Source organism: Acinetobacter sp. WU_MDCI_Abxb74 (assembly GCF_025513915.1).
Classification (GTDB): domain Bacteria; phylum Pseudomonadota; class Gammaproteobacteria; order Pseudomonadales; family Moraxellaceae; genus Acinetobacter; species Acinetobacter calcoaceticus_C.
The window spans coordinates 115,344-173,014 of the sequence record NZ_JAHPRP010000008.1 but is presented as its reverse complement, the minus strand read 5'-3'; the positions used below and the strand labels follow the sequence as shown (position 1 = coordinate 173,014).

57 protein-coding genes and 1 tRNA gene (2 of these 58 cut by a window edge) are annotated in these 57,671 nt (G+C 40.4%); 18 read left to right on the top strand and 40 right to left on the bottom strand.

From position 1 onward, the window contains the following. Both KTH84_RS14300 and def read right to left on the bottom strand, forming a co-directional pair. Positions 1 to 298, bottom strand: the 5' portion of a protein-coding gene (locus KTH84_RS14300) for a DUF2946 family protein (RefSeq protein ID WP_262473736.1). The gene continues 128 nt to the left of window position 1, outside the view; only the first 298 of its 426 coding nucleotides appear in the window; it begins with the start codon at positions 296 to 298; the stop codon falls past the left edge of the window. 43 nt (positions 299 to 341) lie between these two features. Then, positions 342 to 872, bottom strand: coding sequence for a peptide deformylase (gene def / locus KTH84_RS14295; RefSeq protein WP_004795267.1), 531 nt, complete (start codon positions 870 to 872; stop codon positions 342 to 344). Positions 873 to 994: 122 nt separating this feature from the next. On the opposite strand from def, the gene KTH84_RS14290 reads away from it, so the two are divergent. The 3 genes from KTH84_RS14290 to KTH84_RS14280 are packed head-to-tail and all read left to right on the top strand — an operon-like array spanning position 995 to position 3,921. Continuing rightward, positions 995 to 2,149, top strand: coding sequence for a LysM peptidoglycan-binding domain-containing protein (locus KTH84_RS14290; RefSeq protein ID WP_262473734.1), 1,155 nt, complete (start codon positions 995 to 997; stop codon positions 2,147 to 2,149). 20 nt (positions 2,150 to 2,169) lie between these two features. Then, positions 2,170 to 3,300: a DNA-processing protein DprA gene (gene dprA / locus KTH84_RS14285; protein WP_262473732.1), complete on the top strand. Its 1,131-nt coding sequence runs from the start codon at positions 2,170 to 2,172 to the stop codon at positions 3,298 to 3,300. 51 nt (positions 3,301 to 3,351) lie between these two features. Next, entirely contained in the window at positions 3,352 to 3,921 is a 570-nt protein-coding gene (locus tag KTH84_RS14280; protein ID WP_262473729.1) for an L-threonylcarbamoyladenylate synthase, read from the top strand. Positions 3,922 to 4,311: 390 nt separating this feature from the next. Here KTH84_RS14280 and KTH84_RS14275 read toward each other — a convergent pair whose 3' ends face one another. Continuing rightward, a complete protein-coding gene (locus tag KTH84_RS14275; protein WP_133975855.1) occupies positions 4,312 to 5,232 on the bottom strand; it encodes a DMT family transporter in 921 nt (306 codons plus the stop codon). A gap of 111 nt (positions 5,233 to 5,343) precedes the next feature. Beyond that, positions 5,344 to 5,997, bottom strand: a complete 654-nt coding sequence (locus tag KTH84_RS14270) for a TetR/AcrR family transcriptional regulator (protein WP_202743622.1) — start codon at positions 5,995 to 5,997, stop codon at positions 5,344 to 5,346. Between the two features lie 135 nt (positions 5,998 to 6,132). Here KTH84_RS14270 and KTH84_RS14265 point away from each other — a divergent pair, with 135 nt between their 5' ends. The 4 genes from KTH84_RS14265 to KTH84_RS14250 all read left to right on the top strand — a co-directional run bounded on the left by KTH84_RS14265 (position 6,133) and on the right by KTH84_RS14250 (position 9,539). Next, positions 6,133 to 7,347, top strand: a complete 1,215-nt coding sequence (locus tag KTH84_RS14265; protein WP_262473727.1) for an MFS transporter — start codon at positions 6,133 to 6,135, stop codon at positions 7,345 to 7,347. 21 nt (positions 7,348 to 7,368) lie between these two features. Further along, positions 7,369 to 8,133 carry an AraC family transcriptional regulator gene (locus KTH84_RS14260; protein ID WP_262473725.1) on the top strand — a complete coding sequence of 255 codons (765 nt, stop codon included), beginning with the start codon at positions 7,369 to 7,371 and terminating at the stop codon, positions 8,131 to 8,133. A 120-nt stretch (positions 8,134 to 8,253) separates the two neighbouring features. Then, complete coding sequence (locus KTH84_RS14255; protein WP_042898442.1) at positions 8,254 to 8,799, top strand: glutathione peroxidase; 546 nt, start codon at positions 8,254 to 8,256, stop codon at positions 8,797 to 8,799. A 143-nt stretch (positions 8,800 to 8,942) separates the two neighbouring features. Beyond that, positions 8,943 to 9,539 (top strand): hypothetical protein, encoded by a 597-nt coding sequence (locus KTH84_RS14250; RefSeq protein WP_128814551.1) that lies wholly within the window; start codon positions 8,943 to 8,945, stop codon positions 9,537 to 9,539. A gap of 48 nt (positions 9,540 to 9,587) precedes the next feature. Here the strand turns inward: KTH84_RS14250 and KTH84_RS14245 are convergent, their stop codons facing one another. The 11 genes from KTH84_RS14245 to KTH84_RS14195 form a co-directional block, all read right to left on the bottom strand. Then, positions 9,588 to 10,070, bottom strand: a complete 483-nt coding sequence (locus KTH84_RS14245) for a DUF2846 domain-containing protein (protein WP_017391518.1) — start codon at positions 10,068 to 10,070, stop codon at positions 9,588 to 9,590. A gap of 156 nt (positions 10,071 to 10,226) precedes the next feature. Then, positions 10,227 to 10,646: a F0F1 ATP synthase subunit epsilon gene (locus KTH84_RS14240; RefSeq protein WP_002114076.1), complete on the bottom strand. Its 420-nt coding sequence runs from the start codon at positions 10,644 to 10,646 to the stop codon at positions 10,227 to 10,229. Between the two features lie 17 nt (positions 10,647 to 10,663). Continuing rightward, the gene (gene atpD, locus KTH84_RS14235) at positions 10,664 to 12,058 is read right to left on the bottom strand and encodes a F0F1 ATP synthase subunit beta (protein WP_003655528.1); all 1,395 of its coding nucleotides are present in this window, start codon (positions 12,056 to 12,058) and stop codon (positions 10,664 to 10,666) included. A 30-nt stretch (positions 12,059 to 12,088) separates the two neighbouring features. Continuing rightward, positions 12,089 to 12,958, bottom strand: coding sequence for a F0F1 ATP synthase subunit gamma (atpG, locus tag KTH84_RS14230; protein WP_016139574.1), 870 nt, complete (start codon positions 12,956 to 12,958; stop codon positions 12,089 to 12,091). A gap of 77 nt (positions 12,959 to 13,035) precedes the next feature. Beyond that, positions 13,036 to 14,580, bottom strand: a complete 1,545-nt coding sequence (atpA, locus tag KTH84_RS14225) for a F0F1 ATP synthase subunit alpha (protein ID WP_004640548.1) — start codon at positions 14,578 to 14,580, stop codon at positions 13,036 to 13,038. Positions 14,581 to 14,626: 46 nt separating this feature from the next. Further along, positions 14,627 to 15,163 carry a F0F1 ATP synthase subunit delta gene (locus KTH84_RS14220; protein ID WP_042898440.1) on the bottom strand — a complete coding sequence of 179 codons (537 nt, stop codon included), beginning with the start codon at positions 15,161 to 15,163 and terminating at the stop codon, positions 14,627 to 14,629. 12 nt (positions 15,164 to 15,175) lie between these two features. Continuing rightward, the gene (locus tag KTH84_RS14215; RefSeq protein ID WP_042898439.1) at positions 15,176 to 15,646 is read right to left on the bottom strand and encodes a F0F1 ATP synthase subunit B; all 471 of its coding nucleotides are present in this window, start codon (positions 15,644 to 15,646) and stop codon (positions 15,176 to 15,178) included. A 38-nt stretch (positions 15,647 to 15,684) separates the two neighbouring features. After that, positions 15,685 to 15,930 (bottom strand): F0F1 ATP synthase subunit C, encoded by a 246-nt coding sequence (gene atpE / locus KTH84_RS14210; protein ID WP_000424060.1) that lies wholly within the window; start codon positions 15,928 to 15,930, stop codon positions 15,685 to 15,687. An 84-nt stretch (positions 15,931 to 16,014) separates the two neighbouring features. Next, entirely contained in the window at positions 16,015 to 16,890 is an 876-nt protein-coding gene (gene atpB / locus KTH84_RS14205; protein ID WP_133975871.1) for a F0F1 ATP synthase subunit A, read from the bottom strand. 104 nt (positions 16,891 to 16,994) lie between these two features. After that, positions 16,995 to 17,393, bottom strand: a complete 399-nt coding sequence (locus tag KTH84_RS14200; RefSeq protein WP_133975873.1) for an ATP synthase subunit I — start codon at positions 17,391 to 17,393, stop codon at positions 16,995 to 16,997. A 170-nt stretch (positions 17,394 to 17,563) separates the two neighbouring features. Then, positions 17,564 to 18,403 (bottom strand): metal ABC transporter solute-binding protein, Zn/Mn family, encoded by an 840-nt coding sequence (locus KTH84_RS14195; RefSeq protein ID WP_197730949.1) that lies wholly within the window; start codon positions 18,401 to 18,403, stop codon positions 17,564 to 17,566. Positions 18,404 to 18,530: 127 nt separating this feature from the next. On the opposite strand from KTH84_RS14195, the gene KTH84_RS14190 reads away from it, so the two are divergent. The 3 genes from KTH84_RS14190 to znuB are packed head-to-tail and all read left to right on the top strand — an operon-like array spanning position 18,531 to position 20,602. Continuing rightward, entirely contained in the window at positions 18,531 to 19,028 is a 498-nt protein-coding gene (locus KTH84_RS14190; RefSeq protein WP_003655556.1) for a transcriptional repressor, read from the top strand. Then, positions 19,001 to 19,789, top strand: a complete 789-nt coding sequence (gene znuC, locus KTH84_RS14185; RefSeq protein ID WP_042898437.1) for a zinc ABC transporter ATP-binding protein ZnuC — start codon at positions 19,001 to 19,003, stop codon at positions 19,787 to 19,789. Before KTH84_RS14190 ends, znuC begins: the two co-directional genes overlap by 28 nt. A 3-nt stretch (positions 19,790 to 19,792) precedes the next feature. After that, the gene (znuB, locus tag KTH84_RS14180) at positions 19,793 to 20,602 is read left to right on the top strand and encodes a zinc ABC transporter permease subunit ZnuB (RefSeq protein ID WP_133975875.1); all 810 of its coding nucleotides are present in this window, start codon (positions 19,793 to 19,795) and stop codon (positions 20,600 to 20,602) included. A 1-nt stretch (position 20,603) separates the two neighbouring features. On the opposite strand, the gene KTH84_RS14175 is transcribed toward znuB, so the two are convergent. Beyond that, complete coding sequence (locus tag KTH84_RS14175) at positions 20,604 to 21,230, bottom strand: LysE family transporter (protein WP_202743616.1); 627 nt, start codon at positions 21,228 to 21,230, stop codon at positions 20,604 to 20,606. A gap of 159 nt (positions 21,231 to 21,389) precedes the next feature. Here KTH84_RS14175 and KTH84_RS14170 point away from each other — a divergent pair, with 159 nt between their 5' ends. Further along, positions 21,390 to 22,310 carry a Dyp-type peroxidase gene (locus KTH84_RS14170; protein WP_262473720.1) on the top strand — a complete coding sequence of 307 codons (921 nt, stop codon included), beginning with the start codon at positions 21,390 to 21,392 and terminating at the stop codon, positions 22,308 to 22,310. 135 nt (positions 22,311 to 22,445) lie between these two features. On the opposite strand, the gene KTH84_RS14165 is transcribed toward KTH84_RS14170, so the two are convergent. Both KTH84_RS14165 and KTH84_RS14160 read right to left on the bottom strand, forming a co-directional pair. Continuing rightward, complete coding sequence (locus tag KTH84_RS14165; RefSeq protein WP_262473718.1) at positions 22,446 to 22,898, bottom strand: hypothetical protein; 453 nt, start codon at positions 22,896 to 22,898, stop codon at positions 22,446 to 22,448. 88 nt (positions 22,899 to 22,986) lie between these two features. Further along, positions 22,987 to 24,684 (bottom strand): NAD-dependent malic enzyme, encoded by a 1,698-nt coding sequence (locus KTH84_RS14160; protein WP_262473716.1) that lies wholly within the window; start codon positions 24,682 to 24,684, stop codon positions 22,987 to 22,989. A gap of 496 nt (positions 24,685 to 25,180) precedes the next feature. Here KTH84_RS14160 and argS point away from each other — a divergent pair, with 496 nt between their 5' ends. Further along, positions 25,181 to 26,971, top strand: coding sequence for an arginine--tRNA ligase (gene argS / locus KTH84_RS14155; protein WP_262473714.1), 1,791 nt, complete (start codon positions 25,181 to 25,183; stop codon positions 26,969 to 26,971). Between the two features lie 156 nt (positions 26,972 to 27,127). Continuing rightward, positions 27,128 to 27,742 carry an SPOR domain-containing protein gene (locus KTH84_RS14150; protein ID WP_133975884.1) on the top strand — a complete coding sequence of 205 codons (615 nt, stop codon included), beginning with the start codon at positions 27,128 to 27,130 and terminating at the stop codon, positions 27,740 to 27,742. A gap of 39 nt (positions 27,743 to 27,781) precedes the next feature. Here KTH84_RS14150 and KTH84_RS14145 read toward each other — a convergent pair whose 3' ends face one another. From KTH84_RS14145 to guaA, 7 genes are all read right to left on the bottom strand, one after another. Then, a complete protein-coding gene (locus KTH84_RS14145; protein ID WP_202743612.1) occupies positions 27,782 to 28,450 on the bottom strand; it encodes a glutathione S-transferase in 669 nt (222 codons plus the stop codon). Positions 28,451 to 28,562: 112 nt separating this feature from the next. Then, a complete protein-coding gene (locus KTH84_RS14140; RefSeq protein WP_202743611.1) occupies positions 28,563 to 28,970 on the bottom strand; it encodes an OsmC family protein in 408 nt (135 codons plus the stop codon). Continuing rightward, positions 28,967 to 29,914: a pirin family protein gene (locus tag KTH84_RS14135; RefSeq protein WP_262473712.1), complete on the bottom strand. Its 948-nt coding sequence runs from the start codon at positions 29,912 to 29,914 to the stop codon at positions 28,967 to 28,969. Before KTH84_RS14135 ends, KTH84_RS14140 begins: the two co-directional genes overlap by 4 nt. 158 nt (positions 29,915 to 30,072) lie before the next feature. Then, a complete protein-coding gene (locus KTH84_RS14130; protein WP_262473711.1) occupies positions 30,073 to 30,378 on the bottom strand; it encodes a DUF3861 domain-containing protein in 306 nt (101 codons plus the stop codon). A gap of 22 nt (positions 30,379 to 30,400) precedes the next feature. Continuing rightward, a complete protein-coding gene (locus tag KTH84_RS14125; RefSeq protein ID WP_262473709.1) occupies positions 30,401 to 30,790 on the bottom strand; it encodes a Fur family transcriptional regulator in 390 nt (129 codons plus the stop codon). A gap of 13 nt (positions 30,791 to 30,803) precedes the next feature. Further along, positions 30,804 to 31,331, bottom strand: coding sequence for a PadR family transcriptional regulator (locus KTH84_RS14120; protein ID WP_262473707.1), 528 nt, complete (start codon positions 31,329 to 31,331; stop codon positions 30,804 to 30,806). A 187-nt stretch (positions 31,332 to 31,518) separates the two neighbouring features. Further along, positions 31,519 to 33,087 carry a glutamine-hydrolyzing GMP synthase gene (guaA, locus tag KTH84_RS14115; protein WP_202743607.1) on the bottom strand — a complete coding sequence of 523 codons (1,569 nt, stop codon included), beginning with the start codon at positions 33,085 to 33,087 and terminating at the stop codon, positions 31,519 to 31,521. A gap of 385 nt (positions 33,088 to 33,472) precedes the next feature. Here guaA and KTH84_RS14110 point away from each other — a divergent pair, with 385 nt between their 5' ends. Next, on the top strand, positions 33,473 to 34,690 hold the full coding sequence (locus KTH84_RS14110; protein ID WP_171459103.1) for a DUF445 domain-containing protein: 1,218 nt from the start codon (positions 33,473 to 33,475) through the stop codon (positions 34,688 to 34,690). Positions 34,691 to 34,757: 67 nt separating this feature from the next. Here the strand turns inward: KTH84_RS14110 and KTH84_RS14105 are convergent, their stop codons facing one another. Further along, positions 34,758 to 35,195, bottom strand: a complete 438-nt coding sequence (locus tag KTH84_RS14105) for a DoxX family protein (RefSeq protein ID WP_262473705.1) — start codon at positions 35,193 to 35,195, stop codon at positions 34,758 to 34,760. 194 nt (positions 35,196 to 35,389) lie between these two features. Between KTH84_RS14105 and KTH84_RS14100 the strand changes: the two genes are divergently transcribed. Beyond that, on the top strand, positions 35,390 to 36,031 hold the full coding sequence (locus KTH84_RS14100; RefSeq protein WP_133975903.1) for a DedA family protein: 642 nt from the start codon (positions 35,390 to 35,392) through the stop codon (positions 36,029 to 36,031). Positions 36,032 to 36,038: 7 nt separating this feature from the next. Here KTH84_RS14100 and KTH84_RS14095 read toward each other — a convergent pair whose 3' ends face one another. The 5 genes from KTH84_RS14095 to KTH84_RS14075 form a co-directional block, all read right to left on the bottom strand. Beyond that, positions 36,039 to 36,629, bottom strand: coding sequence for a LysE family translocator (locus tag KTH84_RS14095; protein ID WP_004640507.1), 591 nt, complete (start codon positions 36,627 to 36,629; stop codon positions 36,039 to 36,041). 214 nt (positions 36,630 to 36,843) lie between these two features. After that, the gene (locus KTH84_RS14090; RefSeq protein WP_133976430.1) at positions 36,844 to 37,230 is read right to left on the bottom strand and encodes a hypothetical protein; all 387 of its coding nucleotides are present in this window, start codon (positions 37,228 to 37,230) and stop codon (positions 36,844 to 36,846) included. Positions 37,231 to 37,240: 10 nt separating this feature from the next. Continuing rightward, positions 37,241 to 38,083 carry a ParA family protein gene (locus KTH84_RS14085; RefSeq protein WP_042898423.1) on the bottom strand — a complete coding sequence of 281 codons (843 nt, stop codon included), beginning with the start codon at positions 38,081 to 38,083 and terminating at the stop codon, positions 37,241 to 37,243. Between the two features lie 77 nt (positions 38,084 to 38,160). Then, positions 38,161 to 38,553, bottom strand: coding sequence for a SirB2 family protein (locus KTH84_RS14080; protein ID WP_133975905.1), 393 nt, complete (start codon positions 38,551 to 38,553; stop codon positions 38,161 to 38,163). 11 nt (positions 38,554 to 38,564) lie between these two features. Beyond that, positions 38,565 to 38,873: a BolA family protein gene (locus KTH84_RS14075; protein ID WP_133975907.1), complete on the bottom strand. Its 309-nt coding sequence runs from the start codon at positions 38,871 to 38,873 to the stop codon at positions 38,565 to 38,567. Between the two features lie 230 nt (positions 38,874 to 39,103). Here KTH84_RS14075 and KTH84_RS14070 point away from each other — a divergent pair. After that, positions 39,104 to 39,179 (top strand) — tRNA-Gly (locus tag KTH84_RS14070). Between the two features lie 152 nt (positions 39,180 to 39,331). Here KTH84_RS14070 and KTH84_RS14065 read toward each other — a convergent pair. From KTH84_RS14065 to abaR, 9 genes are all read right to left on the bottom strand, one after another. Next, on the bottom strand, positions 39,332 to 40,108 hold the full coding sequence (locus KTH84_RS14065) for a 4'-phosphopantetheinyl transferase family protein (protein WP_262473698.1): 777 nt from the start codon (positions 40,106 to 40,108) through the stop codon (positions 39,332 to 39,334). Continuing rightward, complete coding sequence (locus tag KTH84_RS14060) at positions 40,108 to 41,961, bottom strand: alpha/beta fold hydrolase (RefSeq protein ID WP_133975909.1); 1,854 nt, start codon at positions 41,959 to 41,961, stop codon at positions 40,108 to 40,110. The genes KTH84_RS14065 and KTH84_RS14060 overlap by 1 nt, the downstream gene beginning before the upstream one ends. A 53-nt stretch (positions 41,962 to 42,014) precedes the next feature. Beyond that, positions 42,015 to 43,289 (bottom strand): porin, encoded by a 1,275-nt coding sequence (locus KTH84_RS14055; protein ID WP_262473697.1) that lies wholly within the window; start codon positions 43,287 to 43,289, stop codon positions 42,015 to 42,017. After that, positions 43,286 to 46,927, bottom strand: coding sequence for an outer membrane lipoprotein-sorting protein (locus KTH84_RS14050; RefSeq protein ID WP_262473696.1), 3,642 nt, complete (start codon positions 46,925 to 46,927; stop codon positions 43,286 to 43,288). The genes KTH84_RS14055 and KTH84_RS14050 overlap by 4 nt, the downstream gene beginning before the upstream one ends. A 24-nt stretch (positions 46,928 to 46,951) precedes the next feature. Next, positions 46,952 to 50,911 carry a non-ribosomal peptide synthetase gene (locus KTH84_RS14045; protein WP_262473694.1) on the bottom strand — a complete coding sequence of 1,320 codons (3,960 nt, stop codon included), beginning with the start codon at positions 50,909 to 50,911 and terminating at the stop codon, positions 46,952 to 46,954. Next, entirely contained in the window at positions 50,908 to 51,168 is a 261-nt protein-coding gene (locus KTH84_RS14040; protein ID WP_004640490.1) for an acyl carrier protein, read from the bottom strand. Before KTH84_RS14040 ends, KTH84_RS14045 begins: the two co-directional genes overlap by 4 nt. Continuing rightward, positions 51,165 to 52,940: an acyl-CoA dehydrogenase gene (locus tag KTH84_RS14035; protein ID WP_262473747.1), complete on the bottom strand. Its 1,776-nt coding sequence runs from the start codon at positions 52,938 to 52,940 to the stop codon at positions 51,165 to 51,167. Before KTH84_RS14035 ends, KTH84_RS14040 begins: the two co-directional genes overlap by 4 nt. Positions 52,941 to 52,990: 50 nt before the next feature. Continuing rightward, entirely contained in the window at positions 52,991 to 54,880 is a 1,890-nt protein-coding gene (locus tag KTH84_RS14030; protein ID WP_262473691.1) for a fatty acyl-AMP ligase, read from the bottom strand. A gap of 825 nt (positions 54,881 to 55,705) precedes the next feature. After that, a complete protein-coding gene (gene abaR / locus KTH84_RS14025; RefSeq protein WP_133975919.1) occupies positions 55,706 to 56,422 on the bottom strand; it encodes a LuxR family transcriptional regulator AbaR in 717 nt (238 codons plus the stop codon). Between the two features lie 635 nt (positions 56,423 to 57,057). Between abaR and KTH84_RS14020 the strand changes: the two genes are divergently transcribed. Both KTH84_RS14020 and abaI read left to right on the top strand, forming a co-directional pair. After that, complete coding sequence (locus KTH84_RS14020) at positions 57,058 to 57,474, top strand: DUF4902 domain-containing protein (RefSeq protein WP_262473690.1); 417 nt, start codon at positions 57,058 to 57,060, stop codon at positions 57,472 to 57,474. A gap of 63 nt (positions 57,475 to 57,537) precedes the next feature. Continuing rightward, positions 57,538 to 57,671, top strand: the 5' portion of a protein-coding gene (gene abaI, locus KTH84_RS14015; protein ID WP_262473688.1) for an acyl-homoserine-lactone synthase AbaI. 433 nt of this gene lie beyond the right edge of the window; only the first 134 of its 567 coding nucleotides appear in the window; it begins with the start codon at positions 57,538 to 57,540; its stop codon lies off the right edge, out of view.

The following is a 57,671-nucleotide window of genomic DNA, read 5'->3' as shown; positions in this document are numbered from 1 at the left end:
CGCCGAATTCAGGCGGTAAAACCAGATTGGCATAGACGGTACAATATTGACATTGATGGTTTGCATCATGATGGTCATGGTGTTCAGGTACTTGAGACTGGTCGATATGATGTTCATGATGCGAATGCATGGTATGTGACATGGCTTCCGTCTGTGCTTTGGGTTTCAGCAAAGCACGGGTAATAGTTTCACAGACCGGAGCAATTTGATATTGCTTCGGTAATAGCGGCTGTAGAAATACCGCAACCTGTAAAAATACCGCTGCACATGCAAGCAGTAAACCACTACGAAAAACCAAAAATCACATCCACACTATATTAATATTTGAAGAATAGAAATTTTTAACGTTTTACTGCAACTTTTTCACGCTCACGTTGACGAACAACTTTTTCGACTTTTTCTCGCGCACGCTGACGTTTAAGTGGCGACAAATAATCCACAAATAATTTGCCATTTAAGTGATCCATTTCATGTTGGATACAAACAGCGAGAAGTCCATCAGCTTCTATCTCAAATGCTTGACCTTCAAGGTTAATTGCCTCAATTTTCACACGTGACGGGCGCTCAACTTTGTCGTATATTTGTGGCACCGATAGGCAGCCTTCTTCGTACTGCTGCTTATCTTCTGTCAGCGGAGTAATTTTGGGGTTAATAAAAACCAAAGGTTCATCTTTAGCTTCAGATAAATCTATAACGATTAACTGAATATGACGATCTACCTGTGAAGCTGCTAAACCAATACCTGGTGCGGCATACATGGTTTCAAGCATATCTGCTGCAAGTTGACGAATTTCATCAGTAACTTCTTCAACAGGCTTAGCAATGGTACGAAGACGGGGATCAGGAAAACTTAAAATAGGTAATAAGGCCATACTGACGTCCTCACTTATGCCATTGATTGAAAAACCAAATGAAGGAAATACTTCATCGAAAAATTGTGTGTAAGCCGCTCATTATAACGCATCTGCACACATAATTTTTAGGAATTATCATAATGAAAAAGGTTTTTAACGGCATGGTTGAATTTCATGCTTTGGGGATAAAAAAGCATTTACTTGCTTTCGCACTTGTTACAGGGGTTGCAATAGGTACAGTAGCAGAGGTTCATGCTGCTAGTCCGAACCATAATCCACCCTCTCTTAAAAGCAATGCGCCACATGTTTACGTTGTAAAACGAGGAGATACCTTATGGGATATTTCAGCTCATTTCTTAAGTAAACCTTGGCGTTGGCCAGAAATCTGGGCAAGTAACCAGCATGTCAAAAATCCACACTGGATTTATCCGGGTGATCGATTATTGTTATGCAGTTTAGCTGGTCGACCATTGATAGGAAAAGATGAGGGCGATGGTTGTGTCGGCATTATTCGTCGCTACACAGGTAAAGTGACAAACTTACAACCTCAAGTTCGTGTGGAGTCGCTCAACGACAACGTGCCTGTTATTCCGCTTGAACATATCAAACAGTGGTTAGAACACAGCACAATTTTACCAACTGATGCAATTGAACATACCCCTTATGTAGTGGGAACTGCCGATCAGTGCGTACTTGCGGCAAAAGGCCAAACCATTTATGCGCGAGGACAAGGTTTAATTGATGGTCAACGTTATGCAGTTTACCGTGAAGGCGAACCTTACTATTTCACAGACAGTAAAGGTAAAAAGCACAGCCTAGGTATTGAACTGCAACAAGTTGCCTCTGGGATTGCTATCTCTTCTGAAAAGGATATAACAACGCTTGAGTTAACTGATAGCTACAATTCTGAAGTACGCCGTGGCGATCGGATTATGCCAGAAGAAGATGCAACATTGCCTACCCTGTTTTATCCAGTGGATGCCAAACAAGTTACAGAGGGCGGTAAGATCATTCGTGTCATGGGCTCAATTGGTACCGCTACCAAAAATAGTGTAGTGACTTTAGACCGAGGTACAGCTCAAGGCGTTCAGGTGGGACAAGTTTTTGATATTACCCAAAAAGGTGAAACCATTCGAGACCCTAAAACCAAAGAACCAATACAGTTACCTGGACAACAAATCGGTAGCCTTATGGTATTTAGAACATTTGACCAGCTTAGCTATGCTTATATCTTAGAAAGTGACTTACCTATTAAAGTAGGTTCAAGCATTCAGCCACCTCGTCTTAACGATTAACGCTGGATATACACTTTACAATGCTTACTCAACTTTCTTCACACCATTACCACACCCTTAAAGTGTGGTATTTGGTGCAGCACTCTTTGGTCAGTTTTAAAAAAATTGTCGATTATTTTGGTACTTGTGAAAAGGCCACTCAACCTACCGGACTCGCCCAATGGCGCAATCTCGGGTTACATGCCAACCATTTAAAACGTGTAGACGAATTTCAAACTGCTCAGGGTCAAGCTCAGTTTGAAAAACTGGTTCAGCAGATCCATCAATATACTGACTTTATCTTAACCTCAGATGACTCTGGCTATCCTACGCAATTGCTACCTTACACAGACCATCCGCCCATCATTTTTGGGAAAGGCCAAGCTCAAGCTTTGTTGCAACCACAAATTGCTATTGTGGGTAGTCGAAAACCAAGTCCTCATGGCCGTCAAGTTGCTTATGATTTTGCGTATTACTTAAGTGAAAAAGGATTTTATGTAAGTAGTGGCTTGGCATATGGCATTGATGAGGCTGCCCATCAAGGAGCCTCAGCTCATCAAAGGACTATTGCTATAACAGGAACAGGTTTAGATAGTACCTACCCTGCTCAAAATAAAAAACTTGCAGAGCAGATCTTGGATCAAAACGGCGCCATCATTACTGAGTTTTTGCCCGGTACGCCGCCTTTACAACAGCATTTCCCTCGTAGAAACCGAATTGTCAGTGGTCTAAGTTTAGGCGTGTTAGTGGTAGAAGCGACTTTAAAAAGTGGCTCACTGATTACTGCCAACAAAGCTGCCGAGCAAGGTAAAACGGTATTTGCTATTCCCGGTCATATTTATAGTGAGTTTCATCAAGGGTGCCATCAGCTCATTCGTGAGGGGGCTATTTTAGTCGATCATCCTGAACAGATTATTGAAGATTTAGCCCTTCCTACCCAATGGCAAAGCCAACAGCAAAACCAAAGTGAGCTAGTTGTTTCTTCTGCACCAGAAATTCCGAAACATTTAATTAATCTTTATCAATCTTTAGACTGGGTCGGCCAAAATATTGACCAGCTTGTTTTGCACCATTCACAGCCTGTTGCAGAACTCACCTCTTCACTCATGGAACTAGAACTACTGGGTTTATGTATGCAACAATCTGGACTGTATTTACGTTGTCGTTCTTAATAGTGGAGCGCACAATAGCAATTCTGTCTGATTGAAAGGAAGAGTATTACCATGATTACCACCTCAGTTACCGAAGCAGCCGAAAGTTTACGTCAAGGTGAAGTCCTAGCGTATCCAACTGAGGCCGTTTGGGGGCTAGGTTGCGACCCTTTTAATGAACAAGCCTTTCAAAAAATTCTCGAACTTAAACAGAGGCCGATTGAAAAAGGTGTGATTTTGCTAGCAGGTCATATTAGCCAAGTTGAGCACCTATTAACCTCTTTACCAAAAACAACCCAACAAGAAATTATTGATTGTTGGACGAATCACCAACCGTCAGAAAGAGCCACAACTTGGCTCTTGCCTGCTGGCGAAAATGTTCCTTTATGGATTAAAGGTGAACATCCTCTTGTGGCTGTTCGAGTCACCACACATCCTTTGTGTGTGGCGTTATGCAATGCTTTTCATGGTTTTATTGTCTCGACTAGTGCCAACCCAAGTGGGCAAGAACCTGCTCATTCACTACAAGATGCCTGCCAATACTTTGGTTCACAATTAAACTATCTCAATGGTGACTTAGGCCAAAGTCAGCAGCCAAGTAGAATTATTAATGCGCTTACTGGAGAGATTATCCGCGCCTAATTTCAGACAAAAAAAAGCTCAGTTATATAGGGATAACTGAGCATAAAAAAGGATGGGTATATACCGCATCCAGAGGGTTTGGATATCTCTGCAACGAAAGATAATCTGCTAAAAAGAGCATCTTTCGTAGTGGTCGCTATTATGGGGTAAGCCATCAAATGAGAGAAATATATAATTTCTCTAAAAAAAGCATGAAAAGTGTAGGGAATTTACGGCTTTTCGTTTATAAATTAAAATTATATTAATATTTTTACTCGAATTTTTTAATATTTATATTTCAATCTGTTTTTATAAACTATTTATAAATCATATAGAAAAGCTTTAACTGATAGAAAAATGGCATATTTTGATCAATTTTTTTCAAAATATGCCATAGTTTTTTCACTGACTTTAGTTTTGCTCTTGTATGAGTTCACTCTTTTTAGCACTGGCCTTCTTTTGAGCCATAACAATACCTATTAAAATTATTACACCACCTAGTGTGTGATAAATGGTCCACTGCTCAGACAACCAAACACTTGCAATAATTGCTGTAAACACGGGAACTAAATTCATAAAAATACTGGTCCTATTCGGGCCTAATTGCTGAACAGCCAACATCCAAACTAAAGGCGCAATGAGTGAAGCAAATACTCCTGCATAAATAGCACTCGGAGCATTTTGTGCATTTAAAGCATCCAGTCCGAACCAGAAAATCAAAGGAAGGTGAAATATTACAGAAAAACCAATCTGAACATATAAGCTCGTCATGATTGGAAGTGGCAACTGCCATTTTTTAAGAAAAACCCCATAAAATGCATAAAAGAACACAGCAATAATCATTAATGCATCACCAAGATGTCCACCAGAACTTAATAAGTGGCCAATATCTCCTTGGGACATGACATAGAGCAAACCTGCAAAAGACAAAATACTGCCAAAAACTGCAAAGCGATTAGGCACATCTTTCAAAATGCCAAGAGAGACAAAGATCGTAAAGATCGGGATAAATGCATTTACAATTCCCATATTTGTGGCGCTCGTATAATGGGCAGCCGTATAAGCAAGTCCTTGATAAAGCACCATTCCAAATGCACTCAAAATTGCAAGCTTAGGCAGATATGGTTTTATTAGATGTCGCTGTTTCCAAACGGGTAACAACATAAATGGGGTTAAAATAATAAATGCGATTAACCATCGGTAAAAACTGATACTTACCGGAGAGATATAATCTGAGACATAGCGGGTGACTACAATATTTAAAGACCAAATCAGTACTGCCAAAATGGGAAATATAAATGCCCATTTGTGATATTTCATGACCTGACTCATAGTAATACACCATCTACAAAAGAGATTTTATTTTGAAGAATGTCTTAATAAATTGAAATATCGTATTTCCGACATTGATATTGAAGTTAGGACATCATCCTTTTCTAGAATCTAAAATAATGTCCAAGTTTTCATGGCATGTTCCACAACTTTGTGTAATTGCTCATTACTCGCCCCATCTCTTGCCTGAATCGTTAACCCTTGGATGACTGTTGCATAAAAGTCTGTCATTTCCTGTAACGGCGCATTTGGAGACAAATCACCCTGCTCTACGCCTTGTTGAAGGCGTTTGAATAATTTGTCTTTGGTCTTTATTCGTTTATCGAGAAGGTTCTGTTGCACATCCTGAGTAGCATCAGAACAATTCATAGCAGCAACAACGAGCATACAACCAGCAGGCTTATTTGGCTGAACAAGTCGTTTGACGTTATCGTATAGATAAAGTTCAAAAGCGATTTTTGCTGTTTTTGCTTCTAAAAAGATGGTTTCAATAGGGCATGCTTCATGAGCTAAATAGTAATCAATACTTTGATAGAACAGCCCCGCTTTATCTCCAAACGCACTGTATAAGCTTGGTGCTGTAATTTCCAAAGCCTGTGTTAAATCACTGATCGATGTTGCTTCATAGCCATGCTCCCAAAAGAGCAACATTGCTTTTTGCAAAACCTGTTGCTCATCAAAGCATTTAGGACGTCCACGCTTTTTTTTCAGCGTGTCCTCAGTAGCAACCAAATTCGTTTCATGCTTATTTGTCATAAAGATCACATCTATTTTTATAACAATCGTTATTAAATTAATTGACGTTCGATTTTTTATCAACTATTTTATTTTCATAATGATCGTTAGTTAATTAATAAATTGCCTTTCTTCACTCCAAATTTAGCCAAGTAAGGATTTCCTATGGACCAACCCAGTGTCTCTAAAGCGCGACCCACGACCTCCCCTCAAGGAAGTTGGTTTGCCATTTTGGCCGTTGCTATTACAGCATTTGCATTAGTAACAAGTGAATTTTTACCTGTTGGTGTTTTAAATAGTGTTGCAACAGATTTAAATATTTCTGTAGGTACAGCAGGTCTTATTATTACTGTACCCGGCATTATGGCAGCAATTGCTGCTCCTCTATTGCCTGTTTCTGTGAAACAAATTGATCGACGCTATGTTCTCATTTTACTGACGGCAATTATGGTAATTGCCAATACCATTACTGCTTTTGCTGAAAACTTTCATATTCTATTACTCAGTCGCTTAATTTTAGGAATCTCAATTGGTGGGTTCTGGGCCACGGCAATCGCTTTAAGTGGAAAATTAGCTCCCCCTCATCTCCCTATTGCCAAAGCAACTGCTGTTGTAATGGCAGGTGTAACTTTTGCGACAGTTTTGGGTGTTCCCATTGGAACATGGTTAAGTGAATTTTATGGCTGGCGCAGCGCTTTTGGAATTACGGCAGGAATTGGCTTAATTGTTTTAATCTTACAATTAATCTTTTTACCTAAACTGGTTCCAGACTCGCCAATCCATATGAGGGACTTACCAGCATTATTACGCACGCCTAAAGCACGTAGCGGTATGCTTATTGTTCTACTTATCGGTCTCGCTCATTTTTGTGCATATAGCTATTTAGCCCCTTTCTTCAAAAATATTGCAGGCTTTAATGGTACAACCATTAGTTCACTATTATTGCTCTATGGAATTGCAGGTATTTTCGGAAATGCATTTGCTGGCTATAGCGGTAATTTAAATGTCCGATATACACTTGCTTTTGTTAGTGCTTGCTTTGCAATTGTATTTTTTGGATTCCCACTTTTTGCCATTCATGAATTTGGTGCTATTGTCTTAACGGCTTTATGGGGGTTCGCATTTGGTGCCTTCCCTACCTCAGCAAATATCTGGATGTTTGTACATGCGCCCAATGCAGTTGAAAAAGGTATGCCACTGTTTGTAGGTATGTTTCAGGTCATGATTGCGACAGGTTCATTATTAGGTGGATATGTGGTTGACCATTTCAATGAAAATACTTTAATTTATGGTGTATTAAGCTTTGTTACCTTAGCATTACTTAGTACATTTACTTTAGCAAAAGGTTTAAATAATCCTAAAGCTACTTGTGAAAATTAAAATATGAGCCAGAGCATATAGATGAATAATGAGGACCAGCAATTTTCTTTATTGAACAGTATTGAAGTTCATGAATTTCTATATCAAAAAGAAGATATTGTTCGTCCTCATGCCTCTCTTTGGGGAGATTTTAATTTCAGTCTAAATGGTATTTTAGAAATGCAGGTGGAGGAGCAATTATATTTATCCCCTCCTAGCTATGGCCTTTGGATTCCTCCACAGACCGTTCACCAATCAACTGATATCGACCATGAAATTCACTATATTTGTATTCGTTTGCATCCCCACCTTTGCTCTATTTTAGGAGATAAGTGCCAATGCTTTAGTATTCAGCCCTTTTTTCGCACCTTAGTACTACAAATCTTGGAACAACAAAAGCAGTCGAAAAAACCTGAATATTTAGAACATCTTTTACAGGTCTTATTTGACCAATTACAACAAGCTCCCGCTTATTCGCACTATTTACCTCAAACACGTCATCCAGTTTTATTACCTATTTTAGAAAAGCTTTCAGATTCATCACTTTTTGATCACTCTTTACAGCAATTACTTCAAAATTTCTCAGTCAGCGACCGCCATCTATTACGCCTGAGCCAACAAGAGCTCCAGCTTTCTTTATCTGAATGGAGAAATCGAGCCAAAATTATTTATGCGCTTCATCAAATTCGGCAAGGGACATCCATTAAACGCCTCTCTTATGATTTAGGTTATCAACACAGTTCAAGTTTTATTGAATTTTTTAAACGCTATACAGGTCAAACTCCAATCCAAATCAGGAATAACTAAACTTCATTCTATTTTTAAAATCTTTTTCTTTTTTGAACACGAATATTATTGCACTACCCCTCAATAGCAGTTAAAACAAATGCGTTACTTGATATCAACTACAAACTTTAGGAAAGACTCATGACACAATCTGTATACCACATTCCAGTAAAAGCCATTTCAGGCGAAACGGTTGACCTAGAACAATACAAAGGTAAAGTTGTACTTATCGTAAACACAGCTTCTAAATGTGGTTTGACTCCACAATACGAAGGTTTAGAAAAGCTTTATCAAGCTAAAAAAGATCAAGGTCTTGAAATTTTAGGCTTTCCTGCAAATAACTTTAAAGAACAAGAACCAGGTTCAGACGAAGAAATTCAGCAATTCTGTTCGTTAAATTATGATGTTCATTTCCCTTTATTTTCTAAAGTATCTGTTGCAGGTGAAGATAAACATCCACTTTATGAGACTCTAACAGCAGCTCAACCGGAACGCATTGGTGAAGGTCCTTTCCGTGAACGTCTAGAAGGTTTAGGTATTCCAACTAACCCAGCGCCAGAAGTTTTATGGAACTTCGAAAAATTCTTAATTAATAAAAATGGTGAAGTAGTTGCTCGTTTTGCTCCAAACCTAACTGCAGATGATGAACAAATCGTTAAAGCAGTTGAAGCAGAATTAGCAAAATAAAGTTTAAAAAAATGTGAAAAAGAGCGTTTTCTACGCTCTTTTTTATTATCTCGTCAAAGTGTTGTTTGTTTGCAAAAATACAATCTTTCTCCATATTTTATGCCTATAGTACCTTTTTGCTTTATTTGATGTTGTTTGTAGTTATGAAAAAAGTTTTACAGGGTGCATTTCTTCCTTTTGTAATTTTTGCCTCAGGCATGCTTTTACTCGGATGCGATCAGGCACAAGACCATGCTACTGAACAAGAAAATACTGAAATAACCGAACAGACCTCTGATCAAGCTATTGAACGACAAGAACCAGATATTGCTCCGAGCAAAACCGAACTTAAAAGCGGTAATATTTTTTATATGGTTCGAGATGCTGCTAATTTACAGCTTAAAGCTGGAGATTATGTCGAGCAACTGAAAGACACTCAACTTGACGTTGAACAAGCGATTCAAGATAAAAATCAAAATGAATTAAAAACAACTGTTTCAACGTTAAAACAGCAGTTACAAGGTTTAAATCAAGCTCTTCTTACCTTGGATATCAAAAGTCAGGAAATTGAGAATATTCGCCAAAGTTTATTACATGCCAATCAACAAGCTCTTAGCATGCCGTTACTAAATGGAAAATTAGATCAAATCAATTTTGACCAAATTGAAAAACAGCTGAATACCATTCAAATGGATATGGTTAAACTCGCAGCTATGATTATGGCTGGAGATGAGAAACCAGATTCAAAAACTGATTCTTAACTTATATCTAAATAATAAAAAAGCCACCTTACGGTGGCTTTTTAGCTTTTATTTAGCAAGCACTATAGTAGTTTTGCTACATTTACCTGTTTCAGCTAAATGGTATTCACTAATTGCTTTTTGACCTTGTGTATCATCTACTAATTTTAAATTAGCACCACCGACAAAAACGCCGGGTTTAATGTATTGTTGTACAAAATAATTTTTTCCTGCCTCAGTTTTAAACTTCAAATGATTTGGAGAAAATTCTGATTCAGTTGAAATGGTATGCTCCTGATTACCAGAAACTTCTTTATAAAAGAATATACCTCGTGCTGTTTCTCCTAAACACTCCCCATCAACCCAGACATCTTTTTTCAAAGCACTTCCGACTACATTATTAGAGCGGTATACATAAATTACCGCATTTCCATTAGTTGGCGCTGTTAATTGTTTTGCTTGCTGAGCTAATTGTGGATTGGCCTGTGGAACTGATGCACAACCAACAAAAGCGGTAGAAACAAGAATAGGTAACCAATATTTGATGTTCATTTTAAGTATCTCTTATTTATGATGATTTAAATTTTGAGACGCAAATTTACATTAAAAATATATTATTTTAAACACAAATGTTAAATTATTTTATGTCTGAAATTTATAATAAAAAAGCCACCTTACGGTGGCTTTTTTTAATCTCAAACCGACACTTTAGAGTGCGCGGTTTTTGATTTTACGAATAGTTTCAAGCTGTGCAGCTGTTTCTGCCAAGGCAGCCAAAGCAGCAGCTGAGTCCAAATCACTCTTTTGGTTTGCAAGCAATTGTTCAGCATTTTTACGTGCTTCTAAAATTGCAGCTTCATCCAAATTGTCAGCACGGATTGCAGTATCTGCAAGAACCGTTACAACATGTGGTTGAACCTCTAAAACACCGCCAGATACATAGACGATTTCTTCTGTACCATTTTCCAACTGAACACGAATCGGGCCCGGTTGAAGCAAAGTTACGAGTGGCGCATGTCCTGGCAAAATACCAAGCTCACCACCAGCACCTTTCGCGATTAACATCGTTACTGCGCCAGAGTAAATAGACTCTTTAACACTTACGACATCACATTGCATAGTCGCCATGAGATGATCTCCTTAAATTAGAGTTTCTCAGCTTTAGCAATCACTTCGTCAATACCACCAACCATATAGAACGCTTGTTCTGGGATGTGATCGTATTCACCAGCTAATAGACCTTTAAAGCCACGAATCGTTTCTTTAAGCGATACTAATTTACCAGGAGCGCCAGTAAACACTTCAGCTACGTGGAATGGTTGAGAGAAGAAACGTTGGATTTTACGCGCACGGTAAACAACCAATTTATCTTCTTCAGCTAACTCATCCATACCCAAGATTGCGATGATGTCTTTAAGCTCTTTATAACGTTGCAAAATGTTCTGTACAGAACGTGCAATTTCATAATGCTCTTGACCAACAACTAATGGGTCTAACTGACGTGAAGTTGAGTCAAGTGGATCGATCGCTGGATAGATACCAGAAGATGCGATGTCACGGCTCAATACTACTGTTGCATCTAAGTGAGCAAATGTAGTTGCAGGTGATGGATCTGTTAAGTCATCGGCAGGTACGTATACTGCTTGGATCGATGTGATCGAACCAGATTTAGTAGACGTAATACGCTCTTGAAGAACACCCATTTCTTCTGCAAGTGTAGGCTGGTAACCTACCGCAGATGGCATACGACCTAACAATGCTGATACTTCAGTACCTGCAAGTGTATAACGGTAGATGTTGTCGACGAATAATAATACGTCACGACCTTTACCATTTTCGTCTTTTTGATCACGGAAGTATTCAGCCATAGTCAAACCAGTTAACGCTACGCGTAAACGGTTACCTGGTGGCTCGTTCATCTGACCGTAGACCATTGCTACTTTGTCAAGAACGTTAGAATCTTTCATCTCGTGATAAAAGTCGTTACCTTCACGAGTACGCTCACCAACACCAGCAAACACAGATAAACCTGAGTGAGCTTTCGCGATGTTGTTGATCAACTCCATCATGTTAACGGTTTTACCAACACCAGCACCACCGAATAAACCAACTTTACCACCTTTTGCAAACGGGCAAAGTAAGTCAATTACTTTAATACCAGTTTCTAAAAGGTCAGTAGAAGCCGCTTGTTCAGCATAAGAAGGCGCTTGACGGTGAATTGGCAAACGTTCTTCAGTTGCAACAGGACCTGCTTCATCAATTGGGCGACCCAAAACGTCCATGATACGACCAAGCGTAGCTGGACCTACTGGAACAGAAATCGGTGCATTTGTACTAGTTACATTAAGGCCACGTTTAAGACCTTCTGTAGAACCCATTGCGATGGTACGAACAACACCATCGCCAAGCTGTTGCTGAACTTCTAATGTAGTTTCAGTACCGTCAACTTGGAGAGCGTCATAGATCTTAGGAACGCTATTGCGCTCAAACTCGACGTCGATAACCGCGCCGATGATCTGAATGATACGACCGCTACTCATTGCTGTCTCCTCAATTCAAACTTAATAATGTTAAACGGCAGCGGCACCGCCAACGATCTCAGAAATTTCCTGAGTAATCGCGGCTTGACGCAACTTGTTGTAAATGAGCTGTAGGTCTTTAATCAATTGTCCTGCGTTGTCTGTCGCTGCTTTCATTGCGACCATACGAGCTGACTGCTCACATGCAACGTTTTCAATCACACCTTGATAAACCATAGACTCGATATAGCGAACCAACAAACCATTTAACAATTCTTCTGCTTCTGGTTCGTAGATATAGTCCCAACCATAAGTACGGTTGAGATCATCGCCTTCTTCTGCCGGTGCTAAAGGAACAAGTTGTTCTACTTTAGGCTGTTGAGTCATTGCATTGATGAAGCCATTTGATACGAGGTAGATACGATCTAATTCGCCCTTATCAAATGCATCAAGCATAACTTGTACTGAGCCAGTTAACTGTTCCAAACTTGGCGCATCGCCAAGCTGGGTAGTTGCACCAAGCACTTTACCGCCGTAATTCTTAAAAAACGAAACCGCTTTTTGACCAATTAAAGCAAATTCAACTTCAATTGACTGCTGTTGTTGTGCTTTGACATGCTGCACAACTTTCTTGAACAAGTTAATGTTCAAGCCACCTGCCAAACCACGATCTGAAGACACTACGATATAGCCAACACGCTTAACTGGGCGATCAACCATATAACGGTGTTTATATTCAGGGTTTGCTTGGACTAAGTGAGCAATTACACGGCGCATATTATCGGCATACGGACGGCCCTGAGCCATGCGCTCTTGCGCACGACGCATTTTAGAAGCAGCTACCATTTGCATCGCGCGAGTAATCTTTTGCGTGCTCTTGATACTAGCTACTTTGGCGCGAATTTCTTTTAAATTTGCCATACGCTTAACCTAGTATTCGAAAGCTCTTTCGAGCTTCCGAAGGTTGATCCGTGAACCAAACTTAACTAAAACTAAACTTAGTAAGTTTGAGTCGCTTTAAAGCTTTCAATACCTGCTTTGATTGCTGCTTCGATGTCTTTGTTGTAATCACCAGTTTCATCGATTTGTTTCATCAACGGAGCATATTCTGAGCGGAAGTAAGAGATTAACGCAGCATCAAAGTCTACGATTTTCTTAACTTCTACGTCAGACATATAGCCTTCGTTAGATGCATAAACAGAAACAGCCTGGTCAGCAATTGAGTAAGGAGCATATTGCTTTTGCTTCATTAACTCAGTTACACGTTGACCATGTTCAAGTTGTTTACGAGTTGCTTCATCAAGGTCAGAAGCGAACTGAGCAAACGCAGCCAATTCACGGTATTGTGCTAAAGCAGTACGGATACCACCAGACAATTTTTTGATGATCTTAGTTTGAGCAGAACCACCAACACGAGATACAGAGATACCCGCGTTCACAGCAGGACGAATACCTGCGTTGAATAATGATGTTTCTAAGAAGATCTGACCATCAGTAATCGAAATTACGTTCGTTGGTACGAATGCAGATACGTCACCTGCTTGAGTTTCAATAATTGGCAATGCAGTTAAAGAACCAGTTTTACCAGTTACTGCGCCATTAGTGAATTTCTCAACGTAGTCAGCAGATACACGAGAAGCACGTTCAAGAAGACGTGAGTGAAGATAGAATACGTCACCTGGATACGCTTCACGACCTGGTGGACGACGTAAAAGTAATGAAATTTGACGGTAAGCAACTGCTTGCTTAGACAAATCATCATAAATAATAAGAGCGTCTTCACCGCGGTCACGGAAGTATTCACCCATTGTACAGCCAGAGTACGGAGCTAAGTACTGCATTGCAGCAGGATCAGCAGCCGCAGCAGCGACAACAGTTGTATACGCCATAGCGCCAGTTTCTTCTAGCTTACGTACAACGTTTGCAATTGTTGATTGTTTTTGACCAATCGCAACGTATACGCACTTAATGCCAGAATTTTTCTGAGCGATAATCGCATCGATCGCCATCGCTGTTTTACCAGTTTGACGGTCACCAATAATCAACTCACGCTGACCACGACCTACAGGGATCATGGTATCAACTGATTTATAACCAGTTTGAACAGGTTCGTCTACAGATTGACGCCAAATTACGCCTGGTGCTACTTTTTCAACAGCATCAGTTAATTTTGCATCAATTGGGCCTTTACCATCAATTGGGTTACCCAAAGCATCGACAACACGGCCAAGAAGTTCCGGACCAACTGGAACTTCAAGTACACGACCTGTACAACGAGCTTTTTGACCTTCTTGAAGGCTTAAGTAATTACCTAAAACAACGGCACCCACTGAATCCTGTTCTAGGTTCAGTGCCATACCAAATAAGCCGCCGTCAAATTCGATCATTTCACCGTACATTGCATCAGCAAGACCGTGAATGCGCACAATACCGTCGGATACCATAACAATGGTACCTTCGTTTTTAGCGGTCGCGCTGGTGTCCAGATCGCTGATACGCTGTTTAATGAGCGCACTGATCTCGGATGGATTCAGTTGTTGCATTGCGCTATTCCTCAATCTTTTATTAGTTCAGTCTTCATCATTTGCATTATGCAAGAAGACGAGTACGCATTTTTTCAAGCTTGTTAAGCGCAGAATCATCTATCACTTGATCGCCTGCACGAATTACAACACCTGCAATAAGCTCAGGTTTAACTTCAACTGAAACAGTTACAGTACTGTTAAAACGCTTTTCTAAAGCAGATTTTAACAACTGTTCTTGGTCAGCAGTTAATGGGAAAGCCGATTCAATCACGACATCCACATTGTTGTTATTCTGTGATTTAAGCTGTTCATATTCTGCTTCAATTTCAGGTAACAACATTAAACGATCGTTATCTGCAAGAAGTGTCAAAAAGTTAGACACTGCTTGAGACTGATCTTCACCTAAAACTTTAGCGAAAAGCTTCACTTGCTCCACAGGAGTAAGTTCAGGGCGATTTAAATAAGCGGAAAATGCTTCGTCTTGCACCGCAGCACTGAGCACTTGTAACGCATTCGACCAATTGTCTGTTGCACCTTGCTCAGAAGCATAAGCAAATGCTGCTTTGGCATACGGACGTGCCAACGTCAAGAGTTCAGCCATGATTCGCCTCTCTTAAAGTTTAGCAGCCAGCTGAGACAGCATGGCATTATGAGCTTCTGCGTCAACTTGCTGGTTCAGGATTTTTTCTGCGCCAGTTACTGCCAAAGCAGCTACTTGTTGACGTAATTCTTCGCGAGCAGAATTGATTTCTTGGTCAACAGCTTCTTTAGCCTGTTGACGAATACGCTCACCTTCAGCCGCAGCTTGAGTACGCGCTTCTTCGATCAATTGTGCTGCACGACGGTTCGCTTGTTCGATCAATTGAGCTGCTTGTGCTTTAGCTGCATCAAGCTCTTGCTTTACTTGCGATTGTGCATCGGCAAGGTCAGCTTTCGCTTTTTCTGCTGCATTTAAGCCATCAGCAATTTTACGCTGACGCTCACTAATCGCATTGATTAGTGGTGGCCAAACAAACTTCATGCAGAATGCAACAAAACATGCAAACGCAATCGCTTGACCAATCAATGTGAGGTTGATATTCATTGCAATTCCTCAAATAGTGGATTTAGGAATTAAGATGATTAACCTACAAATGGATTAGCGAAGATGAAGAACAAGCCAATACCAACACCGATCATAGGCACAGCATCAAGAAGACCCGCGATTAAGAACATACGAGTTTGAAGTTGTGGAGCCAATTCTGGTTGACGAGCTACAGCTTCTAGAAAGCGACCACCCAAAAGACCAAAACCAATCGCAGTACCTAAAGCACCGAAAGCGATCAAGATAGCAGATGCAATTGCAACTAGACCTAAAGTGAGTTCCATGAAAAATTCCTCAGAGGTTAGGTTATTACCAAATTAAATTAAAAAAATTCAGCCCAACCATCGTTTGATAGTTAGGCAATACCATTAATGTTTTTCGCTTGCCATGCTCAAGTAAACGATGGTAAGCATCATAAAGATGAATGCCTGCAACGTGATTACAAGAATGTGGAAGATCGCCCAAGGCACAGATAACGCCCATTGAATCCAGAACGGCAATAAAGCAATTAGGATAAAGATCAGCTCACCAGCATACATATTACCGAATAGTCGGAGAGCTAATGAAATAGGACGAGCAAGGAATGTTACCAATTCCAAAATCAAGTTCACTGGAATAAGCAACGCTTTTGCAACTGGATTACTTGGGTTAAATGGGTTAAGTGCCAACTCGCCAACGAAACCACTAACACCCTTTTCGCGGATGCTGTAGAACAAGATAAGTACAAATACAGATAAAGACATACCTAAGGTAATGTTTGGATCTGTAGATGGAACAATCTTGAAGTAAACGTGGTGAGGATTCATACCAAATACGTTTGCACCTACAAATGCTGCAACTTGAGGAATCCAGTCAACTGGAATCAAGTCCATTAAGTTCATGAGGAAAATCCACACGAAAATAGTGAGAGCAAGTGGAGCAATTAAACGTGATTTGCCATGAAAGGTGTCACGGACACTTGAGTCAACAAACTCAATGATCATTTCGATTGCTGACTGGAATTTAGTTGGAACACCTGCATTTGCAGTTTTCGCAACAATCCAGAATAACAAACAGAAAATAACACCAAGGCCAATTGACCAACCCATTGAATCCAAGTGAATTGCAGTGAACCCCATCGAATGAGCTTCTTCAGCAGTCTCAGCCAATTTCCATGTACCGTCTGGCATTTTGCCATAGGTCATATTGGTCAAGTGATGCTTGATATACTCTGTCGAAGTGAGGGCATGTTCTTCAGCAGCCATAAATCACACCTGGTCAATGTCAATTACTAAAAAGAAGGGTTACGAACATCGGCGTACTGTCGATATCTCGCCACCCTCCAAAAAATCTTCAATTCTTCTTGTTTTTACACCCGTTTTTGTTGACGTGACACCCAAAACGGAGCGACCCACGACATTGCCTGAACGAGAATAAAACCAAACAACAATGCTAACGGTGATAAAGGTTTAACATTGCTCAAAATCAAAATAAATCCAACGATCATGATTGCAAATTTGCCTAACATGCCCCTATACATGTTAGACAGCACTTGTTTTGATGCTCTCGCACCTGCTGCTCTGAAGGATTGCCACGAGAAATAACTCATAGCAAGCCAACAAACCAGTGCACCAAGTGCCGCACTTAATGCTGCTGTCATGTCTTTTATGCTCCACGCCACGAGGGCGGAAACAGGGATCATACATGCTTGTAAGAAGACCAAAGCTTTTGCTAATCGTCGGTCAATCAAGCGACTAGTTCGGCTCATTATTTATCCACTCACAGCATAGATGCTTGACAAGTTTAGCTGATGATCGCTTTTAATCGCAGGCATTATAGAGTTACACCCCTGAACATGCAATCTTTTCCCGACTTTAGTCGGGGTTTTTCATGACAGGTGGTGCTGACGCTACAGTCAGCCTTTGTTTAATTTTTATCTTACTTTTGCGTATTTAATACACATTTATCTGTTTTTATAGCCAGTTTCTTCCATGCAGTGACGAAATCATCGTCATTATTCATGCTCTCGTCTACTGCTTGAAAAGTAATGTTACCTAATTTTTGATACTGACTTTTAGTGGTAAAACTTTCCGCCAATAAACACATCTGTTTTTTTGGTCGATTATCATTAAGATACTTAATTTGAGCCGCTGTGGGTGCAACATGAGGATCATCTGTCAAAGCGCCTGCAAACTTTAAATTTAAAGAGCGTTCTAAATATTGATAGGCATCATGATATGACCAATATGGCTTACCATTACTTGTACTGTCATAAACTTGCGCAGCCTGAAACATTTTACGGGCAAAGATATTGGCATTATTCCAATATTTGGCTTTATTTTCAGGATGCTGCTGAGAACGTAAAGCTGCAATAAAGAAACCGATTCGAACTGCGTTGTTTGGTTCTAACCACACATGAGTGTCTACTGTATTAGGTAAAGCCACACCGCGTGTACTACGCAGGGGTAAAATTGAAACTATGCCACTATCTAATAAGGCAATCGCTTTCTTATTATTACCTAACAATTTATTTAGAGGTGCTTCATGAGCCTTACCCAACCAGATCACTAAAGATGCATCATTAATTGCTTTACGGTGAGCTGGAGTTAACTGTACGTCATGACCTGTCTGACCTTTAAGTAAAAGCTGAGGTTCTTCAACACCCTGAGTGACTTCTTTTGCAATCAGATAAATCGGGTGTGTAGAAACCACCAACCCCTGACTCCACCCTAACGTACTCAAAAGAGAGAACATACTGAAAACAAAAAAACGGAACATGACAGACCATCAATTTAAATTAGCTCGAAGCATGTTATAATATAACAAAGTTACAAAAATACCTAAGATTAATCGAATGAAGCATCGCTTCATGCTAATATTCCGTTAAAAATTCGAGGTTATTTCTATGAGTTCCTGCTCGCATGAACATCATGATTCTTTGCATGGTGTGCATGATCACCATAATGTCGCAAACCGTTTAGCTGAAGCAGAAAATTTATGTTCTGCGACTGGCGCACGACTTACGCCTTTGCGCAAAGAAGTTTTGGAACTCATTTTAAATGCTTCGGGCCCAATGGGCGCATATGACTTACTTGCACGCATAAAAAGTCAAACTGATCGCCCAGCTGCTCCTCCAACTGTATATCGAACTTTAGATTTTTTATTAGAAAAAGGTTTGATCCATCGCCTAACTTCTATTAATGCCTATATTCCCTGTTGCCACCCTCGTGAAGGCCATCAAGCAGCATTCTTGATTTGTACCGAATGCCACATGGTTAAAGAAGCCTCTTCTCAAGGTTTAACTCACCAGCTTGATCAACTTGCAGCGTCAGATGAGTTCGTAGCTCAACACAGCATTATTGAAATTTCGGGGAAATGCCAACAGTGCCGCACAACTCCTTAAATCCCGTATTAATTCAGCTTGAGCAGGTTTCTGTTCATCGCGATGATCGGGAGATTTTAAAAAAAGTTGATTTTTCTCTACATCAAAATGAAATTGTGTCTTTGATTGGCCCGAATGGTGCAGGTAAATCAACACTGATTAAAGTTCTACTCGGGATTCTCCAGCCAAGTAGCGGTCGTATTATCAATCATAAGAAACTTAAAATGGCTTATGTGCCACAAAAGTTCAATCCTTCACATAGCTTACCTTTGCGCGTTCAAGATCTACTTGATTTAGAAAAATGCAGCCCTGCCCTGCGTCAGGAAATTATTCAAGACACCGGTATTTCCAAGTTACAACAATCAAAAGTACAGCAACTTTCCGGTGGAGAGCGCCAACGGGTACTACTAGCACGTGCACTACTTCGCCAACCAGACATTTTAGTTCTTGATGAACCGATGCAAGGCTTAGATATTCAGTCAGAAGCTGAACTTTATGAGTATGTCCGTAGTTTACCTGAACGATATGGCTGTGCGATCTTAATTGTCTCCCATGACTTACAATGGGTGATGGAGGGAACACACCGTGTAGTATGTTTAAATAAACATATTTGCTGTAGTGGACTACCCGAGAATATTCAACAACATCCTGAATATCAGGCTATCTTTGGAACTCAACGGGTTTTCTATCAACATCATCATGATCACTGTGCTCACGGTGATGCTGCACACCCCTGCCCTCATAATGACCGCCCTCACATCCACCCAGAACCGGAAGCTTAAGCCATGATGGAATGGTTACAATTATTGTTGCCCGCATGGATTATGGGAACCTTGCTGGTGTTTTTGACTGCACCTCTTGGTTGTCTAATGCTTTGGAGACGAATGTCTTTTTTTGCTGACACCATGGCACACGGTACATTACTCGGGGTTGCCATTGCTGGTGCCTTAAGTCTTCCTCTTTGGCTTGGTGTTGCAGGCACTGCGGTTTTACTGGTCGCAATTTTATGGGCCCTACATGACAATCGCTTACCTAATGATGCTCTCTTAGCCTTATGTTCAGCGACATTACTCTGTAGCGGTTTACTGTTTATTCAACATGTTCCAAGTTTAAGACCAGAGCTTTTAAGTTATTTATTTGGTGATTTGCTCAGCATTGATTGGCCCGATTTACCCGTTTTCACTTTAGTTATTGCGATATCACTCGTGATTCTTTACCGCTTTTGGCAGCCGCAAATACAGTTTGCAATTGATCCTGATATTGCAATTAGTGAAGGGGTGAATGCAAACTGGCAACGTCTTATTTTCATGCTTTTATTGGCTTTATTTACTGTTTTAGCTTTGCGCGCTGTAGGTTCTTTGCTTATGGGTGCATTACTGGTAATACCTGCTTTAAGCGCTCGCTTACTAGCAAACTCACCAAAGCAAATGGTCATTTGGGCGTTTGTTTTAGCTCAAGTTGGGGTTAGTGTGGGCCTATGGTCAAGCGCAGCACTCAATATCTCTACAGGCTTGAGTATTGTTTTATGCATGGCATTAACTTTTGCCGTTATTTTTATAACTCAAAAGCTAAAAAATCAAACACAGGCGGCCTAAATTAGGACGCCTGATGAACTGTACTTAATAATAAAGCCGCACAGCTAAACATCACAGCAAAACCCCGATTCAAATATTTTTGCTGTTTAGGTGAGCGAAGTAGTCTTAAAACCTTTGATGCTAGACCTGTATATCCAGCCATGACAACCAAATCAATACTAATCATAGTCACAGCCATAATCACGTATTGTATCCATTGAGGCTTACTCAAATCTAAAAACTGCGGCAAAACAGCCAATAGAAATACAATCGCTTTGGGATTACTAATATTGACCACAAAACCATTTAGTAATAGTGCGAATACAGATTTATCTCTTTTTTCTTGTTGAATTTCTATATCTTTTACAGGTGCTGTCCACTGTAAATAAGCGAGATATAACAAATAAATCACACCGAACCACTTAACAAACTGAAAAGCCAAAGGTGTCGTTGCAAATAAAACGCCTACGCCCGCTGCTACAATCATAATTTGAAGTAGCAAAGCAATTTGCAAACCGATTGCATTCCAATAGCCATGCCTAAAACCATAGTTTAGACCACTCGACATTGAAGCAATTGCTCCCGCACCCGGTGAGATACTGATTACCCAACAGGCCAACATATAAGCGAACCAAACTTGCAGAGACATAGCGAAAAATAGACTATAAAAGTGGAATTATACCGTTTTATAAAGCTATCTTGGTGAGAATTCAAACAATAAAATCAAGAAATAGACTACTAACAGCTCTTCGCATCAGGCACAATAATTAAAGCTCATACTAAATTATAATTGAGGAGATACCTTCCAATGACTGCTCAATCTGTCATTTTGCCGTTGCCATCAGATCATGCACGTTTTATTGTTCTTCGTTTAAAAGACTTATCAATTGATGAATTAAAAAAACAAATTGAAGCTTTATTTGAAGCACGTGACCGCCTCATCACTCAGCACTCTGATGCCCAAATTAAAACAGCAGTCGCTTTTGGTCCCGAACTATGGAAACAGCTCTATTCGCAAACTCCTTTAGGTTTTAAACAACTTGAACCAGAACAAGGTGCATTCAATATGCCAGCTGTGCCAGCAGATGTACTCATTCATATTGCCAGCATGCGTTCTGATATTTGTTTTGCATTAAGCCAAGCATTTTTTGAAGGTATTAAAGATAAAGTCGAAGTTCTGGATGAGCGTGTTTGCTTCCGCTATTTCGATGGTCGAGATATTACAGGTTTTATAGACGGTACAGAAAATCCTCAGTTTCCAGATGATCGTGCAGAAACAGCACTTCTACCTGAAGATGCCGGAGTATTTGCCGATGGTAGTTTCATATTTGCGCAGCGCTATGCCCATGATTTAGAAAAATGGAAAAAATTGAAAGTTGATGCGCAAGAAAATGTTATGGGCCGCACCAAACTTGAATCTATTGAATTAGATGATGACGTTAAACCAGAAAACGCCCATGTTGCCCGTACTGTTGTCGAAGATGATGAAGGCGAGGAAATGGAAATCTTGCGCCATAGCCTACCTTATGGAGATGGTCGAGGTGATCAGGGCTTATTTTTCATTGCCTATACTAAAGACCTCACCATTATTGATGCCATGTTAAAGCGCATGTTCGGCACAAGTGGAGATGGTATTCACGACCGCTTATTGCACTTTGTGACACCACTTGATGGCGCTTATTATTTTGCACCTAGTGAAGAGTTGCTAGAAGAAATTTTAGAGGACTAAAAATAAAAAAAGAGGAGCTTAAGCTCCTCTTTTTACACTCTCATTCTTAGAAAGCTAAAATAAATGCGTTGTCATTTTATATAAATATTATGGATCTCTCGCATAAATTAATAAAAATTACTCTTAAATACAAACTTAAGGCCCATTAGCATTTCTTATTTCAACCATTTCATTACAGTCTTTAGAAGTTGAATAAACGAAAATTCGTTTATCTTGATTTTCTAGCAAAATGGCATCTTTATCCGCACCAAAGGCATTCTTAGAAATATCACACTTATAAGCTGACAATTTGAAATTCTTTACGACTTCACACTTTGGTTCAGCAACTGCCTCATCGAAACCATACCATTCTGTAACATTTGGATTTGAACAAGAAATTTTAGCTATTTGATCAGCTTCTTTTGTTTTAATCGTATTCTCTTTCTTTCTACTTACAGATAAAGCCTCACTTACAGCAGAATTTGATTTATTCGCCTCCGCCTGTACCACACCAGATTCATAATTAGAATCATTTTGCGTTTTATGCGGACCTTTATCACTGCAAGCCATTAAAGCGCCTATAAAAATTAAAATATAAATATTCTTCATGAAAAAGTTCTCATATTTATGTGTTATTTAAACTGAGATATATTAATAAAAAAGAGGAGCTTAAGCTCCTCTTTTTACACTCTCATTCTTAGAAAGGAATACGCTTATATTTGCGGTATTCAGGTTTCCAGAATGATTGATCAATTTTCTGTTTCAACAAATCATCACTAATCGTTACCGCTACACCGTCAGCCATAGCAGCTTTCGCAACTTCGAACGCAATAATTCTAGAAACTTGTTGAATTTCACCCAACGGCGGTAATAAATCAGCATGTGGATCTTTAAGCAATGGAGAACAATTTGCTAAAGCACTACTTGATGCCATTAACATATTTTCTGTAACACGCTTAGCGCCTGACGCCACTACTCCCAAGCCAATGCCCGGGAAAATGTACGAGTTATTACACTGCGAAATATTGTAAAGTTTGCCATGATGATTCACAGGAGCAAACGGACTACCTGTTGCAATTAAGGCTTTGCCTTCAGTCCACTCCACAATATCAGCAGGTACTGCTTCAACGCGTGAAGTCGGGTTCGACAATGGCATAACAATTGGTCGTTCACAATTTGCCGCCAAAGTCCTAATGATTTCTTCTGTGAACAAACCTGGCTGTCCAGAAACACCAATTAACACTGTAGGCTTAGCGTTTTTAACAACATCAAGTAGTGAGATTACTTCTTCGATATTGCCCCACTGATCAACTACCTCAGCTTTTTGCGCTAACTTACGTTGGAAGTCTAGCAAGTTTGGTTGATTCTCAGTGATCAAACCAAAACGGTCTACCATATAAACGCGAGCACGCGCTTCTGCATCGGTTAAACCTTCTGCAATCATTTGTGCAACAATTTGTTCTGCAATACCACAACCTGCCGAACCCGCACCTAAGAAAGCAATTTTTTGATCTTTTAATTGCTTGCCCGCTGCACGACTCGCAGCAATCAAGCTACCAACCGATACCGCTGCTGTTCCTTGAATATCATCGTTAAAACAGCAAATTTTATCGCGATATTTTTCTAAAAGTGGCATCGCATTTTTTTGTGCAAAATCTTCAAACTGAATTAATGCTTTTGGCCAACGGCGCTTCACAGCTTCAATCACCATATCTACAAATGCGTAATATTCATCGCCACTAATACGTGGCTGACGCCAACCCATATAGATCGGATCATTTAACAATTGTGGATTATTGGTACCTACATCAATTGTGATTGGCAATGTATAGGCTGGGCTAATACCACCACAAGCTGTGTAAAGCGAAAGTTTTCCAATCGGGATTCCCATTCCGCCAATACCTTGGTCACCAAGGCCTAAAATACGTTCACCATCTGTAATCACGATTACTTTTACATTATTTTTATTTACGTTTTGCAAAATATCATCAATCACATCACGATCTGGATATGAAATGAAGATACCGCGGTGACGACGATAGATATCAGAGAAACGCTGACATGCCTCACCCACGGTTGGGGTATAAATAATCGGCATCATTTCTTCAAGATGATTTTCGATTAAATGATAGAACAAGGTTTCGTTAGTATCTTGAATATTACGCAAATAGATATGTCGATTGATATCATCAGTGAAAGCGCAATATTGCTGATAAGAGCGCTGGCTCTGCTCTTCAATAGTTTCAATAATATGGGGGAGTAAACCGTGTAAGTTAAAGTTACTTCTTTCTTCTTCAGTGAAAGCCGAGCCTTTATTTAAAAGGGGTAACTCTAAAAGTGTAAAACCTGCATATGGGATATAAAGGGGATGTTTACTTGGGTGTCCTGATATCATTGCCTATCTCATTTTTCCAGCTTAGAGTAGAGAAAAACACGTTTTGTATGGTCTCTAAAACTCTTTGTGCGTATAAGCTTAAGCCTAATTCGTTCAAAATAGATATTTTAAACCGTGATGTTAAAATTAAAGACTATTTAGTTAAAACATGATCAAAAATTATTAATAAATATCAACATGTTAATAATTTTATATTTTTTAAAAATGTTTTATTACCTTAAGTTTAAAAGCCTAAACTATATATTTTAATACTATTAGATATTTCCACAGGAAATAATGATGGATTTACTCCCTATTTTGCTTATTAAAAATCTCCAGAAGGCTTGTATTTGTTTGTTTTTAGAATAGTGAAGCAATCCACCCTACAATATTCATTTAAGAAATAATCCTCAGTTAGTTGCACAAAAAGAATTACTGGAATATTAAATCCACTCCCCTAACTCACAGGAAATTTGCTATATTTGACGTTTTTCTGCGACATCTTTTTTCGATTGATATGAATACGGCAATACAAGCAGCTCTCGACCATGCAGTGCAAAATCTTCAACAAGAAGGTGTGCTTCCTTCCGACTGGAATAATACAAGCAATTTAACGCGCACCAAAGACCGAAGCCATGGCGACTTTGCTTCTAATATTGCCATGATCGGCTCGAAAGCTGCTGGTATGAAACCACGTGATTTAGCTGAGAAAGTTCTAGCTGCATTACCAGAAGTAGCAGATATCAGTAAAGCTGAAATTGCAGGCCCTGGTTTTATTAACTTCTTTTTAAATGCAGATCAGCGCTTTGCTATTCTTGACCAGATTCAAGCACAAAAAGAAATTTTTGGTCGCAGTCAGGCAAACGCAGCGAAAAAGATCCAAGTCGAATTTGTTTCTGCGAACCCAACATCTAGCCTACATGTAGGTCATGGTCGTGGCGCTGCATATGGTATGACTGTTGCCAAATTACTTGAAGCAACAGGTGCTAAAGTTGACCGCGAATACTATGTGAACGATGCTGGTCGTCAAATGGATATTTTGGCGACCTCTACTTATTTACGTTATTTAGAATTACTAGGTCAAAACCTTGTATTCCCTAAAAACGCTTATCAAGGCGATTACGTTAAAGAAATAGCACAGACTATTATTGATAAAGATGGCAACGCATACCTTCGTGAAGTGGCTGATGTCTATAAAGATGTGCCAGAAGACGTACAATATGCAGAAGAATTAGATAGCGACGGCAATAAAGTCGTTTTATCTGGCGACAAAGAAAAACATATTGATGGTCTTATTGCCAACTCTCAACAATTACTAGGTGAAGGCTACCGCGTATTCCATCAAGCTGCTCTTCATGCCATTTTAGATGATATTAAAGATGACCTTGCTGACTTTGGTGTAACGTTCAACCAATGGTTTAGTGAAGCATCTCTTAGCGCAAAAATTGACGAAGCTTTAGAAACACTTGATCAACGTGGCTTCCTTTATGAAAAAGATGGCAACATCTGGTTTAAATCGACTGAATTTGGCGATGAAAAAGACCGTGTTGTTAAACGTCGTAATGGTCAAACGACTTACTTTGCATCAGACATTGCTTACCACTTAAATAAATTACAACGTGGTTATACCGACCTGATTGATATTTGGGGTTCTGATCACCACGGCTATATTTCTCGCGTAAAAGCGGCAATTGATGCAATGGGTTACGACTCTAAAAAATTGACTGTGCTTTTGGTTCAGTTTGTAAGTTTATGGCGTGGCGGAGAGATGGTTCAAATGTCATCTCGTTCAGGTCAGTTCGTGACTTTACGTGACTTACGTAAAGAAGTGGGCAACGACGCGGCTCGTTTCTACTACGTGATGCGTAAGAGTGAACAACACATTGACTTCGACCTTGACCTTGCTGTATCACAAAGTAAAGACAATGCTGTGTACTACATTCAATATGCACATGCACGTATTTGCCGTATGTTAGAAAAAGCGTTAAGCACAGGCTTACAATTCGATGCAAATGCTGCACGTACACATGCTACTCGCCTATCTCTCGATGCTGAAACTGAGATTCTTGCTAAACTGGCAGCTTATCCAGATGCAGTGTTGCGTGCTGCAAATGCCTATGAACCACATCAGGTGGGTAACTACTTAAAAGAGTTAGCTGCTTTGTTCCACGCTTGGTATAATGAACATAAAGTATTAAGCGATGATGCTGAGCTTACACAAGCACGTTTGTTACTTTCAATCAATGTACAACAAGTGTTGCGCAATGGTTTAGAATTGCTTGGCGTATCTGCACCAGAATCTATGTAAAAATTATATTGCATGACAGTAAAATAAAGGTCATGCAACATATAGTAAGCAGTGGTTTGTAGAGTTAAAATAGCGAATACGAACCACTGTTTTTAGCATCGTAATACGAGAATCAAACTCGAATTAAAACAATCAAAATACAGAGGAATAATCCACGTGTTTGGCAAAACGCAACGCGGTGTATCTGAAAGACCTAACAAGCCTAAAAAGCCCCTAATTCCCAAATGGTTAGGGACACTTGTCGCTATTTTAGCGGTCTTATGTATCGCTGTAATGCTTATGCTTTGGAAACCTTGGCAACCTGTTCCTGCAAAAAATCAGATTACCTCTGAGCATTATCAAGAAGAAGATACAAATAAAGACTATCGTTTCTACGATCTATTACCCCAACAGCAAGTCACGCCTATTCCGGAACAAGCGATTCCTGAAAGCAAAAACCAAGGCACAGCTATGATTGTTGAGGCACCAAGTGCAGCTCAACCAGCGGCTTCAGAAAGTGCAGGAATTGATACCAATCAATCAGCCACAACTCCTCAGCAACCTACTTATATTTTACAAGTTCGCAGCTATAATGACCCAGATCAGGCTGATGCTCGCCGTGCAGAAATCATTTTAAATGGCTTATCTGCCGATGTAGTTAAGAGTACTGAAAATGGGCAAATATGGTACCGTGTTATTTCAGGGCCTTATGACTCTCAAGATGCTGCTTTAGCTGCTCAACAAACCTTACAGCATAGTGGCATTGACTCTATCGTGATCAAACGCAAGTAAACTACAAATAAAAAGGAACAAATAATTGTTCCTTTTCTTTTAAATATCAGCACAATTCCTTTCATTAGAACCCATTCCCTTTTGTTTCGCTTTCTGAAACGCGGGTCTTTGCTGAATACGATGTAAAAAAGCCTGAATATTAGGGTATTTTCCTTGCAAGCGTGATTGCAAAGCTTCTAAAGGGAAACTCATTTGAATATCAGCAAATGAAAAGTCACCTGCGAAATATTCATGCTCTGCCAAATAGTTTTCTAAAAAACTAATATGATCTTTCATACGTGGGCGAACAAAATTTGCCTTCACCCCTTCCGTGATTTTTTTTGCTACTGGCTGAATTAACCATGGCACATGCTTATTTACACTATTCATGACCAAAGTCATGACTAAGAGTGGCATGAGTGAGCCTTCGGCATAGTGCATCCAATAAATATACTGCTGTAAATTTTGAGCTTGCGTAGGTTTGAATTGTTGCTTCTGATCATAACGTTGCTGTAAATATTCCAAGATTACAGCTGACTCTGCGATGACTTGATCATCATCTGTCAAAATTGGAGCTTTACCCAAAGGATGAATACATTTCAATGTTTCTGGAGCGGAATAGTTAGGTAAGCGTTGATAATAATGAATATCATAATCTAAGCTTAACTCTTCTAAAGCCCATAAAATTCGAAACGATCGCGAACATTCCAGGTGGTGCACACTAATCATGTTATTGCCTGCTTTTATTTTTCTTTTTACATAAAAAACAGCATGTGAACATGCTGTTTTATTCCATTTGTGGGATGGATATAAAATCATCCACTCCCACAAAATAACATTTTTAAATTGTAACAAGCACAGTATGAATGTCTAAACTACGTAACAAAGTTTTAGTGACTGGAGTTTTACTGCATACCACTAAGATTTTTTGCTGAAGTTCTTCATTAGGTAATTCTTTAAAAACAATACGACGTTCTATATGTTCTTCATGCTCTCTATTGGTATGAAAATCAATTTCAACCGAGAACTCACCAAAATCATAATCTTTATGCTTCGCATACATTCTTAAAGTAATAAGCGTACAAGCGGCTAAACTTCCAGTAAGCAAATCATAAGGCGCTGGACCTTGATCTTGCCCTTCTAGCTTTTCAGGCTCATCACAAAAATATTGATGGCGACCACTGGTAATCTCACCTTTCCATTGCTCATCAAGGGGCTTTGCTTTACTACTTGCGATTACTGCTGTCATTTTGATGCTCTCATTTGATCTGGAAGAACAGGAGCTTCTAAACGAGCACCAACATAATCTGGAATTTCACCAAAACGCGCATCGTGATTAACCCATTGCTCACGTGCTTCTTTTAAATCATCCATGGTACGTGCAACAAAATTCCACCAGAGCAAAATTGGTGTTTCAAAAGGTTCACCGCCAATTAAGAGAACGCGATTACCTTTTTTTACTTCTATTTCAATTTCGTTTAGACCAGTATCTAATACAACCATGTTGTCAGCAGTTAACTCATGGCCATTCACATGGGCAATACCTTCTAATGCCATAAAACCATACTCATAATTAGGATTTAATGGAATACGGGTTTTCGTATCTTCGGCAGCAATTAAGTCAACACCAACTAAAGGCGTATGTACCACTACTGGAGATGTAGTTGCCAAATATTCGCCCACAAGAACAGTAAATTCTAGACCATCCTTTTCAACAATAGGCAGCTCAGGGTAATGTTCAAATTTCGGATCCATATTGCGCTTATGATCTGGCAAAGCAATCCAAAGCTGAGCAGCATGCATCTGAGTTTCGGTATCCGGTGCAACTTCTGTATGCGAAATGCCACCACCTGCCGTCATCAAGTTAACTTGTTTAGGACGAATAAGCTGTTTTGAACCTAAACTATCGGTATGCATCATGGTTCCTTCAATCATCCAAGTGAAGGTTTGCAAACCAATATGAGGATGAGGGCCAACATCTAGCCCATTTCCCGCTGGAAAAGTGACTGGACCCGCATGATCTAAGAAACACCATGCACCAATCATTCGTTTTTGTCGGCTAGGTAAAGCCCGCTTAATCACTGTCCCCTGTCCAATTTCAGCAGAGCGAATTGGAAATTCCTGAAGAAACTGATTGGCAAATTTTTCGCAATCCTTTGAATCAGAAATATCGTAATCATTATTATTGCTCATGATATTACTCTCTTTTACCTATGCTTTTGCAATGAGTTGTTGTACTGATCTTAACAATACACTCATTATTCAATATAGTCTTTTAGTAATACACAGGGTGTTATGAATGAGACAATAATTTTTTAATTATAGAAAAATCAAGGTGACATGAAAAATGCTCAAGCAGATTGATCTTTAACAAGCTGTTTTAGGTTCTTCATGAATTGCCCAAATTGCGGTAAAAATTCTTGAAATAACGGATGTTCCCGATTTTCCAACATAACTTCACTAAAAAGTTTTAACCCGACTCCAAAAGATTTTGTAGTCTCATCATCAAAAAAATCTGCTTTTTTTAAGCGCTCAACTATTTCAAAGATATCGTCATGATTCCCCGCATAAAACTCAAGACGTTCGGTATATGTAGAGGCTTCTCCCTTTGCATTCTTTAAATGTTGCACAGTGACATGATATTGATGTTGTTTCATATATAAATTCTCTATTAAAAATTCAATGACTTTTGATAATTTCAACCTGCATAAGATTGACTTCAAACTGGCTAAATACGGTTTTTAAAGAAGCTAAAAATTGCTCCTGTTTAGCCTCCGTTAAATCTGCACAGCGAATTTGCAATAATTGACTACTCTCAACTGCTGGTAAGTTAAATTTAGCTTCATCTCGTTGTGGCTGACAATTTGAAATTAAACCAGCTCCCACTAAGTCACTTACTACTCGATAGACTGTGGCTAAACTTAACTTCTGTTTTTGTGCATATAGCTTTTGATAAATTTGTTTAACAGTTAGATCTTCTGCTTGCTGTTCCAATAAAGATAAAACTGCCATACGTGGATGCGTTACTTTTAGCCCTGCCTCTTTAATTTTCTGTTGTAGCTCTAACATTTTTATTTCCAACTTATAGCCGCCCAATCGCAACCGCAGCTTGATCAATTTTTTCAGCAATTTGATAAATCTGCTCTTGTTGCAAACCAATCGAGTTCAACTTCAAACGTAAGGCTGTTTTTAGGTTTTCCATCGCACGGTGAATTTCAATTAGTTCATCATTACTGTGAATTTCACGTCTAAGTCGTAATTTTTCTAGTAGTTCGGTCAACTTGTCTTGTTGTTCGGTTAAGTAAGCTTTACCAAATTTTGTGATTTGATATTGCTTACGTTCTACATCTAACAAAGTAATGAAATTCATTTCTTCCAGACTGGTTAAAGTTGGGTAAATGGTACCTGCACTTGGTGTATAGCCGTCGCCCACGAAATCACTTATTTCTTTAATAATTTCATAGCCGTGCTTTGGACTTTGCTGAATGAGATGAAGCACCAAAAGTTTCATTCTGCCCGCTTCAAAAAGTCTCCCGCGGCGCCCTGAACGGTGATGGCCACCAGGATGTTCGTGGTGTTCTGCATGATGATGTTCTGATTGTTTTTTCATCTTTAAAAACTCAAAATGATCAATTTATAATTAATAAGATATATCTTAATATATCTTTTATCAAGTATAAGTAATAAGAATATCTTTATCATTTTGATAATTATTCAAATTAATTTTAAATTCTAAGACTTAAGTAATAAAAAAGGACGCTAACGCGTCCTTTTTTTTACCAACAAGCAGAGGAAAATTATTCCCACTCAATCGTTGCTGGCGGTTTAGATGACACGTCATATACAACACGTGATACATCTTTAATTTCATTCATAATACGCGTTGAGATTTTATCAACTAATTCGTATGGTAAATGTGCAAAACGAGCTGTCATAAAGTCAACTGTTTCAACTGCACGAAGTGCGATCACCCACGCATAACGACGGCCATCACCAACTACACCAACTGACTTAACAGGTTGGAACACAGCAAATGCTTGAGCCGTTTTGTCATACCAGCCGCTGTCGCGAAGCTCTTGCATAAAGATGTCATCAGCAAGACGAAGAATATCTGCATATTCTTTTTTCACTTCACCCAAAATACGAACACCTAAACCTGGGCCCGGGAACGGGTGACGGTAAATCATGCTGTGTGGCAAGCCAAGTGTTGTACCTAATTTACGTACTTCATCTTTAAACAAGTCACGTAAAGGCTCAACCAATTCAAACTCTAAATCTTCTGGTAAGCCGCCCACGTTGTGGTGAGATTTAATAACGTGTGCTTTGCCTTGTTTGCTTGCAGCAGATTCGATCACATCTGGGTAAATCGTACCTTGTGCCAAGAATTTCACGCCATCAAGTTTACGTGCTTCTTCAGCAAAAACTTCAATAAACTCACGACCAATGATTTTACGTTTTTTCTCTGGATCAACTTCACCAGCCAATGCAGTTAAGAAACGTTCTTCAGCATCTGCACGAATTACACGGATACCCATGTTTTCAGCAAACATTTGCATTACTTGGTCGCCTTCGTTTAAACGAAGCAAACCGTTATCAACAAATACGCATGTTAACTGGTCGCCAATTGCTTTGTGTAAAAGCGCAGCAACTACAGATGAATCAACACCACCAGAAAGACCTAAAAGAACTTTTTCATCACCAATTTGTTTACGTAGCTGTTCCACACGTAAGTCAATGATGTGTTCAGGTGTCCAAAGGCCACCACATCCACAAATTTTATGAACAAAATTTGCAAGTAATTCTTCACCTTTTGCCGTGTGCGTTACTTCTGGGTGGAATTGCACACCATAGAAACGGCGTGTTTCGTCACTTACAGCAGCAACAGGACAACTTGGTGTGCTTGCAGTAATACTAAAACCTTCTGGAATCTGGCTCACTTTGTCGCCATGGCTCATCCAGACGTGAAGTTGGCCTTCACGATCTTGTAAGTTGCCAATTAGTTGGTCACGTTTAACGATATCAACTTCGGCATAACCAAACTCATGTACAGTACCCGGCTCAACTTTACCGCCTAACTGTTCAGACATGGTTTGCAAACCATAGCAAATACCCAATACTGGAACACCCAACTCAAACACCACTTGCGGTGCACGTGGGCTGCCTTCTTCATGCACACTCTCAGGTCCACCTGACAAAATAATGCCATTTGGCTTAAAAGCGCGAACGTCTTCTTCAGACATATCAAAAGCATACATTTCAGAGTAAACACCGGCTTCACGTACACGACGTGCAATGAGCTGGCTATATTGAGAGCCGAAATCCAGAATCAGGATACGATCTTCAGTAATTTGAGTATTGGTAGTCATGACAAACCACTAAATGGCAAAAGAATTAAGCGCGCCATTTTAACATTTTTCACGCTCCGGCGCACCGCAAATCATCATATATCTTATTTTTTTCATTTCTAAACCATTTCTATACTTAAATTCTTTGATATAAATCAATATTTACTTATATTTATCAACCATCTGGATTAATCTTAAAAACTTCACACGTATTGATAAATTCATCACATTCTATGCAACATCACCATGAATTTGATGATAAGATTACCCGATAAAACAGGCATTACCATGGAAAGGTAAATACCATAAGCGATATTTGTCTGTGCTTAAACAATTATCCATTTTTATGGCTTGTTGCCCCCTATCAAAATCAATAGAAATCCAAGGAACAACAATGCTTCAAACTATGATTGCAGATTTCCAGCAACATTTTTGGTTGTATATCTCTATTCCTTTTATGAGTGGTTTAATTGGCTATATCACCAAGGTGATTGCCATTCAGATGATGTTTTCGCCACTTGAATTTAAAGGCATTAAACCATTTCTAGGTTGGCAAGGCATCGTGCCACGCAAAGCCGAGAAGATGGCAACAATCGCTGTTGAACTGATGACAGCCAAGCTCATTAAACCTGAAGAAATTTTTGCCCGCCTCGATCCTAAACGTATTGCCAAAGAAATAGAAAAACCCTTGCTTGCCGCAGCTGAAGACATTACCCGTGATGTTGCGCAAGAATATCAGCCTGGGTTATGGGAAGGCATGCCCGAGTTTGCTCGCCAAAGACTGATTCGCCGTGTGCAATCGAAAGCACCCGAGATTGTTGAACACATCATGAGTGAAGTACAACGTGATGTGAACCGATATTTTGATATTAAACATCTTGTGATTAGCAATTTGCTTAAAGACAAACGCCTACTCAACAATATTTTTAAAAGAGTGGGCAAACAAGAATTTAAATTTTTCAGTAATGTCGGATTTTTCTTTGGTTTTGGTATTGGTGTGATCCAAATGTTTTGCTGGATCGTCACGCAAGGAAAATACCCATGGATGCTTCCAATGTTTGGCGGCTTTGTGGGTTTTTTCAGTGACTGGATTGCACTGCAAATGATGTTTAGACCTCTTTATCCTAAAAAAATATTTGGTTATACATGGCAAGGTTTATTCATTAAACGTCAAAATGAAGTTGCAGCCGACTATGCTGCGCTCATTTCTAAACAGCTTCTGACTTCACGCCATATGATGGAAGAATTATTTTCTGGCACACATTCTGCGCGTGTTATTGATCTGGTTAACCGTCATGTAAAACAAGAAATTGATATGCAAGCAGGCGTTATTCGTCCGTTGGTCGTATATGCAATTGGCGGAGAAAAATATCAAGATATGAAATCGCAAGTTGCGGAACGCATTCTGCAACGGCTTCCAGAAACAATGAAATACGTAGAATCTTATGCAGAAGATGCTATGAATATTCGCAGTACTTTAATTGAACGCATGCAAAAATTAACACCATCCGAATTTGAAGGCATGTTACGTCCTGCGTTCAAAGAAGATGAATGGGCACTCATTGCAGTGGGTGCAGTACTTGGTTTTGTTGTTGGGGAATTGCAAATCCAGTTTATGCTCTAATCTTACAAGCCTAGAAATAAAAAAAACCGGATGAATTGATCATCCGGTTTTTATTTTGTCTTAAATATTATTTCTCGATTGCATGGTCCAGACTAATACGCCCAGCGCCATGAAGCATCAGGAAGAATAAACCACCCGCCATTGCAAGGTTTTTCATAAAATGGATACCATTGTTATATTGCGCCGCTGCATCAGCACCACCTTGGTGGAATAAAAATGCGGTAAGAATACTAAAGATCCCAAGCCCAAAAGCCGCAAAACGTGCCTGAAAACCAAATAACAAGGCTAAACCACCACCGAATTCAACCAAAATAACTAAAGGAAGAATTCCGGCTGGAACCCCCATTGCTTCCATATATCCAGCAGTTGCTGCATAACCGGTAATTTTCCCCCAACCTGCAACAAGGAAGATATAGGCGATAAGAAGACGCGCAATGAGGCTAATGAAACTGTCTGCGCCTGATTGCGTTACGATATTTTTGACCACTATATTTGGATTAAACATATTGCCACCTTTATTTAAATACTTATTTATTGATGAGCTCATTCTAGGTTTGGGACATTGATAATTAAATACTCAAAATCCATATATATCGTTGCATAAACGAGATGATCAATTTGTATTTTTTTGATGTTTTATACTGACTTTCCATAGGCTCACTGATAGGATTTGAGCACGGTTTACCACTTGCTCTTATCATGGAACTTCTTGATTTTATTCTACACGTTGATCAACATCTCGCCGAATTTATTATAAATTACGGGACGTGGATTTATGGCATTTTATTTTTAATTATTTTTGTTGAAACCGGTTTAGTGGTTATGCCGTTCTTACCGGGAGATAGTTTGCTATTCGCAGCTGGTGCCTTAGCCGCATCTACAGGTGCGATGGATCCGTGGATATTGGGCACTCTACTCTTCATTGCTGCCGTTTTAGGTGATACGGTAAACTACCATATTGGACGTTTTATCGGTCCACGTGTGTTTGAAATGAACTCTCGATTTATTAATAAACAGCACTTATTTAAAACTCAAGAATTCTTTGCTCGCCATGGTGGCAAAACCATTATCTTTGCCCGTTTCATTCCATTTGCCCGTACCTTTGCACCTTTTGTTGCTGGGGCTAGTAGCATGAACTATAAGTTTTTCCTAACTTATAATATTATTGGCGCATTCTGTTGGGTCGCTTCTTTTGTAACTTTAGGCTACTTATTTGGAAATATGCCAATCGTTAAAGATAATTTTACCCATCTTATTTTTGGCATCATTATTATTAGCGTTTTACCAGGCATCATCGCATTTATACGTGAAAAACTAAAAAATCGAAAAACCAACGTTTGAGATTAATTTAGAAAAACCGGAATACCACTGGAAGCATACATAAAATAAGTAACATGGCCGATCCTTTATATAAATGATCGGCTTTTATTTTTTTGATTGGACCCGTTAACAATGCCCGTCCAAAAATCATCCAGAAACTTGCAGCCGGAATTAAGATCAATGAAAAAACACCAAACACGATGAGAAAGTTTTCAGGCGAATTCCATGCTTCAGCAGGAAAGATCCCCGCTGCAAACAACAAGGCTTTAGGATTTTTTAAGGTAGATAAGAATAATTGACGAGGGCGAATATTACGGTGACTTTGACTGAACTGTTGTAAGTGGGTGTTCTTCCATAAGTGAAAAGCAAGCCAGAATACATAGAACACACTCGTAATATGCAAAATGAGCAGCAGTGCTGGCCAGATTGGAGCAGCTAAATGTATAAATACAGCCCAAAAGCTAATCCCGTAGGCATAGCCTAACCATTCCATTGGAATAAGCCAGAATGCTTTAGATAAACCTTGAGAATGAGCAGCGGTTGCAAGTAAAGCATTTGTCGGCCCCGGAATGAGCAAAACAGCCAACATTGCCAATACAAAAAACCAACTCTCAATCATAAAATTTCCACAACATCCAAGATGGGGCCACCTTAAACGAAATAGGTAAAATATAGCAAGTTGATGAGGGCTTTTGATTATAGAAAATACAAGATTTATGAAGCTTGAAAATTTAAAATATATTGATTTATATTAATTTTATTATGAAACATTTTGCTAAACTTTATTCATCACAATATGCCTTAACTAGCATATTGTGATGCAAAATCGACTATTAATTCGTCTTTTTTCGAACAATAATCGGGCAATTTTTAAATTGAGCAGCCTGAACGATTGCTTCTTGTTGACCTAAAACACGTGAAAGCTCAGTGTTTTTCGTTGAAGAAGATTGTCCCATATTTACAGAGATGGATGGACCGAATCCCCAACCGCCTCGTCCCCAGCCGCCACCGAGTCCAAGTCCAACACCCATACCGGTACTTTTCGGGGTTTGTACTCCATTGTCGATATATTGTTGAATACGGTTATATTCACTTTGCAGCTGTTGGCAGCCCAAAGATTGATATTGTGTCGGAGACACGTAAGTCGGTTTTACCGTCGTAGCACAAGCGCCTAGTAATAAAGTGGCTGCCACCAAAGGCACAATATATAAGCCTTTCATCATTTTTCTCTTATCGTTTTGGCTCAATCTCACCAAACAATGTCTCATAAGCCTGAGTCAATTTATGTTCTGGTGCCAAATGAGCCAAAGGTAAATTTTTCTGATGCGATTCTTTCATTAAAACCGAAGGCGGTAACATGCTATTAAGTACAGGCAACCCTTCATCTTTCAACTGCTGAACCACTTCCCGAGGTAATTTTGCTTGAGCTTGAAATTGGTTGACAACAATTCCTTCAATTTCCAAGCGATCATTATGATCATCTTGCGTTTCGAGAACATTTTCAATCAATGTTTGTAACGCGCGCTTTGAAAAGACATCACAATCGAAGGGAATTAAGACTTTATCTGCTGCTATCAGTGCTGACAAAGTAAAAAAGTTAAATGCAGGTGGTGTATCTATATAGATACGATCATATCGTCCAATTAAGTTTTGAATTGAATCACGCAGTTTATAAATTTTATGTTTACTTTCAAGAGCATGTTCAAGAGCACCAAGTGTTGGGCTAGCAGGAAGCACGTCTAATTTTGCAAAAGGAGTTGAATGCACAAAGCTATCAATATCTTTATTTCGTGGGGCTTTTAAAATCGAACCTAATGCATTACCGATTAAACCTTTTTGTTGATTGTTTCCCAACACATCATCAAAGAAATTTTCGATATTTGGTTCTATAATTGATTTTTCAGCAGAATAGGTTGCGTCATCCCCTAAAAGGTATTGACTAGAATTAGCTTGAGGATCAAGATCAATGACCAATGTCCTGAAGCCATGTTTGGCACTAATTGCGGCCAAATTTACAGTAATACTTGATTTCCCTACACCGCCTTTTTGGTTAAACACCACACGAGTTAACATGTTTCCCTCTGTATATTTTTTTTACTGTACGCAGTTTAACCTAGAGCTTAAGCAAAAAGGCAAAGAATGTAGAACAATTAAGCAAAAACAGGCTTCACAATCACTAAAATAATAATAGCAATAAATGCGATAGTACTAATCATTAAACCAGCCCTACGTTGTGCCAATAAAAGAGTGTCATCTTTTTTAAAGACTTTTATAAGGGAAGATAACAAGACTAAAAATAGAATAATTTTAGCGTAAAACCACGGCTGTACCTGAAAGTCTTTCATGACCAATAAAATTGCGCCAGTAATAAAAACCACGGTAAATGATAGATGTTGTAAGGCAACTAATATTTTACGTCCCGCCGGATTTGGTTGTTCACCTTGCACGCCTACAAACAGAGTTGAAGCGCGTAATACAAAAACCATAAGTGCGGCAGCCACCGCGGTCATGTGAATAATTTTAGTTAGTAAATGTGCATCCATGAAATTAACCCTTAGCTTTTAGGTGCATGTGCACATTCTGGGCTAGCAGGTACCTGACCTTGCCACTCACTTGGTAAATAGGCATGAATTGCTAATGCATGAATTTGCCCGGGATTTATCAAATCTGAAGCTAAGGCATAAACTTTTTGATGACGTTGAACCAAACGTAATCCATTAAATTCATCACTCACTACAATCACTTTAAAATGTGATTCTTTACCTGGGAAATAACCACCGTGTCCGGCAGATTCATTGATGACTTCTAAATGACTGGGTGCAAGGGTTTGTAACCGTTCAATCAATTGTTGTTCAAGGCTCATAGCTTTTCCTTTTACGATTATTCGTATATTTGAACCTAGTATACCCTGTCTGTACACAAACAAAAGTTGCTCTTGTACGCTTTGGCTTCAAACAAAATGTCTATTTATTCGGCAACTTATCGATAAAAATACTTCTAAATACTCATTTCTGTTTTTATTTTATGCAATCAGCATAATTATTTGCATAAAGTTGTTGACCCATGTTTCGCTTAATGTATTATAAGCGGCACGCGGGAATAGCTCAGTTGGTAGAGCATAACCTTGCCAAGGTTGGGGTCGCGAGTTCGAGTCTCGTTTCCCGCTCCAAATTTAAAAAGCCCTAGTCGAAAGACTGGGGCTTTTTTCTTTTTATTGACTCATAATTTTTGCGGTCTATCTATTCACAGCGTACTTTATTTAGAATAGCTCAGCTCAAGGGCAAGTATTTCATTACTAGATTCACATTTTTAAATCGCCAGTTATAACGATTTAATCTCGTTATACTTATAAGGCGTTGGGGTTATTCGATGCATAGATATAAATGGTAATAATTGAAAACAATCCAGATTAAAGCATTCTATATTGCGGCTCTGCTGTAAGCATATCGAAAAGATAAAGTTAGAATCATACATATAGCTTTCAAAATAATACTCTTCTGTCTTTTGAGTAGCATGGGTTGAATCGAGAAATTGTATACGTTCAGACAACACATGAAAGTTGAGCATTTTTAAATGTCGGCTCATTCCTTCGCCAGTACATTTAATATAGGCTTCTTTTAAAGTCCATATTTGAAAAAACCGCTGATATACACTGAATGGATCAATCAGTTCATTTCCCTTAATCCATTCAATTTCACTCGGTGCTAACACACTATCAACACGCATCCAATCGAACACACGATCCACTTGTTCAATATCAACTCCTATTTCCCCCTCTTCAGTCACAGCAAGAATAATAACGTCCGCTGAGTGAGTAAGATTAAAATACACCGCCTTGCTACATTCTACAAAAGGCTTGCCGTTGGGATGTAATTGAATATTAACTTCATGGGGTGAGATGCCTAGCTTATCCGCCAAGACAGTCTTCACTAACACACGAGAGATCAAGAAAAGACGAGCCGCCTTAGAGTGATATTGATCATATCTCAGCTTCTCTGCCGAACTGAGAAAGCCGAGATAATGACTCACTACCAAATGATCTTGTGGTACCCGTGAAACTGGGCAGACATAGACCTGCACTTGGGCACTATTAGACATTAGGAAGCTGTGGTGCTGATGTACTTGGTCAGAACTGGTGCGAGATAGTCAGAAACCGCATCTACATGTGTAACGTGCGGATTATGGCCTGCACCAGCGATGATATGCACAGGAATATCAGGATTTATTGTCGTAACCATTGGGTCGTTCTCTCCCACAATAATCTCGATTTTAGATCGAAGCTCATCCAGCAAAGTCGCTTGAGTTGCTCGCTGTTCTGGCAAATTAATGCGGTGCATATATTCACTAATATGCTTGGCTACCGACAGTCGACGTAATGAATCCATCGCATAACCAACAGACGGATTTTGTTGTCCATCTGGATGTAGGTCTTTAGCAATCATATCTTTTGGCACAAAACGGAAAATCAGATTAGATATAGTTTTTATCTGAAACATTTTAGCGGCCTGCGCCTGAACAAAATAAGGCGATATGAGGATAAGACGCGCAACTTTATCTGGATATTTCTTTGCAAGATTCAATGCAAAGAGACAGCCTAGTGAGTGTGAAATAACAACACTATTTGGCGCTAAAAGCTTTGCAGCAGCATCAATAAACTGACGGTTGTTATCTTCCACCACCTCATAACTGCCTGAACGTCCAAGTCCCGGCAAGTCCATCATAGCCACCTGATCATATGTGATTTTATTGATTATTGGAGACCAGCATGCACTATCGAATGGAATCCCATGTAAAAATAATGCAGATGATTTTTCTGATTTAACTGGCTGTTTAGTATAAATTTCAGTCCAATATCGATTCTGATAGCCAAAACCACTAGGTGTAGGTACTTGCATGCGACCAAAACGTGTAAGAACCAAGCGATCAATCCAGCGAGAGAAATAAGGACTGATATTGATCAGATCCGCGATACCCATCTTCGCCGCCATCACCTCTGCCCCAGCAACATGATAGTGCTCGGTAGAAATGAAAGAGAGTTGCTCTTTAGAACCGTCAAGTAATACCTCAGGTAATTTCTCGAGCAGACCTTTGGGTACCTGTAAATGTGGTGAGCTGACTCCCAAGTGCTCGGCAGCTAGATGAACTAGGCTATGAAATTTCGGTGTCGCAGGATCAAGCAGCATATACTCCTGAGCAATGGTCTCAGGATAAGACATCGTTTGGATCAGAAAGCTCACGATATACTGCATATTGCACAGCGGCAGGAATGTGTCACGACCACCTGGCAATGCCAGCAGACGTCCCTGATATAGCTTATCAATCATGTCGGCGACACCTATATACTGCATATCACCATAAGTATAAAAACCATCAATGACTGTCGCTGGATTTATTGCAGTCCATGGCACATTTAAACGCTTACAGGCCTCAATGAAAGCTTGATAACCCAAAATTTTCGAAGCCTCATAGCCACCATGTTTGCAATACAACTCATCAGCCGACTCTTGCGGTGGAGCAGCCACACGGTATCCGCCAATCCAGATAAATCGCTCAAGCTGCTTCAATGTTGCAGCCCATTCAATTAAGGCAAGTCCTGATTTAATGTTCGTACGTTCTGCTTCAGCTTTACTAATGCCCCAATTAAATGATGCAGCAAGATGATAGACAACATGAATCTTTGCCTGAGCATCCGCTAGCAGAGAGTCCAGCTTAAAATCACGGCTTAAATCATATTCAACAAACGAAATAGAGGGATCAACTAACCCTTGCGTTGCAATGAAACCTAACAGCTTATCTTTCTTGGTTGCGGCATTACGCAGCGCAGCAATCACCTGATGACCTTCGCGCAGAAGTTCAACGATCAGTCTGCTGCCAATAAAACCTGCTGCACCTGTTACTAATATGGTCTTCCGTGAAAAATTATCTTTTTTTGCGTTATTTAAATTATCCATAAATCACCTTATTAGGGACTGGGGACTCCAGCATTGTTTTGGAGCGAATTATCTTAAAAATTATATCGAATCTGGGCATACACCAGACTGTTATCTCTAAATTGTCCTAACACTGTATCATTTTTACCCCAGAAGCGATCTCCACCTGCATTCAACTGCCAGTGATCATTGAGGCTGTAATTAATACGTACTCTCAACAATTCATTAGGTTCTGGTGCAAAATAGAATCCCGTTACTTCCAGCTTTAGATTATCGTTCAGCAAGTTAAGTGCATAGCGCAGCATAGCTCCATACTGATCCTGCTCATATTGGTCACTGATTGTTTGCTGATAACGGTAAACTTCTCTCAATAATGGATTTGTTAGGCTGTCGGCAGATCTAAAATCCTCCGTATGTTTGTACACGCCTACTAAACTCAGCGTGGAGTTCTTTAATGACAATTCCGGTCCCATGACCACAGTTAAATTATTTTTCTTATGTGAAAGATCTTCGCTACCATCCGAGTCTGTCTTTGTATACGCAGCTTCACCTCGCCACACGAGATCGTTATGGTTATAACTAAAATCAAATCCATAGACAGACATAGGATTATTTTTCAGCTGCAATGTTGCCTCCCCTGTTGGAGATGCAGAAAGAACTGACAGATCGGGCATATGATCCAAACCTGAGAAATACGATGCCCCAACATCCAGACCATCTACGGAATAATCCCAGCGCATTGCAAACGCAGGACGGCTCTTACGGTCTATGTCATACTGAACACCAGCAATCTGACGCAATGGAATCACATCTGAACGACTACGCGGATACCACAATGCCGTCCATTTATTGGTTCCAGATTCAGGAATATACGTCAATTTGAGAGCATCATTTCCAAGACGTTGATCTGTCTCATCTGGCACTAGACGCGTATAGTCACGGGGCGATAGGTTATCTGTTGGGTTAATCCCGTCAGCTCTCCCCCAGACTACAATCTGGCGACCAACGTCCAGATAAAACGTCTGATCCCAGTTATAAGATGCGTACAACTCACGTAAGTTGCGATTCACCTTACTCACCTGATCTGGATTTACAGTGTGGTCCGTTTCGTCTCCAATATTTATGTCGTAATGGATCTTAAACTCAGGGTTAAACTTGAGGGTACCATTGGACCAGAAACTTGCTTGCCCAATGTTTTTTAACGAGCTTAGATCACGATCCGATGACCACACATCGAGCCTGGCTGAGTTCTGGCTCACAAAACTAATTTCGCTGTCATCTGCATAAGCATGCTGCAGTAGCATAAAGCTACTGCAGCATGCAAATACCCAATAGGTACCTTGTGTCATTTTTCAAGACTCTGCGGTGAGAAAATCTTATCAGATAAGGTTTTTTCTGCGGCAAAATCACTGACGATAACTTGTGTCATATGCTGAGTTTGCAGATTCTTTGCCATAGATTTCATGGCCTGCCATCTCGGTTTCACTTTGCCATAAGGGCGGATATCCGTGAACTCAATATGCTTTAACGGCTTACCTGCAGTATCCCAAATGTCGATGGTTGCTGTAACAAAGTTGTCTTTGAGTATGCACATGCGACGTTTGCTATAACCAAAGTCACTCTTCACCGTATTATTGATTGGCGTTGCTTCAATCATGTAGCAATCTTTGCCATTAAATTTGCCATCTGCAAGTTTAGTGTACTTCCAGTCACTTAACTTATAGCCAAGTACATCACCATAACTAAAGTCCGTACCGATAAAGGCATCACCCTTGTTCGCCGATGCAAGACGGCGTACTTTTTTCAATGCAGGCAAATAGACAAACATGCTATCACTGCCTTTTGAGTTCTCAATCAACAGTGTCGTGGTTCCTTGTACATCTGCAGGCGAGATGAATTCGGTCAAACGCATATTATTTTGAGTATTCCCAGCCAGTTTGGTCATGTTCTTAGTTAGACGCACACGTTGATCGCCATTTTTAGAGGTCAACACAAACTTGGCACTGGCAGTTGAGCTCAGAAATTTAGAAGCATCGTCACTACGATTAACAATGTCTTGAACTTCATCTGCATAAGATGTTTTAGGCATCGACATTGTGAGCGCCGTACCCAACAAAAGGCTTGTCACGACAGTTTGTGCAACGGTAATGTTCTTCTTATTTGAGGGAAAGATAAAACGAGGTTTCAAGATTAGAATCATTGTAGGTACCATAATTAAGGTTGCAAATACACTGAAAAGCATCGCAATCACAATAAACATCGCTAGCCATTGATGGACGTGGAAGCCTTGCGACAAGGACAGCACACCGTAACCACCAGCAACCGCAGTCGCGACAAAAAGAGAAGCCTTACCAGCAGTACTTAAAGTTTTAAGAATAGCGTCTTTGATATCGCCCCCTTCTTCGCGCAAGATTTCACGCAAGCGATAGAGGAAGTAAATGGCATAATCTGCACCAATACCGACAGCCATGGCCGAGATGAGGGAGTTCGGAATATTGAGCGGAATGTCGAGCCAGCCCATCACACCAAAGATTGCAAGAATCGAGAATAGAAGTGGTGTCAGGACAATTAGTCCCGCTGAAAGTGAGCGGAAAACCAGCGCTGAGATAAAGAATACAGCAAATGAAATCTGTAGAATATTCATGAGCTTGCCGTGAACCATTGTTTCAGTCAAAGCAATGGTCTGAGTCACATCACCACCAAAACTTACGACAGCTTTATCGCCCAACTGACCCGCCATATACGTTTTTAGCGACTCAAGGATTTCTTTGATGCGGTGATTACTACCCGTTTTCAGCAGAATCGTGATCTTGGCATAGCGCTGAGTCGTATCAATGTAAGATTCAAAATCAGTCGGCTCACCAGACATTGAGTACAACAGCAGATACTGAGCAACAACATCTTTGGTTGCTGGAACCTGAAATGCCTGTGGCTGATCGGCATTCATTGCCTGATTCATTCTCTTGATATAGTCCACGATAGAGATTGTTTTACCGACCTCTGGAATCGAATTCGCGAACTTTTCTGTATTATCAATCGCTTTTAGGATTTCTGGGTTTTCAATACCATCACGAACTTTTGTATCGACCATGATGTAAAGGCTGTTTGTACCGCCAAGAGACTGATTTAAAAATCTGTCATCCTGCTGCATCGGTAGGTCATGTGAGAAGAAGTTGCGGCTATCGTTATCCACTACAATACGGCTAGTGCCAATAGCAAGAAAGACGCCCAGTACTGCAATCACCGTCATTAGCATCATTCGCGGACGAACTGACAAAATGACATCGCCAATGCGTTTTGGAATCCAGTCCCAGATTGGTAAACCTTTGCGTGCAACCTTGGTAACCGAAGGCGGTGGTAGCATCGAGCGAAGTACAGGAATAAAAGTCATCTCAATGATCAGTGTACTGATGATCCCGATTCCTGTAAAAATACCGAATGAACGGATGGTCGGAATATTAAAGGTCAACAGCGAGAAGAATCCAGCCGCTGCAATTCCGCCAGCCAATATCATAACTGGACCAACACGAACCATAGACTGCACCACGGCTTCGCTATTCGCAGCTTTAGGTTCCATACCTTGGGCAGTCAGTCGATCAAAGTCTTCATAGTATCGCTTGAGCAACTGTACGGCGTGCCCTGCCGCAATGGCCAGAATCAGAATTGGTGTAGGAGAGTTAAAAATATCCATTGGCTGTTTGAACAGACCCATCATACCCATACCCCACGCCACAGCCAGTAAAGCTGTAACTAGTGGAAGGATCAAACCCTGCTTACTGCGGAATGCTTCGAAGTGCAATAACCCAATGACCAGTATGGCAATTGGGAACAAGATATTGATCCGTTTAGAGTAATCTTCGGCTTTATCCAAATAAACAGGATTGCCACCGACACTGATGGTCATATCCTTAGACTGTTCGTCTGCTACGATTTTATTGATCGGAGCCATCATTTTTTGGAAGCCCTCTGGACTTTCCTCAAGCTCAAGCAAAATAGCAGCAGTTTTCTGATCTTTAGATACGACCGAATTCATGTAGATTGGGTTCAGTGCCAGCAATTTTTTCAGCTGATCAACATCACTCTCGGTTACAGAACTGTTCGGTAGTAGTTTCTTGGCATCAAATCCATCCGAATTGGCGGTGATCCCTTTGGCCTGCCGTGCAGCTAGGCTCATCAGGGTAGATCGAACCACACCCGGAGCATTATCAACTTCTTCGGTAATGCGTTTGACTTTTTCTAACACTTGCGGCTGATAAATATCACCCTGCTTCGGCGTAATACCAATCACAACCATGTACTTGGAGCCGAATTTCTTTTCAATCAGCTTAGTCGAGGTGATATAAGGATGTCCTTTGGGAGCAAGCGCATCTGGATCAATAATAATTTTGACGCCAGATGCAAGATATGCCAAGACAATCGTCAAGAGCATGACCACCGTCAACACAATACGGCGATGTTTGAGAATCCAACGCGAGTATTGTTCCATCACCTGATGAGTCTTGCGAAGTGGTTTATTGGTCTCGTGCGTCTGCTTACCAACCGACTCATAGGCTTCACCCTTCTGAGCCAGTGCTTCAAGATTAGCAACGTCTTTCTTGAACTGAGCAAGAACCATCTTTTTCAGCAATGCCGCAGGTAATACGCCAAAAAAACTACCTGGCTCTGCCTCAAACACCCACTCTATCCATGTACCTTCAGGATGTGGTTTGAAGCGATAAGTACCTGTGTAGTGGAAAGGCCCTTCCACGACTTTGAACGCATACAATTCGTTCGGTACTAGATGTGTGATTTCACCTTTAAAGGACATCTCACGACCAATAAAGCTAAAACCGATTTCATACTTGCTGCCCACACGCGGAGTATTGTCTAGCAGTTCAGAATGCTTACATGACAATTGCCAGCCTGCATCATTGGCTGGGTTTGCAAGATAGTTGAAAACCTTGTCAATCTCGGCCGGTATGAGGAAAGCATGTTCTATGGTCACCATAGTGGTTCTACCTTCTTGTATTTCTTATGCGGGAATTGGATACATCTGATCAATTGTCTGGGCAACAGCCACGACATTCTCAGCGTACATAATCGATGAATGATCACCAGGCAAATCAACCTGTGTAAATGTGTCTTTGACCAGTTGGTCCCAGCCTAGACTTTCCCCAAAATCTTCCAGCTCATCTTTGGCCTTAACCAAGAGGATCGGAAAATCTTCAGGCTCTGGGAAATAGGTCTGAAGTGCGATGCCATTGGCTAGATAGGTATCAAAGTAAAGTCGGAAATCTGATGGGTCAGCATCTAAAGGCAGAACATTGATGGCCTTGGCTTCTTTAAGTACATGATCAAACATGTGATCTGGACTCAATTCACGCAAATATTGCGCTGGTATCGTCAGCTTTTTGCCATAAGGTGCAGCCAGATCGCGGGCAAACCAAGATAAAAGCATGGCATCATCAGCATCATCAGGCATATTCTCAGCGATTGGAGCACGGGTATCGATCATGACAATACCTGTGACCTGCTGCCCCATTAGACGCAACTGATGACTGATCTCATATGCAATCGCACCGCCAAAGCACCAGCCACCGAGAAAATAAGGTCCCTCAGGCTGCGTCTTTTGCATTTCAGCAATATAGAGTGTCGCCATATCTTCGATCGCCACTTCAGCAGCATCTGCTTCTATCAGGCCTGGAGACTGAATAGCACGCAAGGTACGACTTGGATTGAGATGGCGCGAGAGCTCCATATAACAGAAGGTACTGCCACCAATCGGATGGAACAGCCACAGCGGCTGTTCGTAGGTTCCGCGGCGCAGCTCGATTACGATAGAGGGTTTGACTTCTTTATTGTCACGAATGATCTCAGCCAGACGCTCCACGGTGGAGTACTGTGCCAGCAAGGCAACTGGTAGGTCGGTACTGAATACCTTTTTGAGATGATTGATAAGCTTTACAGCCAGCAACGAATGCCCGCCCAACTCGAAGAAATCATCATATATTCCAACCCGTTTGACCGACAGGATCTGCTCAAAGGTTGTACAGAGCTCGATTTCGATCGGATCGCGCGGTGCAACATAGTCATTGCTCTGCTCAAACACAGGCTCAGGAAACGCTTTACGATCTAGCTTATTGTTAGCCGTCATTGGAAACTGATCCAATGTAATAAACGTATTTGGCACCATGTAAGCTGGAAGATGGATTTGCATCGTCTTTTTCAGATTAGCAATGTCAATCTCATGTCCGATTAAATAGGCTACCAGTTTCTGATCGTTGCCAGCTGTGGTCTTCACCAACACAACTGCATCCGTAATACCGTCGATCTGCTTGAGAACATTCTCAATTTCGCCTAGTTCAATACGGAATCCACGAATCTTGACTTGGAAATCTAGACGCCCATGATGAGTCAAATGTCCATCCGTATGTAGACAGACTTTATCTCCGGTACGATAGAGTCGACCAGCATTTGGCAGCGATGGCAAAGTTCTAAATTGCGCATCTGTCAGCTCAGGTCGATGCCAGTAATCAACTGCTAGACCATCACCCCCAATCCAAAGCTCTCCCATGACACCCGGCGGGACTAAACGCTGCTGTTCATCAAGAACATAGAGCTGTGTGTTCGCCAGTGGTTCGCCTAAAGCAATATATTTTGCATCAGTGATACGAGCCGCACTCGACCAAACAGTGGTCTCAGTCGGGCCATAGACATTCCAGAGACAGCCGACTTTGCCTAGCAGTTTTTCTGCCAGTATAGAATCTAGCGCTTCGCCTCCACAGAGTGCGGTCAACTCTAAATTGCCGCTCCACTCGCTGTCTAAGAGCATTTTCCAAGAGGCCGGTGTTGCCTGCAAAACATTGATAGACTTAGTATTTAGATAATCTACCAATTGATTACCGTCTTGTGATACCTCTCGTGGGCAAACATGCACCACACCGCCGTACATCAGCGGAATCAACAGCTCGAGAATCGAGATATCAAACGCATAAGTGGTGATCGCTAACAGCTGAGTCTCAGTCGTTACTTGCAATCTATCATTCATGGATAGCAAGAAATTGATGATTGAAGGATGCCCAATACGTACACCTTTTGGCTTCCCTGTCGAACCTGAGGTGTACATCACATAGGCGGTCTCACCAAAGGCAAGCGTCTCGCGTACTTGCTCAAGGGGCACAACACCAGCTTGATTGATATCTAAGCGCGGTACAGAAACTGTGAGAGCATCCATCAACTCGGTTTGAGTCAAGATTACTTTAGGTTCAGCATCTTCGATAATGTTATGAAGACGTTCACTTGGGAAATTAGGATCTAGTGGTACATAGGCTGCCCCTGCCGCCCAGATCCCGAGGATTGCTGCTGGCAATAACGCTGTGCGATCTAACATCAGACCTATACGATCGCCACGAGTAACGCCATGTACACGCAAATATTCAGCGATACCAGCGATGTGCTGACCTAACTCACGATAACTAACCGCATGATCATTCGAGGTCAGAGCATGATTATCACCACGTTCATCGATCTGCTTTAGAATCATTCCCAATAGATCATGTTGAGGATAATCAGTAGCCTGTCCACGTAGGGCATCGAACTGAATACCATCCTTATAATCAGGTGCGATATCTAACTCAACGATCTTACGTTCAGGATGAGCCACCATCTCTGATAGTACAGCTTGCAGCAGTTGCACCATATTATCGGCAGATTGTGCAGAAAACAGCTCGGAGTTGTATTTCAGTACGCCAACGAGTTCGCCTTGGTATTCACCACCCATTTCTAGCGTAAGATCTAATTGGCCTTCTTGCTGGCGAACTGGAAAACTTCCTAACGTCAGCTCTTGACCAACCAAAGTCGCTGGAGTCTGGATTGGCAAGAGTAGTTCTTTAAACTCATCCATGCCGCCTAGACGTTCCCAGAACATTCCCACCTGCGCCAATGGATTAATACTGCCATCACGCTTTGGTGAAACAGCCTCAACCACTCTAGAAAAGGCAACTTTTTGATGCTTGAGGCTCTGTCTTAATTGTTCCTGCACCTGCTGTGTGAACTGTCGTAAAGTCTGATCAGCATCGATGTCCATGTGAATAGCAATCGTATTGACAAACTGCCCCAGTGCATTGCGCAAAGAGCGTTCAAGTCGACCAGCTACTGGTGTGGCAATGACTAGATTATTTTCATGAGATAGTTTGTGTAGCAGAATATAGAAACCCGATAGTACGAGTCCGAACAGCGTGATCTCATAATCTTTCGCCAAGTTCACAAGACCAGATGACACTGATTCGGGTACACGGAAGACCAGTGAGCTGCCTTTATGTTGCTGCACAGCTGGACGTGGATAATCAAGCGGAATGCTATGCACGTGTGGTGCATGCTGTAACGCATTTTTCCAGAAAATTAGACTCTCATCAGCATCATCTGTCGCTGTGCTCTGCTGATTATCTGCATACTGTGCGAACTCGATTCCGTTCACCACATCCGACCCTGTAACAAGTCCAAAACGTTGGCAGACATCACGCAACAAGAGACCGATCGACCAGAAATCCATTAGGGCATGATGAATCACAACCGCAATCACATAGTGATTTTGACCGCGCTCATAGCAATGAATACGCCATAGCGGTGGCTGAGTCAGATCAAAAGGTTGCTTCGTATCCTGCTCAACTAATTGTGTCAAATCAGACGCATCGACATGGCGAGCATCAGACACGATAATATTAGGATAGATACGATCCCAGATAAGTTGCTCAATACCCTGATCATTGGCAGGCATGCTTACACGCAGCAGCGGATAATCATGCATTACCGCCTCTAGAATCTCCATCGGCTTGTTGCCTAATGGTTGGTTAACCTTCACATCAAAGGCCACCACCATATTGTAGGCACTGCAAGTCGACTCAAGCCGCTGGATATACCAGATGCCGAGCTGTTCTGCAGAAATCGCATGGCGCGATAGAATTACAGGTTCCAGTCGTACAAGGTTGTTCACGAAGCAACTCCCTGCTGCAACTGAGAAACGATATATTCAGCCAACGCATTAATTGTTGGGTAATCCCATAGTAGTGTCGGCTCAAGTTCCAGTTGTGTCAGATCCTCTAGATCCCCAGACACCGACAAAGCGACGATAGAATCAAGGCCGTAACTGGTAAATTTTTTCTGTGGATCAAGAGTCTGGGGCTCTACACGCATTTCTTTGGCTACTAGCGTGCGAATGATTTCGCTCCAGTAAGCTTTATCTTTATTCATGGGGTAATATCCTCTTTAACCGGTTTGGCATCACGCGGTGCCAGTGCAAAATCGATGACAGATAACATATGGTTGTTTGAAATTCGGTCTAGCAGATCTGCCAATGTGCTTTCACGCAGTGATGTCATTGGAGGGGATGTCTGCCCTTCAGCGGCATTTAGGAAAATGATCAGCCATGCACCATCCTGCAAAGCAGGTCTTAGGCCACGACGGTTAAAGACCCAGAAACCCAGCACAGCAATGCGAGCAAACAGCTCGGCATAGTCGCGGGCTAAGCTGAAACGTAATGTTTCGAACTCTTTAGCCGCTTCTGAACTTGAGAAATAATCTTGAATTTTTTGATCTAGCGTGCGCTGCTCGATAAGAAGCTGATCAGCACGCTCACGTAGCGTGGACAGCGTCTCAGCAGCCAGCTCCACTGTAACGTCAGCATCGTTGAGCATCTCAATGATCGTTCCCAGTGACTCCATCACCAAGTCACCATCTCGGTTGAAAATCTCAAGCTCGCGGAAATCAATAGCATCGTTTTCCACCTGCAAGTCATACAACTGGCGATAACGTGCTTTAGCTTCGGCTTGGTCGAGATGGTCGCCTTTTTTGCTACGCCCTTTATTGGCAGATTTGAGCTGAAAACTTAGGCTGTCTAGACAGACGGTACTACTGCCGTCAAATACACTAACAATCAGATGATCTCTGAAGGCTTTCTGGTACATTCCATCAGCATATGCATTTCTTAAGAAAAACCGTGACCCAAGCACTGAAGAGGTGATTTTGGCGAGTGACTCTACATACTCAGGCACCAGTACTTTGATGATTGGTGACCATGTGCTGAACTGATTGATACAGACGTGTAGCCCACGCGCGCCAACGAGTGATAACACCTCAGCTGCTAACAGATAGGCATAGGCTGTAGCAAGTTGCTCACGTACTAGCGGAATGCTTATTACTTTTTTGTTATACAACTCGCGTTCGATAGCAAACTCGGTCGCGATGCGCAGCATCGTATCGCCCGCACCCAGAGAGAAGCTGCTGCAATATGCACGCGTCACCTGTAGCGTCTTGAGTCCAAGTTCCAATCCCTGACCTTCTTCACCGATCAGGGCATCTTTGTGAATTTCAGCATTGTTAAAGCCGATACCGCTAATATCTAGCCCACGCATACCAACCGTTGGCAGGCGATTCAGGCTATAAGTTCCTTTAGATGCCATGTGACGCTTATCAAGCCAGAATGCGCTCAGACTACGCGGTCCACGGTCATCCGATGTTTTAGCAATCAGACTTAAAGAGTCACCTAGAGTCGCTCGATTGATCGACCACTTTTCACCATTTAAGATGTACTTGCTCTCGGCAGCTTGTGCAGTTACTTCACTGGATAGCAGGTCAGCTCCATGCGCTTTCTCGCTATAAGCCAACGCTGGTGCAGCACCCTGCAAAATCCGGGTAGCGATGTTTTCGCATTGACTAGAGTTACCGCCGATCCATACGATCACGGACCAAGCATTCGTGCTATAGGTCGAATTAATTGTTAGATCACGTCGTGCCAGCACGCGATGCAGATATAACAACTCTTCACCAATTTCCATGCGACCTCCGAGCTCTGAAGGGACATAAAAACGGTTCATGCCCACAGCATTCAGAAAATCAACAGCACGCTGAGGATATTGCTCCTTCTCATCACGCTCGATGGCCGCGGACCAAGAAAAATCATTATTGGTATCATGTACGGAGCCTAAAATTTGCTCCAGACGAGCAGCAGATTGAAACTGCCGCAAATTGGACGTAAGTGACATGAGTTTTTGCTCAAATGATTAAAGGGTAAGGATTAAAACAAAGCACTTTTTAGTCGATTAAAAATGAGCGCGCGCACTTCTCGTTCCTTGATCATTGAATTGAGTAGATTGGAGCTATAACGAATCAGTTGCCCCCGCTGCTCACGATCACGGATGACTTCTAAGCCATTCTTGACATAGTTTCGGGCCATCACCGTTCTACGGTTTGGATGGGTTAAACAGATCAGTTGACCGCGCTCGATTTGCTCTTTAATTTTTCTTCTTCTAATTTTTCCGCTGGTGGTCTTGTTTATCCGACCTTGATGCAGCAAATAAACACCTTCTACAGGTAAGCCGATATCAGCTGCCACTTGCTCTTTAACCTGAGTTCTGATGGTTTCAAAATTAAGTGTCTTGTCTATCGACTTCTTCTTGATCTCAAGTACAACCGTGATGCCGTCAGAATTACCGAAATTCACTGCTGCGACACAACCCTTACGCACAGCAGGATGCGCCACTTCGACGGAGCACTCGATATCTTGCGGGTAATAGTTTTTGCCACGGATGATGATCACATCCTTAAGGCGACCGGTCACATACAAGTCTCCATTTTTGACAAAGCCCATATCACCAGTTCTTAAGTAATGTACTTGACTAGGCTTATCCGCTTTATCGAGGATGGTTGCAGCAAAGGTTTCCTGATTGACCTCAGGCTTCTGCCAGTAACCCGCAGTGACACTCTCGCCTGCTAGCCAGATTTCACCAACTTCATCAACCCCTACCTCTTTGCGGGTATGCGGATTGACAATACGACAATCAATATGTGTAGAGATCTTTCCACAGCTCACCACTTGCACGGCTGTCTGGTCTTGGCTGGTCTGCACCAAATTGGCATTCAACTTTTCACGATCGATTGAAATCGCATTGAGAGGACCAGTCACACCACTGACTAAGAGCGTAACTTCGGCCAAGCCATAGCACGGCAAGAAAGTATCCAGTCTCAATTTCGACTGAGTATTGAATTTTTCCATGAAGCGCTGCATGACATTAGCCTTAATCGGCTCGGCACCATTAAACAGCACACGCACACGGCTCAAATCAAGCGATGCAGCCTCATCATCCGAGATGCGATGTAGACACAATTCATAGGCAAAGTTTGGTCCGCCACTAATCGTGATGCCTTTTTCACTAATGAATTGCAGCCACTTAAGAGGTTTACGGATAAAATCCAGCGGTGACATCACATAGCAAGTCAGACCTACATACACGGTCTGTAAAACCGAGCCGATCAATCCCATGTCGTGATAGACAGGTAACCATGTAAGACCGATATCATCGGCTTGTGTGCCAAAAGCTTCAGCAATCATGACTTCATTTGCCATGATATTTTTATGGGTGACGATTACACCTTTAGGCCAACCTGTTGACCCTGAAGTGTATTGAAGGAAACAGATATCTTCTTCAGCAATGTGTGGAAAATCCTTTTCCACCAAGTCACGCTGCAATTCGGCATCAACGGCGTGCAATATCAAATTTTCATTTTGAGCTTTTAATGTGATCAGCCCTGATAGTTCAAGAATCTTTTTAGTTGTGAGTACTATCTTTGGCTCACAGTCATCCATAATATTCAAAATATTAGAAAAACCGTTGCGGTTAAAAGGCAAGCTGACAGGTACTGCGATAATTTTAGCTTTCAGACAAGCAAAGAACGATACGATAAAGTCCAGTCCTGGCTCGAACAGCAACACGGCACGTTCGCCACTGTCTACAAGATTCATCAATACTTGAGCTTGATGTTGAACCCGCATGTTCAGATCTGCATACGTCAGAGATTGAATACCACCAGATTGGCGTCCCAAATATTCAAAAGCAATCTTGCTTCCATTTAAATTTGCGTGGGACTCCAAAGTTGCAATGATATTATCCGTACACATTACAGCCATAACTTACTCCGATTAATTATAATTCACCCTTAAAACTCGCTGGTTCAGAAATTACCTTTCTAGCGGGGGCTTTTAATAAAAATGAATATATTTTTTTTGTTTAAAATATAAATTCACATTATATTTTATGTGCTAGTGTTTTTTATTACACCTGTAAAGGTTTACAGGTTGGTTAGTTTTTATTGAAAATTAAGGCACTAGATATCTTTCATAAATTATTTTTATTCGGTTTAATATTATGAATATTAGCTATTAAATTAAATTTCAAAATCAATTTCTCTATTTTTATAATATTTACTAAGATTTTTAGCATGCCAAATATAAGCTCTATTCATATTCTTATCTTATTAATAACTTGACTCTAGATTTTGTATTTAGAATCTAATTTACTGTGTGGTTTCTTTTTTAATGTCAAAAATAATTGTGGTAAAATTCCTTAATAGCCTTTGCTTACAAGGATAAAGCTCCAAAATAAACCTACTTTAAATTGCATCTGAATAACTTAAACTTATATATAAAATTTAGACTAATATATAAAACTACAAACCAAATTGTTTGACCTATAAGTGATTTATAAAATATAAATCCTATAGCAATATTATTAATTAAAAAATCATTTTATTACCAGCATTTAAATATTAGAAAAATAAAATTATTAAATTAAGCCAAATTTAAAAATTAAAAACTTATTATAAATTATTTTTAAAAAATTTAATTTTAATTAAAACCACCTTTAAATAATTAATTTTATTTAAAAAACACATTCAATAATAATTTATCTTATTATAATCAAATATTATATTTCTCTATTTTATATATGTAACTTTATAAAATCCCTAACATTACAGCTCTAATCGCTGCTGAAATTTTATTATTTACATTTAGCTTCTGCATTGAATTTCCAAGATGAAAATTTATGGTTCTTTCAGCCACCCCGAGAATCTGCGCAATCTCTGCTGACGTTTTACCTTCCGCCGTCCAACGCAGAACCTCTTTTTCCCGCTTCGTTAAATAAAGATTAAACTGAGCAAATTCTGCGTCATTCACAATTTTAGCAATGCTGGAATGCACTGTCTGGGACAGCCAATACATATTTGTATATTGAGCTTTCTGCTCTTTTTCTGATAATTGGTCAGTGGATCTTGCCAGTGTTAGCATCCCCCTTGTACCAATAAAGTCACGGCTTGACTGTGCCCAACCGACATTTAAACCATAAGAACGCGCCTCTTCCCAAAAATCTTTTTGAGATTGCGTGTTCGCAGATTGGCTCGACCAGACAAGAGGTTGAAGTGACAGCATACAATGCTGTACTGTTGGATCTACTACTACATATTGCTGCTTAACATAACGCTTTTGCCATGCTTCAGGATAATTATTCAACATAATCGTTTTTGGTTCAGCAATAGATAATGGTGCCTGCATACCATAAGCACAATAATCAAATCCGAGCTTTAAAGCTGTAGATTTGACGACCTCAAATAGCTGATATTCATTTTTTACCATCAGAGATGCTGATAGTAAATCCTCTTGCCAATTTTCCATTTACTCTCATTAGACCTTATTCATAAATCATTTTTTTAGTTGCATATGGTGAATTTATAATCCAATTAACAACATTTTTGAGCCTGAGAGGGTGGTAAATTCTTCGGATAAACTAGTTTCAGAAAGCTTTTTAAGGTTGTTATATTGCATATATGAATTATGCTTGAAATTCTCAAATATAAAGGACGCATTTTATTCCAAAAATGAGTATTTTTTACTTTCAAAAAAAGTCTATTATTTATCCTTATTTGTGTATTTCTATTAATTTAACTAAATAATAACCTTTACCAACAATACACTCCGTATAAGTTTTCTATTTATTATTAGGTGCAGCGTAGAATAATTATAATGATCTCGAAAATATTTTTTTAATAATAAGGATAGATATTATCTACAATGCACATGATAAATGTACCCTATTGATAATATTGAAACAAGCAACTCTCATATCGAAGCTATAGATGGCTCAATTTCTGCATAAGTAAAACTCGCTGCCCGAAGTACTTTCTAAAGAACAACTTAACGTTGTGTACCACCAAATTATGGCTAACCTGTAAAAACTAACAGTATTTTGTTGGCAATAATTTATGTTATTTATCTATAGAATTGTAATTCAAGTCACTTGAACAGGTAGCATGGTCACAATCCCCCCTGATTTCTCAATCTCAACAGATGGTTTTATTCGGATGAATGAAAACCAGCTTATGAATTACCCCCTCCAGCACCTCATATCTACTGTTGAATCAACACAAATTGAAGATTCTCAAATTCTATATTGTGGGTTTACTGAATGGGCAACATCACGGAGCCCAGCTTTAAGTACCGGATGGGACTGGGAATTTATTGAGAACAATGGAATTGCTAGCTTAAAGCGAATTGGACTACCTCGAAGCAATATCATGATTGTTGATTTATCTGGTACAGATATTGGATTTAATGTTACTGAAACATTAATCGAAAAAAAAATAGATTCTTTGTTTTGGGAACAGTTCATTTATGCTCAAATCAATACAACGCATACAAAGACTAAATTAAGTCCAAATTTCTCGTAGAAACCTGTAAATTCTTACAGTTACCACCTTTTCAGCTGTCGAGTAAAGTCGCCTGAAAAATAAGTGGAAGCACTTGTAATGAATGTTATTGTTGGATTCCAAAACAATTTTTCAGAAGGCCTATATACCAAATTTAAAAGTTACCGCTACAGGGTATTTGTTGAACATTTGGGTTGGGAATTAAACTGTCCAAATAA

Excerpts from the sequence above, each read along its gene's own strand:
- def (WP_004795267.1), bottom strand. The coding sequence starts at position 872 with ATGGCCTTATTACCTATTTTAAGTTTTCCTGATCCCCGTCTTCGTACC.
- KTH84_RS14290 (WP_262473734.1), top strand. The coding sequence starts at position 995 with ATGAAAAAGGTTTTTAACGGCATGGTTGAATTTCATGCTTTGGGGATA.
- dprA (WP_262473732.1), top strand. The coding sequence starts at position 2,170 with ATGCTTACTCAACTTTCTTCACACCATTACCACACCCTTAAAGTGTGG.
- KTH84_RS14280 (WP_262473729.1), top strand. The coding sequence starts at position 3,352 with ATGATTACCACCTCAGTTACCGAAGCAGCCGAAAGTTTACGTCAAGGT.
- KTH84_RS14275 (WP_133975855.1), bottom strand. The coding sequence starts at position 5,232 with ATGAGTCAGGTCATGAAATATCACAAATGGGCATTTATATTTCCCATT.
- KTH84_RS14265 (WP_262473727.1), top strand. The coding sequence starts at position 6,133 with ATGGACCAACCCAGTGTCTCTAAAGCGCGACCCACGACCTCCCCTCAA.
- KTH84_RS14260 (WP_262473725.1), top strand. The coding sequence starts at position 7,369 with ATGAATAATGAGGACCAGCAATTTTCTTTATTGAACAGTATTGAAGTT.
- KTH84_RS14255 (WP_042898442.1), top strand. The coding sequence starts at position 8,254 with ATGACACAATCTGTATACCACATTCCAGTAAAAGCCATTTCAGGCGAA.
- KTH84_RS14250 (WP_128814551.1), top strand. The coding sequence starts at position 8,943 with ATGAAAAAAGTTTTACAGGGTGCATTTCTTCCTTTTGTAATTTTTGCC.
- KTH84_RS14245 (WP_017391518.1), bottom strand. The coding sequence starts at position 10,070 with ATGAACATCAAATATTGGTTACCTATTCTTGTTTCTACCGCTTTTGTT.
- KTH84_RS14240 (WP_002114076.1), bottom strand. The coding sequence starts at position 10,646 with ATGGCGACTATGCAATGTGATGTCGTAAGTGTTAAAGAGTCTATTTAC.
- atpD (WP_003655528.1), bottom strand. The coding sequence starts at position 12,058 with ATGAGTAGCGGTCGTATCATTCAGATCATCGGCGCGGTTATCGACGTC.
- atpG (WP_016139574.1), bottom strand. The coding sequence starts at position 12,958 with ATGGCAAATTTAAAAGAAATTCGCGCCAAAGTAGCTAGTATCAAGAGC.
- atpA (WP_004640548.1), bottom strand. The coding sequence starts at position 14,580 with ATGCAACAACTGAATCCATCCGAGATCAGTGCGCTCATTAAACAGCGT.
- KTH84_RS14220 (WP_042898440.1), bottom strand. The coding sequence starts at position 15,163 with ATGGCTGAACTCTTGACGTTGGCACGTCCGTATGCCAAAGCAGCATTT.
- KTH84_RS14215 (WP_042898439.1), bottom strand. The coding sequence starts at position 15,646 with ATGAATATCAACCTCACATTGATTGGTCAAGCGATTGCGTTTGCATGT.
- atpE (WP_000424060.1), bottom strand. The coding sequence starts at position 15,930 with ATGGAACTCACTTTAGGTCTAGTTGCAATTGCATCTGCTATCTTGATC.
- atpB (WP_133975871.1), bottom strand. The coding sequence starts at position 16,890 with ATGGCTGCTGAAGAACATGCCCTCACTTCGACAGAGTATATCAAGCAT.
- KTH84_RS14200 (WP_133975873.1), bottom strand. The coding sequence starts at position 17,393 with ATGAGCCGAACTAGTCGCTTGATTGACCGACGATTAGCAAAAGCTTTG.
- KTH84_RS14195 (WP_197730949.1), bottom strand. The coding sequence starts at position 18,403 with ATGTTCCGTTTTTTTGTTTTCAGTATGTTCTCTCTTTTGAGTACGTTA.
- KTH84_RS14190 (WP_003655556.1), top strand. The coding sequence starts at position 18,531 with ATGAGTTCCTGCTCGCATGAACATCATGATTCTTTGCATGGTGTGCAT.
- znuC (WP_042898437.1), top strand. The coding sequence starts at position 19,001 with ATGCCAACAGTGCCGCACAACTCCTTAAATCCCGTATTAATTCAGCTT.
- znuB (WP_133975875.1), top strand. The coding sequence starts at position 19,793 with ATGATGGAATGGTTACAATTATTGTTGCCCGCATGGATTATGGGAACC.
- KTH84_RS14175 (WP_202743616.1), bottom strand. The coding sequence starts at position 21,230 with ATGTCTCTGCAAGTTTGGTTCGCTTATATGTTGGCCTGTTGGGTAATC.
- KTH84_RS14170 (WP_262473720.1), top strand. The coding sequence starts at position 21,390 with ATGACTGCTCAATCTGTCATTTTGCCGTTGCCATCAGATCATGCACGT.
- KTH84_RS14165 (WP_262473718.1), bottom strand. The coding sequence starts at position 22,898 with ATGAAGAATATTTATATTTTAATTTTTATAGGCGCTTTAATGGCTTGC.
- KTH84_RS14160 (WP_262473716.1), bottom strand. The coding sequence starts at position 24,684 with ATGATATCAGGACACCCAAGTAAACATCCCCTTTATATCCCATATGCA.
- argS (WP_262473714.1), top strand. The coding sequence starts at position 25,181 with ATGAATACGGCAATACAAGCAGCTCTCGACCATGCAGTGCAAAATCTT.
- KTH84_RS14145 (WP_202743612.1), bottom strand. The coding sequence starts at position 28,450 with ATGATTAGTGTGCACCACCTGGAATGTTCGCGATCGTTTCGAATTTTA.
- KTH84_RS14140 (WP_202743611.1), bottom strand. The coding sequence starts at position 28,970 with ATGACAGCAGTAATCGCAAGTAGTAAAGCAAAGCCCCTTGATGAGCAA.
- KTH84_RS14135 (WP_262473712.1), bottom strand. The coding sequence starts at position 29,914 with ATGAGCAATAATAATGATTACGATATTTCTGATTCAAAGGATTGCGAA.
- KTH84_RS14130 (WP_262473711.1), bottom strand. The coding sequence starts at position 30,378 with ATGAAACAACATCAATATCATGTCACTGTGCAACATTTAAAGAATGCA.
- KTH84_RS14125 (WP_262473709.1), bottom strand. The coding sequence starts at position 30,790 with ATGTTAGAGCTACAACAGAAAATTAAAGAGGCAGGGCTAAAAGTAACG.
- KTH84_RS14120 (WP_262473707.1), bottom strand. The coding sequence starts at position 31,331 with ATGAAAAAACAATCAGAACATCATCATGCAGAACACCACGAACATCCT.
- guaA (WP_202743607.1), bottom strand. The coding sequence starts at position 33,087 with ATGACTACCAATACTCAAATTACTGAAGATCGTATCCTGATTCTGGAT.
- KTH84_RS14110 (WP_171459103.1), top strand. The coding sequence starts at position 33,473 with ATGATTGCAGATTTCCAGCAACATTTTTGGTTGTATATCTCTATTCCT.
- KTH84_RS14105 (WP_262473705.1), bottom strand. The coding sequence starts at position 35,195 with ATGTTTAATCCAAATATAGTGGTCAAAAATATCGTAACGCAATCAGGC.
- KTH84_RS14100 (WP_133975903.1), top strand. The coding sequence starts at position 35,390 with ATGGAACTTCTTGATTTTATTCTACACGTTGATCAACATCTCGCCGAA.
- KTH84_RS14095 (WP_004640507.1), bottom strand. The coding sequence starts at position 36,629 with ATGATTGAGAGTTGGTTTTTTGTATTGGCAATGTTGGCTGTTTTGCTC.
- KTH84_RS14090 (WP_133976430.1), bottom strand. The coding sequence starts at position 37,230 with ATGAAAGGCTTATATATTGTGCCTTTGGTGGCAGCCACTTTATTACTA.
- KTH84_RS14085 (WP_042898423.1), bottom strand. The coding sequence starts at position 38,083 with ATGTTAACTCGTGTGGTGTTTAACCAAAAAGGCGGTGTAGGGAAATCA.
- KTH84_RS14080 (WP_133975905.1), bottom strand. The coding sequence starts at position 38,553 with ATGGATGCACATTTACTAACTAAAATTATTCACATGACCGCGGTGGCT.
- KTH84_RS14075 (WP_133975907.1), bottom strand. The coding sequence starts at position 38,873 with ATGAGCCTTGAACAACAATTGATTGAACGGTTACAAACCCTTGCACCC.
- KTH84_RS14065 (WP_262473698.1), bottom strand. The coding sequence starts at position 40,108 with ATGTCTAATAGTGCCCAAGTGCAGGTCTATGTCTGCCCAGTTTCACGG.
- KTH84_RS14060 (WP_133975909.1), bottom strand. The coding sequence starts at position 41,961 with ATGGATAATTTAAATAACGCAAAAAAAGATAATTTTTCACGGAAGACC.
- KTH84_RS14055 (WP_262473697.1), bottom strand. The coding sequence starts at position 43,289 with ATGACACAAGGTACCTATTGGGTATTTGCATGCTGCAGTAGCTTTATG.
- KTH84_RS14050 (WP_262473696.1), bottom strand. The coding sequence starts at position 46,927 with ATGGTGACCATAGAACATGCTTTCCTCATACCGGCCGAGATTGACAAG.
- KTH84_RS14040 (WP_004640490.1), bottom strand. The coding sequence starts at position 51,168 with ATGAATAAAGATAAAGCTTACTGGAGCGAAATCATTCGCACGCTAGTA.
- KTH84_RS14030 (WP_262473691.1), bottom strand. The coding sequence starts at position 54,880 with ATGGCTGTAATGTGTACGGATAATATCATTGCAACTTTGGAGTCCCAC.
- abaR (WP_133975919.1), bottom strand. The coding sequence starts at position 56,422 with ATGGAAAATTGGCAAGAGGATTTACTATCAGCATCTCTGATGGTAAAA.
- KTH84_RS14020 (WP_262473690.1), top strand. The coding sequence starts at position 57,058 with ATGGTCACAATCCCCCCTGATTTCTCAATCTCAACAGATGGTTTTATT.